The 57671-nt window shown below is 27.7% G+C and carries 54 protein-coding genes, 2 tRNA genes and 1 riboswitch (1 of these 57 running past the window's edge); of the genes, 23 read left to right on the top strand and 33 right to left on the bottom strand.

From position 1 onward, the window contains the following. A protein-coding gene (locus ACRCZX_RS09730) for an AMP-binding protein (RefSeq protein WP_438582728.1) crosses the window boundary here: on the bottom strand, positions 1-850 show its 5' end (the start). The gene continues 1661 nt to the left of window position 1, outside the view; the window shows 850 of its 2511 coding nt (coding positions 1-850); it begins with the start codon at positions 848-850; its stop codon lies beyond the left edge, outside the window. Between the two features lie 141 nt (positions 851-991). Here ACRCZX_RS09730 and ACRCZX_RS09725 point away from each other — a divergent pair, with 141 nt between their 5' ends. Then, entirely contained in the window at positions 992-1570 is a 579-nt protein-coding gene (locus ACRCZX_RS09725; RefSeq protein ID WP_438582727.1) for a nitroreductase family protein, read from the top strand. A gap of 9 nt (positions 1571-1579) precedes the next feature. Next, a complete protein-coding gene (locus ACRCZX_RS09720) occupies positions 1580-2266 on the top strand; it encodes an SIMPL domain-containing protein (RefSeq protein WP_438582726.1) in 687 nt (228 codons plus the stop codon). Between the two features lie 52 nt (positions 2267-2318). On the opposite strand, the gene ACRCZX_RS09715 is transcribed toward ACRCZX_RS09720, so the two are convergent. From ACRCZX_RS09715 to htpX, 4 genes are all read right to left on the bottom strand, one after another. Further along, positions 2319-3461: a GNAT family N-acetyltransferase gene (locus ACRCZX_RS09715; RefSeq protein ID WP_438582725.1), complete on the bottom strand. Its 1143-nt coding sequence runs from the start codon at positions 3459-3461 to the stop codon at positions 2319-2321. Positions 3462-3517: 56 nt separating this feature from the next. After that, on the bottom strand, positions 3518-4936 hold the full coding sequence (locus tag ACRCZX_RS09710) for a leucyl aminopeptidase (RefSeq protein ID WP_438582724.1): 1419 nt from the start codon (positions 4934-4936) through the stop codon (positions 3518-3520). Between the two features lie 14 nt (positions 4937-4950). Beyond that, entirely contained in the window at positions 4951-5799 is an 849-nt protein-coding gene (locus ACRCZX_RS09705; RefSeq protein ID WP_438582723.1) for a DUF2156 domain-containing protein, read from the bottom strand. A 96-nt stretch (positions 5800-5895) separates the two neighbouring features. Beyond that, positions 5896-6732 carry a zinc metalloprotease HtpX gene (gene htpX, locus ACRCZX_RS09700; RefSeq protein ID WP_438582722.1) on the bottom strand — a complete coding sequence of 279 codons (837 nt, stop codon included), beginning with the start codon at positions 6730-6732 and terminating at the stop codon, positions 5896-5898. 124 nt (positions 6733-6856) lie between these two features. Between htpX and aroB the strand changes: the two genes are divergently transcribed. The 4 genes from aroB to selB all read left to right on the top strand — a co-directional run bounded on the left by aroB (position 6857) and on the right by selB (position 13156). Next, complete coding sequence (gene aroB, locus ACRCZX_RS09695; protein ID WP_438582721.1) at positions 6857-8836, top strand: 3-dehydroquinate synthase; 1980 nt, start codon at positions 6857-6859, stop codon at positions 8834-8836. 105 nt (positions 8837-8941) lie between these two features. Continuing rightward, a complete protein-coding gene (selD, locus tag ACRCZX_RS09690) occupies positions 8942-9919 on the top strand; it encodes a selenide, water dikinase SelD (protein ID WP_438582835.1) in 978 nt (325 codons plus the stop codon). 10 nt (positions 9920-9929) lie between these two features. Continuing rightward, positions 9930-11321: an L-seryl-tRNA(Sec) selenium transferase gene (gene selA / locus ACRCZX_RS09685; RefSeq protein WP_438582720.1), complete on the top strand. Its 1392-nt coding sequence runs from the start codon at positions 9930-9932 to the stop codon at positions 11319-11321. Then, on the top strand, positions 11318-13156 hold the full coding sequence (gene selB / locus ACRCZX_RS09680) for a selenocysteine-specific translation elongation factor (protein WP_438582719.1): 1839 nt from the start codon (positions 11318-11320) through the stop codon (positions 13154-13156). Before selA ends, selB begins: the two co-directional genes overlap by 4 nt. A 33-nt stretch (positions 13157-13189) precedes the next feature. Here selB and ACRCZX_RS09675 read toward each other — a convergent pair whose 3' ends face one another. Then, positions 13190-14614, bottom strand: a complete 1425-nt coding sequence (locus ACRCZX_RS09675) for an amino acid permease (protein WP_438582718.1) — start codon at positions 14612-14614, stop codon at positions 13190-13192. A gap of 168 nt (positions 14615-14782) precedes the next feature. On the opposite strand from ACRCZX_RS09675, the gene yedF reads away from it, so the two are divergent. The 9 genes from yedF (at position 14783) to ACRCZX_RS09630 (ending at position 22882) form a co-directional block, all read left to right on the top strand. Further along, positions 14783-15364, top strand: a complete 582-nt coding sequence (gene yedF / locus ACRCZX_RS09670; RefSeq protein ID WP_438582717.1) for a sulfurtransferase-like selenium metabolism protein YedF — start codon at positions 14783-14785, stop codon at positions 15362-15364. Next, positions 15364-15639: a DUF3343 domain-containing protein gene (locus ACRCZX_RS09665; RefSeq protein ID WP_438582716.1), complete on the top strand. Its 276-nt coding sequence runs from the start codon at positions 15364-15366 to the stop codon at positions 15637-15639. Before yedF ends, ACRCZX_RS09665 begins: the two co-directional genes overlap by 1 nt. A 29-nt stretch (positions 15640-15668) precedes the next feature. Beyond that, a tRNA-Sec gene (locus ACRCZX_RS09660) sits at positions 15669-15762 on the top strand. A gap of 152 nt (positions 15763-15914) precedes the next feature. Next, positions 15915-16012, top strand: a riboswitch (purine riboswitch). Positions 16013-16152: 140 nt separating this feature from the next. Beyond that, positions 16153-17499 carry a uracil-xanthine permease family protein gene (locus ACRCZX_RS09655; RefSeq protein WP_438582715.1) on the top strand — a complete coding sequence of 449 codons (1347 nt, stop codon included), beginning with the start codon at positions 16153-16155 and terminating at the stop codon, positions 17497-17499. A 27-nt stretch (positions 17500-17526) separates the two neighbouring features. Next, positions 17527-18321 carry an FAD binding domain-containing protein gene (locus ACRCZX_RS09650; RefSeq protein ID WP_438582714.1) on the top strand — a complete coding sequence of 265 codons (795 nt, stop codon included), beginning with the start codon at positions 17527-17529 and terminating at the stop codon, positions 18319-18321. After that, positions 18321-18785 (top strand): (2Fe-2S)-binding protein, encoded by a 465-nt coding sequence (locus ACRCZX_RS09645; protein ID WP_438582713.1) that lies wholly within the window; start codon positions 18321-18323, stop codon positions 18783-18785. The genes ACRCZX_RS09650 and ACRCZX_RS09645 overlap by 1 nt, the downstream gene beginning before the upstream one ends. After that, entirely contained in the window at positions 18772-21024 is a 2253-nt protein-coding gene (locus ACRCZX_RS09640; protein ID WP_438582712.1) for a xanthine dehydrogenase family protein molybdopterin-binding subunit, read from the top strand. The genes ACRCZX_RS09645 and ACRCZX_RS09640 overlap by 14 nt, the downstream gene beginning before the upstream one ends. A gap of 17 nt (positions 21025-21041) precedes the next feature. Further along, positions 21042-22319, top strand: a complete 1278-nt coding sequence (yqeC, locus tag ACRCZX_RS09635; protein ID WP_438582711.1) for a selenium cofactor biosynthesis protein YqeC — start codon at positions 21042-21044, stop codon at positions 22317-22319. Continuing rightward, on the top strand, positions 22316-22882 hold the full coding sequence (locus ACRCZX_RS09630; protein ID WP_438582710.1) for a xanthine phosphoribosyltransferase: 567 nt from the start codon (positions 22316-22318) through the stop codon (positions 22880-22882). The genes yqeC and ACRCZX_RS09630 overlap by 4 nt, the downstream gene beginning before the upstream one ends. Here ACRCZX_RS09630 and ACRCZX_RS09625 read toward each other — a convergent pair whose 3' ends face one another. Both ACRCZX_RS09625 and mnmH read right to left on the bottom strand, forming a co-directional pair. Then, positions 22883-23458 carry a hypothetical protein gene (locus ACRCZX_RS09625; protein WP_438582709.1) on the bottom strand — a complete coding sequence of 192 codons (576 nt, stop codon included), beginning with the start codon at positions 23456-23458 and terminating at the stop codon, positions 22883-22885. Then, on the bottom strand, positions 23421-24461 hold the full coding sequence (mnmH, locus tag ACRCZX_RS09620; RefSeq protein ID WP_438582708.1) for a tRNA 2-selenouridine(34) synthase MnmH: 1041 nt from the start codon (positions 24459-24461) through the stop codon (positions 23421-23423). Before mnmH ends, ACRCZX_RS09625 begins: the two co-directional genes overlap by 38 nt. A gap of 134 nt (positions 24462-24595) precedes the next feature. Here mnmH and recQ point away from each other — a divergent pair, with 134 nt between their 5' ends. From recQ to ACRCZX_RS09580, 8 genes are all read left to right on the top strand, one after another. Next, positions 24596-26515: a DNA helicase RecQ gene (gene recQ, locus ACRCZX_RS09615; RefSeq protein WP_438582707.1), complete on the top strand. Its 1920-nt coding sequence runs from the start codon at positions 24596-24598 to the stop codon at positions 26513-26515. A gap of 15 nt (positions 26516-26530) precedes the next feature. Beyond that, entirely contained in the window at positions 26531-27697 is a 1167-nt protein-coding gene (locus ACRCZX_RS09610; protein WP_438582706.1) for an ABC transporter permease, read from the top strand. Then, positions 27690-28373 carry an ABC transporter ATP-binding protein gene (locus ACRCZX_RS09605; protein WP_438582705.1) on the top strand — a complete coding sequence of 228 codons (684 nt, stop codon included), beginning with the start codon at positions 27690-27692 and terminating at the stop codon, positions 28371-28373. The genes ACRCZX_RS09610 and ACRCZX_RS09605 overlap by 8 nt, the downstream gene beginning before the upstream one ends. Positions 28374-28419: 46 nt before the next feature. Further along, the gene (gene hpf, locus ACRCZX_RS09600; RefSeq protein ID WP_438582704.1) at positions 28420-28980 is read left to right on the top strand and encodes a ribosome hibernation-promoting factor, HPF/YfiA family; all 561 of its coding nucleotides are present in this window, start codon (positions 28420-28422) and stop codon (positions 28978-28980) included. Positions 28981-29109: 129 nt separating this feature from the next. Then, positions 29110-30228 carry an ABC transporter ATP-binding protein gene (locus tag ACRCZX_RS09595; RefSeq protein WP_438582703.1) on the top strand — a complete coding sequence of 373 codons (1119 nt, stop codon included), beginning with the start codon at positions 29110-29112 and terminating at the stop codon, positions 30226-30228. 1 nt (position 30229) lies between these two features. Next, positions 30230-31075: an ABC transporter permease gene (locus ACRCZX_RS09590; protein ID WP_438582702.1), complete on the top strand. Its 846-nt coding sequence runs from the start codon at positions 30230-30232 to the stop codon at positions 31073-31075. Then, entirely contained in the window at positions 31068-31841 is a 774-nt protein-coding gene (locus ACRCZX_RS09585; RefSeq protein ID WP_438582701.1) for an ABC transporter permease, read from the top strand. Before ACRCZX_RS09590 ends, ACRCZX_RS09585 begins: the two co-directional genes overlap by 8 nt. Positions 31842-31886: 45 nt before the next feature. Further along, on the top strand, positions 31887-32672 hold the full coding sequence (locus tag ACRCZX_RS09580; RefSeq protein WP_438582700.1) for a peptidylprolyl isomerase: 786 nt from the start codon (positions 31887-31889) through the stop codon (positions 32670-32672). 55 nt (positions 32673-32727) lie between these two features. On the opposite strand, the gene ACRCZX_RS09575 is transcribed toward ACRCZX_RS09580, so the two are convergent. The 25 genes from ACRCZX_RS09575 to ACRCZX_RS09455 all read right to left on the bottom strand — a co-directional run bounded on the left by ACRCZX_RS09575 (position 32728) and on the right by ACRCZX_RS09455 (position 57635). Continuing rightward, positions 32728-33957, bottom strand: a complete 1230-nt coding sequence (locus ACRCZX_RS09575; protein ID WP_438582699.1) for a peptidase U32 family protein — start codon at positions 33955-33957, stop codon at positions 32728-32730. A 16-nt stretch (positions 33958-33973) separates the two neighbouring features. Continuing rightward, entirely contained in the window at positions 33974-35314 is a 1341-nt protein-coding gene (dnaB, locus tag ACRCZX_RS09570) for a replicative DNA helicase (protein WP_438582698.1), read from the bottom strand. 6 nt (positions 35315-35320) lie between these two features. Next, positions 35321-35767 carry a 50S ribosomal protein L9 gene (gene rplI / locus ACRCZX_RS09565; RefSeq protein WP_438582697.1) on the bottom strand — a complete coding sequence of 149 codons (447 nt, stop codon included), beginning with the start codon at positions 35765-35767 and terminating at the stop codon, positions 35321-35323. A gap of 25 nt (positions 35768-35792) precedes the next feature. After that, positions 35793-36587 carry a hypothetical protein gene (locus ACRCZX_RS09560; protein ID WP_438582696.1) on the bottom strand — a complete coding sequence of 265 codons (795 nt, stop codon included), beginning with the start codon at positions 36585-36587 and terminating at the stop codon, positions 35793-35795. A gap of 56 nt (positions 36588-36643) precedes the next feature. Next, on the bottom strand, positions 36644-38098 hold the full coding sequence (dnaX, locus tag ACRCZX_RS09555; protein ID WP_438582695.1) for a DNA polymerase III subunit gamma/tau: 1455 nt from the start codon (positions 38096-38098) through the stop codon (positions 36644-36646). Positions 38099-38120: 22 nt separating this feature from the next. Further along, positions 38121-39512, bottom strand: coding sequence for a sigma-54-dependent transcriptional regulator (locus tag ACRCZX_RS09550; protein WP_438582694.1), 1392 nt, complete (start codon positions 39510-39512; stop codon positions 38121-38123). A 29-nt stretch (positions 39513-39541) separates the two neighbouring features. Continuing rightward, on the bottom strand, positions 39542-40456 hold the full coding sequence (locus ACRCZX_RS09545; protein WP_438582693.1) for an energy transducer TonB: 915 nt from the start codon (positions 40454-40456) through the stop codon (positions 39542-39544). Between the two features lie 10 nt (positions 40457-40466). Then, positions 40467-40907: an ExbD/TolR family protein gene (locus tag ACRCZX_RS09540; RefSeq protein WP_438582692.1), complete on the bottom strand. Its 441-nt coding sequence runs from the start codon at positions 40905-40907 to the stop codon at positions 40467-40469. Between the two features lie 12 nt (positions 40908-40919). After that, positions 40920-41531 carry a MotA/TolQ/ExbB proton channel family protein gene (locus ACRCZX_RS09535; protein ID WP_438582691.1) on the bottom strand — a complete coding sequence of 204 codons (612 nt, stop codon included), beginning with the start codon at positions 41529-41531 and terminating at the stop codon, positions 40920-40922. 31 nt (positions 41532-41562) lie between these two features. Further along, positions 41563-41895, bottom strand: coding sequence for a hypothetical protein (locus ACRCZX_RS09530; protein WP_438582690.1), 333 nt, complete (start codon positions 41893-41895; stop codon positions 41563-41565). Continuing rightward, positions 41892-44744, bottom strand: a complete 2853-nt coding sequence (locus ACRCZX_RS09525) for a hypothetical protein (protein WP_438582689.1) — start codon at positions 44742-44744, stop codon at positions 41892-41894. The genes ACRCZX_RS09530 and ACRCZX_RS09525 overlap by 4 nt, the downstream gene beginning before the upstream one ends. After that, positions 44741-45277, bottom strand: coding sequence for a DUF116 domain-containing protein (locus tag ACRCZX_RS09520; protein WP_438582688.1), 537 nt, complete (start codon positions 45275-45277; stop codon positions 44741-44743). The genes ACRCZX_RS09525 and ACRCZX_RS09520 overlap by 4 nt, the downstream gene beginning before the upstream one ends. Before the next feature lie 100 nt (positions 45278-45377). Beyond that, positions 45378-46499: a DNA polymerase III subunit beta gene (gene dnaN / locus ACRCZX_RS09515; RefSeq protein ID WP_438582687.1), complete on the bottom strand. Its 1122-nt coding sequence runs from the start codon at positions 46497-46499 to the stop codon at positions 45378-45380. A 19-nt stretch (positions 46500-46518) separates the two neighbouring features. Beyond that, the gene (locus tag ACRCZX_RS09510; protein WP_438582686.1) at positions 46519-47343 is read right to left on the bottom strand and encodes a sigma-70 family RNA polymerase sigma factor; all 825 of its coding nucleotides are present in this window, start codon (positions 47341-47343) and stop codon (positions 46519-46521) included. Between the two features lie 78 nt (positions 47344-47421). Further along, on the bottom strand, positions 47422-48423 hold the full coding sequence (locus tag ACRCZX_RS09505; protein ID WP_438582685.1) for an NAD(P)H-dependent glycerol-3-phosphate dehydrogenase: 1002 nt from the start codon (positions 48421-48423) through the stop codon (positions 47422-47424). 13 nt (positions 48424-48436) lie between these two features. Beyond that, on the bottom strand, positions 48437-49042 hold the full coding sequence (plsY, locus tag ACRCZX_RS09500; RefSeq protein ID WP_438582684.1) for a glycerol-3-phosphate 1-O-acyltransferase PlsY: 606 nt from the start codon (positions 49040-49042) through the stop codon (positions 48437-48439). A gap of 9 nt (positions 49043-49051) precedes the next feature. After that, entirely contained in the window at positions 49052-50413 is a 1362-nt protein-coding gene (gene rlmD, locus ACRCZX_RS09495; RefSeq protein ID WP_438582683.1) for a 23S rRNA (uracil(1939)-C(5))-methyltransferase RlmD, read from the bottom strand. A gap of 18 nt (positions 50414-50431) precedes the next feature. Then, positions 50432-50704 (bottom strand): hypothetical protein, encoded by a 273-nt coding sequence (locus ACRCZX_RS09490; RefSeq protein ID WP_438582682.1) that lies wholly within the window; start codon positions 50702-50704, stop codon positions 50432-50434. Positions 50705-50723: 19 nt separating this feature from the next. Then, complete coding sequence (rsmH, locus tag ACRCZX_RS09485) at positions 50724-51662, bottom strand: 16S rRNA (cytosine(1402)-N(4))-methyltransferase RsmH (protein WP_438582681.1); 939 nt, start codon at positions 51660-51662, stop codon at positions 50724-50726. A 51-nt stretch (positions 51663-51713) separates the two neighbouring features. Continuing rightward, entirely contained in the window at positions 51714-51968 is a 255-nt protein-coding gene (locus ACRCZX_RS09480; protein WP_438582680.1) for a YggT family protein, read from the bottom strand. Positions 51969-51977: 9 nt separating this feature from the next. Continuing rightward, entirely contained in the window at positions 51978-52547 is a 570-nt protein-coding gene (gene pgsA, locus ACRCZX_RS09475) for a CDP-diacylglycerol--glycerol-3-phosphate 3-phosphatidyltransferase (protein WP_438582679.1), read from the bottom strand. Between the two features lie 24 nt (positions 52548-52571). Next, a complete protein-coding gene (gene rimO, locus ACRCZX_RS09470) occupies positions 52572-53912 on the bottom strand; it encodes a 30S ribosomal protein S12 methylthiotransferase RimO (protein WP_438582678.1) in 1341 nt (446 codons plus the stop codon). Positions 53913-54003: 91 nt separating this feature from the next. Beyond that, positions 54004-56115: a polyribonucleotide nucleotidyltransferase gene (gene pnp, locus ACRCZX_RS09465; protein WP_438582677.1), complete on the bottom strand. Its 2112-nt coding sequence runs from the start codon at positions 56113-56115 to the stop codon at positions 54004-54006. Between the two features lie 179 nt (positions 56116-56294). Next, positions 56295-57512 carry an FtsW/RodA/SpoVE family cell cycle protein gene (locus ACRCZX_RS09460; RefSeq protein ID WP_438582676.1) on the bottom strand — a complete coding sequence of 406 codons (1218 nt, stop codon included), beginning with the start codon at positions 57510-57512 and terminating at the stop codon, positions 56295-56297. A gap of 47 nt (positions 57513-57559) precedes the next feature. After that, positions 57560-57635: transfer RNA gene (locus ACRCZX_RS09455), tRNA-Asn, on the bottom strand. Between the last annotated feature and the right edge of the window lie 36 nt (positions 57636-57671).

The raw sequence follows: 57671 nt of genomic DNA, 5'->3' as shown, positions 1-57671 counted from the left end.
CAAAGCCATCTTGTATTTTTTTAAATACAATTTTATTTAAAGGAACTATTTTTAAACTTTTGCAAATTTTAAAAAGTTTGTAACTTACTGGACTTGCTTTTATTTTATTCATAATACCTTTGTGGAACATTTCCCAAACTCTAGGAACTCCTATCACTACAGTTATTTTATATTTTTGTAAATTATTTTTTATCGCTTCCGAAGATAACTCTTCTAATATTACTATTAAACATCCAAATCTTAGAGGCATTAACATTGATAAAACTAATGGTAAGACATGATGAAATGGCAACATTGCTAAAATTCTATCTTCTCCAGATACAAATTTTATTTCTTCAATATCTTCAATGTTTGACATTAAATTATCAAATGTTAACATAACTCCTTTAGGCTTACCTGTTGTTCCAGATGTATATAACATAACTGCAACAGACTCATTATCTAAACACTCAATACTAACATCATCCATTTTAAAATCAACTGATGTATCTATTTCATCTAAATTTATTATTATAATATTAGAATTTGAATCTTGTTTTGCTTTTAAGGCTATTTCTAAATTTTGATTTGATGTTAGCATATATTTTGGAGTTGAATCATTAAATACATAAACCAATTGTTCTGAGGTATAACTCACATCTAAATTAACACATGTTCCCTTCTTATCCCAAACAGATAAAACTGAAGCTATATATTCTGGTCTATTCTCCATAAAGATAGCAACTCTATCCTCTTTTTCTATATTTAATAAGCTTGAATATATCTTAGATGTTTTTATAATTTCATTATAAGAATATTCCCTATCTTTATAAATCACTGCAGTTTTTTTTCTATCGTATATAAAATTCATAAATTTCACTCCTTCTTATTTTAAAAAAATAACACCTTATTTTATAATAACTTACAAGAATTGTCTACTTTTTCCTCTTAAAATGTTGACTTTTAGCTATTTTTAAAGTAATATTGTGCTTAAAGGTTGAGGAGGTTTTAAATGTTAGATGATTTATTATTAAAAACTCGTTCTTATAGAACTTTTGATTCTACAGAAGTTAGCTTTACTGTTTTACAAAAATTGATTGAAGCAGCTCGATTGGGCGGGTCAGGAAAAAATAGTCAAACATTGAGATATACTCTTATAAATTCTGAAAGCTTATGTCATAAAATATTTTCTCATACTGCTTGGGCTGGTTCTATCCCTTGGAGTCCAACTTTAGAAGAAGGCCCAAGAGCATATATTCTTATTAGTAGTTTAAAAGAAACTTCTTTATCTTCTATTAATTTAGGTATAGATATTGGAATTGCATCTCAAAATATTTTATTAAAAAGTACTGAATTAGGTTTTGGTGGATGCTTAATAGGTTCTTTCAATAAATTAGAAATTTCACGTATAGTTGATCTTGATACAGAAGTATATTCTCCAAATCTTTTAGTAGCTCTTGGAAAGCCAACAGATACAGTTGTTTTAACAGAAGGCAAAGAAAGTAATTTGAAATATCATAGAGATTTAAGTAGTAATACCCATTATGTTCCTAAGCTATCTATTGATACTCTCATTTTAAAAAAATTATAGGAGGATTTTATGAAAAAATTAATAACTTCATTTTTTATAATAAGCTCATCTTTAATATTTGCAAATGAAACACCTACTATTTCTGTCATGGGAAGTGGTGTTGTTTCAGGTAAACCAGATACTTTTAGTCTTATCGCTTCAGTTGAAACATCTAATTTAATTTCTCAAAATGCTATTGATGAAAATACTGAAATTGTCAACAATGCAATAAAACTTTTAAAAAAGAATGGTTTAAAAGATATTAATCTTAAAACAGAAAATTATACATTAAATTATAGAACAGATTACAATTCAAACAACAATAAAATACAGAATGAAATGAAATATTTTGTTAGAAACCAAATTACTATAACTAGTAATGATTTAAAAAGTGCTAGTAAGGTGTTAACTGCTTTAAATAGTGGTGGAGTTACTAATATTGGTGAAATTAATTTCTTTATTTCTAATAGAAAAGAGCTCGAAAATGAAGCTTACAAACTAGCATATGAAGATGCTAAATCAAAAGCTAATCTTATTGCTAAAATTGATGGTTTTAATATTACACCTAAAAACATAGATTTAAGTTACAGTATGCCTAGAGCAATTCCTTTTATGGTTAACAGCTCATTTAAAAGTGATAGCGCAGTGCCCATAACTGTTCCTAGTAATCTTGAAGTTAATGCTAATATAAATGTAACATTCTATATGCAAAACTAAATATAAAGCATCTATCTGGAATTTTTTTACCAATAGATGCTTTTTTATTTCTTTAAAAATCTTGATTAAAATAATTAAATCTTTTTTTAAAAATCTTTTTAAAAACATCTTCTTTTTCATTATTTTTTATAAAAAAACCTTCTATTTTTTTTAAAGATTCAAAATCTCTAAAGCCATAAGATAGCATCGTTAATTCTTTTATTTTCAAACTTATATCAAAGTCTTCTTTTCCTCGTTCGAGAGAAGATTTTTTTAATTTAAATACTCCTGTATTTTCTTTTATAAGATCATCTTGGACATATATAGAAACCTCTTCTGAATCTGATAGATTATGAGATAATCTCATGAGCACTTTTTCCACCCTCAATATTCTAGCTTGAACTTTATTTTTCAATACTTTTTCTATGCTACTTTCAGTTTCTAGATAGTCCTCTAAGTAAACATTTTCTGGTAAAACAATTTCTAATTTGCCATAATAATCTTTATAGCCATAAACTATTGATAATAACGTTTCCAAGACTCTTTTTTCTTTAAATAACATCTCTTTTACATATATTTTTTCTGAATTTATAACAAACATATATCCATTTATTTTTCCAAAATAATCATAACTAATATATACTAATCCATCTTCACAAAATAGCTCTGAAAGTATATTTTTGTAACATTTTTTATCTCTTGCAACGCTTATATAAAATTCTTTTGAATGCTCTCTATAAAATTCTTTAAGTTTTAATAAAACATTATCATTATAATTCTCTGAATCTATCTTTTGAACCTTAAATTCTTTTTTAAAACTACCTAAAATTTGCAATGGAATATTATATTTAGATAACGATGATATATATCCAAATCCAAATCTTTCATAAATATTTTTATCTATTGGTGTTAAATATATAAACTCTTCTCCATAATTATAAGCCTCTCTTAAACTTTCTAAAAGAAGGTTTTTCATTATTCCCTCTCCTCGTTTTTCTGGAGTTACTCCAACACCAACTAGATAACGTCCCATAAATCTATCTTCGTCTATAGATATATGATACTTATTTTGAAATAACATCCCTTTTAAGTTTTCATTTTCTAAATAAAGTTTTGTACTATTCTCTAAATAAATATTATCAAAATACCAATTAATATACGAACTATCATCATGAAAAAGATCTTTCCATAGTTTTTTCAATTCTTCTTTTATCATAAAAATGCTCCTTTATTAGAAAAGGTGAGTTCAACTCACCTTTTTCTTTTATATTTTTATCTGTTTTTTACATAACTATATAATGATTTTACTCCAACACCTGTTGCACCTTTTTTTAACCACTTAACACTGCTGTTATAAGATGTTCCAGCAATATCCATATGTATCCATGGTAATCCCTCTACAAAGCCTTCTAAGAACTTTGCTGCTGTTATAGAGCCACCCATTCTTCCGCCTGTATGTTTCACATCGGCAACTGTTGATTTTAATAATTCTGCATACTCTTCAAATATAGGCATTCTCCAAACTTTTTCACCGTGTAACTTACTTGCAGCTTCTAACTGTGAATACTTTTCATCGCTATTAGAAAATACACCTGTTGTTAAGTTTCCTAACGCTATCAATATAGCCCCAGTTAATGTTGCAACATCTACAATTTCTGTTACTTTTTCTTTTCTTATAGAGTATGTTATAGCATCAGCTAATGCTAATCTTCCTTCAGCATCTGTATTTATTATTTCTACAGTTTTACCGTTCATAGATTTAATTATATCTCCTGGTCTATATGCATTTTCATTTATTGCATTCTCGCATGCTGCAACTACTGCAACTACATTCTGTTGAACTTTACCTTTTGCTATAGCACACATTGCTCCTATTACCGAAGCTGAGCCTGCCATATCACTTTTCATTTCAAACATAGAATCTGCTGGTTTAATACAAAGACCTCCTGTATCATATGTTAATCCTTTTCCTACTAATCCAATTCTTTCAGCACTATCTTTTCCATTTAAATATCTCATCACTATTAATCTTGGTTTTGTTATAGAAGCTCTTCCAACTGCTAAAAGGAGATTCATTTCTATTTTCTCCATCTCTATTTCATCTAAAATTTCTACCTCAAATCCATACTCTTTTCCCAGTTCAGAAACTCTTTCGGCTAAAGTGATTGGATTTATTATATTTGCAGGTAAATCTACTAAATCTCTTGCTATGTCTGTTGATTCTCCTAGTAAAATAGTTTCTGAAATATCTTTTTCTTCACTTGATATGAATAATTCAACTTCTATTTTGTCTGATTTTTTTTCTTTAAAAGTATCAAACGAATAGTTTACATTAAATACTACCTCTCCTAATACTTCGTGATTTAAAAGTAATTCTTGATCTGAAGAGATTAATATTTTTCCTTTTTCTTTAGATAAGCTTTCAAACATTACTTCTCTAAATACATCTAAAGTAAAATCCTCTTCTTTTCCCATTCCAACTAAGGCTATTGAAACAAGAGATTTATTTTCTAATAAATCAATTTTTAAAACTTCACCTTTTTTACCAACAAATTCTTTTTTAGCTATAACTTTATCTATTAACTCTTTATTCATTTCTGAAATATATTCACAAATTTCAACTTGTCCATCAAATACTAATCCAATATTCAAATCATAACTTTTTTCTATTTTATTAACAACTTTAAACATAAATCCTCCTTTAATTATATACTGTATTTTTTTAAAAACTTTATTGGTTGATAAGATAGCTTAGCTTCTCTTAATCCAGAGCTTCCAAAATCGTCCTCTCTATTTAAAAATTCAACATCTAAAAACTCTTCTTTTGCTACTAACATGTTTATCATTTGATAACTTCCTAAATATTCAAAATCAGCTTTTTCTATATGAATAACTCCAGTGTTTTCTGTTGTTTTTTCACCAATAGAATATGCTATAACTTTATCATCAACCTTTAAAACTCCACCTCTGAGCTCTAATTTTTCATAATTATTAAGAATCTCTTCAATCCCCATTGTCTCTGATAAAATGATAATATCATCTTTTCTATTTCTAGTCCAAGATTTTTGAAACTCTCTAACTTCCTCTATATTTGATTTTGTTATTTTTTCATAATTAAAATTATATGTTTTTACGAACTTATTTATTTTATTTTTTTTTGAAGAAAATTTCCTTCCTTTAAGAGTGGATAAATCTTCTCTTAAATATATATAATCAAACGAATCTCTTTCCTCTTTTAAATCAAAAATATCTTTTAAAAACTCATTGTACGTTTCTGGAATAAATACAAACTTTTTACCGTTTTTTTTTAGTAATTCTATATTTTCAATAATATTTTTTTTATTAAAGGTTTTAGATATTGGTGCAAAAAAATATTCTTCACCTAAGTAAATTCCTTTTATATTTAATATATCATTTTCTATACAATACTCTATATTTTCACTAAAACTCCATAAATAAAAGTTTGTGAAATTTAAATCTGATGTTTCAAAATTGCTTTTTAAAAATTTTTGAATTTCATCTTTACTATCTATTGTTAATTTTTTCCAGCTCACTATTTCACCCACCTTTATATACTATTGAAAGTATATAACAATACTATGATACTGTCAAACAAAAAGAGCTAGACATAATATATCTAGCTCTAAACCTTAATTCAACTCTTCTAATCTTCTTATTCTTTCTGCTGTACTTGGGTGAGTACTGAATAAACTTGCCATTTTGCTTCCTGCCAACGGGGAAACTATAAACATATTTTCTGTTGCTGGTGAAGCATTCATAGGTATTCTTGTTGAATAAGATTCTAATTTTCTTAAAGCATTTGCTAAATATCTTGGATTACCCGACACTTTCGCTCCGAACTTATCTGCTTTATATTCTCTTGTTCTAGAAATTGCCATCTGAATAAGCATTGCTGCTAATGGAGCAAAAATGCTTACTGCTAAAAGTCCTAAAATGCCACCATTTTTATCTTCATCATCTCTTCTTCCACCACCAAATATAGCTGCCCACTTAGCCATATTAGCCATATAAACAATTGCTCCTGCTAACGTCGCAGCAACACTTTGAATTAGAATATCTCTATTTGAAATATGACCCAACTCGTGAGCTATCACTCCTGCTAACTCATTATCATCCATTAACTCTACTAATCCTCTTGTTACTGCAACTGCTGCATGATTTGGATTTCTTCCAGTTGCAAAAGCATTCGGCTGACTTTCGTTCATTATATATACTTTTGGCATTGGTAATCCTGCACCTTCAGATAATTTTTTAGTTATCCAGTAAACTTTATGAGTTTCTGATAACTCTTGCGCTTTATACATAGATAAGACTATTTTATCACTAAACCAATATGATACAAAATTCATTACTCCTGCTAAAATTAAAGCTATCGTCATTCCATTTCTTCCACCTACTGCTCTACCTATTAATAGCAATAAGAAAGTCATTGTTAGCATCAATATAAAAGTTTTAAATCCTTGCATCCCTAACCTCCGATTTTATTTTCTTCTTTTCTATAAAATATCATATTTTTCAGCTTTTGTAAATTTGCTTTTTTAAGATAAAAATATTATACTCTAAATGTAAAAAATAATAAAGGAGAGTTGCATGAAAAACCTAGTTATGAAAACTTCTATAAATTCATACGATATTATTATTGGACAAGATACAATAAATAAATTAAGTGAATTTACTGAAAATTACGATAAAATTTTACTCTTAACAAATGAAACCGTTGGTGATTTATACATTCATAAAATACTAACTAATCTACCAAAAAGAAAAACTTATATTTATAAAATTAAAGATGGAGAAATATATAAAAATATAGATACTACAATGGAAATATATTCTTTCTTAATTGAAAATAATTTCTCTCGAAATTCTTTAATTATTTGCGCTGGTGGAGGCGTAGTCTGTGATTTAGGAGGGTTTATTGCTTCAACATTTATGAGAGGACTTGATTTCTTACAAGTTCCTACATCTCTTTTAGCACAAGTAGATGCTAGTATCGGTGGTAAAGTTGCTATTAACCATCCTTCAGGGAAAAATTTAATTGGTTCTTTCAAACAACCAGTTGCTGTGATTATTGATATTAATTTTTTGAAAACTTTACCAGAATGTCAATTTAAATCAGGTATGGGTGAAGTGATAAAACATGCTATAATTTATAGTGATAAAACATATTTGAATTTTTTATTAGAATCTTTTAGAGAAATATTGAAACAAAAACCTGAATTTTTAATTGAAATGATTTATAAATCTTGTGAAATAAAAAAACATTTTGTAGAAAAAGATGAATTTGAAAAAGGTGATCGTGCATTTTTAAATCTTGGTCACACTTATGGTCATGCACTTGAAACTTTATTTGATTATAAAAATATTTCTCATGGTGAAGCTATAGCAAAAGGAATTATATTTGAACTTCAAATTTCTAAAATTTTAGGGTTTACTTCTAATGAATATATAGACTCTATTATCGATATATTTAATCTTTATAGAATCGACTCAACACCTATGTATATTGAAGAAGAAGCTTTAGTAAATGTTATGAAAAAAGATAAAAAAAATACTCGTGATAAAATAAACTTTATTATAAATAAAAATGGAACTTTTGAAAATATGTCTATTGATAAAGAAATTATTCTTTTAACTAACAACTTCTTTAAAAATAGAATTTTAAAAGCTGTTATAGATATTGGAACTAACTCTTGTAGATTATTCATAGCTGAAGTTGAAAAAATAGATAACAAAATTGAAATTATTAACCCTTTATATAAAGACCTTGAGGTTTCAAGACTTGGTAAAAACTTAAATCAAACTGGTTTTTTATCTAAAGAATCTATTGAAAAAACATACAAAATAATAAAAAAATTCAAAGAAAAATCTGATTCTATGGGTGTTGCTGAAATTATTGCTTTTGCAACTGCAGCAACAAGAGAAGCTAGCAATGGAAGTTTATTTGTTCAAGGAATAAAAAATGAATTTAATATAAGTACTATTGTTATTCCAGGAGAAATAGAGGCAAAACTTAGCTTTAATGGAAATAGTAATATTTATAGAGAACAAATAGCTAGTATTGATGTTGGAGGTGGTAGTACTGAAATCACTATTGGAAACTATAAGGGAATTGATTATATTAAAAGTTTTCCTATTGGTGTAGTCAAATTAACTGAAATGTTTTTTGCTGAAGAAAATTATAGTGAAGAGACTTTACTGTCAGCACGGAACTACTTAAAAGGTTTTTTTAATGAATTAAGTAAATTTAGTCAGGATACTTTTAAAATTATTGGAGTAGCTGGAACTGTAACTACAAATGTTTCAATCTCAAAAAAATTACCTAAATTTATTGAAAAAGAGATAGATACTTATGTTCTTACAAAAATTGAACTTGAAGAAAATCTTTTTTTATTTTTAAGTAAAACCTTAGATGAACGTAAAAAAATTATTGGTTTAGAAGCTGATCGTGCTGATGTTATTATCGCTGGAAACCTTATTCTATTAACATTACTTCAAATTTTAAACAAAAAAAGCATTACTGTTTCAACTGTTGATAATTTAGAAGGAGGTATGGTATTAAATATATAATTATGATATAATTTAAAAATTCATTTATTTTTTAAAAATGATTATTAAGGAGGTAAAATGAAACTTTTATTAGATAGATGTTCAATTGGTGGTTGAGCAAGTAAAATAGGACCGGAGGTTCTTTCAAAATTATTAAAAAATCTTCCAAGTGTAGAAGACAAAAATTTAATTGTTGGATTTGATAAATCTGATGATGCTGCTGTATATAAAATAACTGATGATATAGCTTTAATACAAACTTTAGATTTCTTTACACCCATGACTGAGGATCCATATATCTTTGGGCAAATAGCTGCAGCTAACTCTTTAAGTGATGTTTATGCTATGGGTGGAGAACCTAAAACAGCTATGAATATAGTTTGTTTTCCTGAAAAAGAAAACATTGAAATTTTAGGTGAAATTTTAAAAGGTGGTGCTGAAAAAATAGCTGAATCTGGAGCTATCCTAAGTGGTGGGCACTCTATTCATGATCCAGAAGTAAAATATGGATTATCTGTAACTGGATTGGTTCATCCTGATAAAATTTTAAAAAATTATGGTTCTAAAGAAGGTGAGGTTTTAATAATTACTAAACCTTTAGGAACAGGTATTATTTCTACTGCTTCAAAAGTAGAAACTATACCCGAAGAAGCTAAAAAAGAATGGCTTCAAATTATGACAACCCTTAATAAATATTCTGCAGAAATTATTAGAGATTATTCTGTTAGTGCTTGTACAGATATTACTGGATTTGGATTTTTAGGACATGCTTATGAAATGGCTGTAGCTTCTGAAAAAACTTTTGTTTTAGAACAAGAACTTATTCCATATATCGAAATTGCAAAAGATTTTGCTAAAGAATTTTATATAAATTCTATGGGACAAAAAAATAGAAACTATTTAAATGATAAAGTTGATATCTCTTCTGTACCATTTTGGTTACAAGAAATTTTATTAGATCCTCAAACATCTGGTGGATTATTATTCTCTTTACCTTCAAACGAAGCTTCAGAGGTCATGGAAAAACTTAACAATTTAAGTATAAAATCGTCTTTAATAGGTACTGTTAATAAATTTAATGGGAAATATATTGTAGTTAGATAAGGAGTAATTTATGAATAACAAACAAACTCTTTTAAGGAATTTACCGAAAGTAGATAAAATAATTTCACTACTTGAAGAAGAGGAGTTTTTCAAAGATAAACCATATAAAGAAATTTATAATGCAGTTAATGAAAGTATCATTTTTTTTAGAAAAGGGATTTTAGAAAATACAATATCAGAATACTCTATTGAGGAAATTAAAAATAACATCATTAAATTTTTAAATAAAAATTTAGAATTCAATTTAAAAAGAGTCATCAATGGAACTGGTACAATATTACATACTAATTTAGGAAGATCTCTTTTTTCAAAAGAACTCTTAGAACACCTTCAAAATTCGCTTTGCGGTTATAATAATCTTGAATTTAATTTAAAAACAGGTGAAAGAGGAAGTAGATATTCCCATATTGAAGATATTATTTCTAAAGTTACTGGAGCTGAAGCTTCTCTTGTTGTTAATAATAACGCAGCGGCTGTTATGCTTTGTTTAAATGAATTTAGTAAAAATACTGAAGTTATTATTTCTAGAGGTGAACTTGTTGAAGTTGGTGGTTCTTTTAGAATACCTGATATTATGGAACTTTCAAATGCTAAACTTATTGAAATTGGAACTACTAACCGAACTCATTTAATTGACTATGAAAAAGCTATTAGTGAAAATACATCTATGCTTTTAAAGGTTCATACATCCAATTATCATGTGTCTGGATTTACTAAATCTGTTTCGAATAATGAGATCGCAAAATTAGCAAGAGAAAAAAATATTGTCTCTATGGAGGATTTAGGAAGTGGCGTTCTTATTGATTTTTCTAACTATGGTTTAAAAAAAGAACCTACTATATTAGAGTCGATCGAATCAGGAATTGATTTAATCACATTTAGTGGAGATAAACTACTTGGTGGTCCTCAATGTGGTATTATTCTTGGTAAGAAATTTTTAATTGATCGTTTGAAAAAAAATCAATTTTTAAGGGCTTTTAGAGTTTGTAAAATGACAATTAGTGCTCTTGAGTTTGTATTCAAACAATATTCTGATGAAAAAGTTGCAATAGAAAAAAACCCTACCCTAAATAGAATTCTAGAACCAATTTCTTCTGTTTTTGACAGAGCAATTCTTTTAAAAAATAGTTTAGAAAAAATTGATATTAGTTCTGATATCATCAAAACTGAAGCTATCATCGGTGGTGGATCTATGCCTAATGCCGTTATCAATAGTTATGGAGTAGCTATTAAATCTTTAGATGCGAACAAAATAAATCGTGCTTTATTAAAAGAAAAAATCCCTATTGTAGGAAGGATTCAAAACAATCAGTTTATTATTGATTTAAAAACAATTCATTTTGATGAGTATTCAATAATTATAGAAAATTTCAAAAGATTTTTAGAGAGTAATAATTTATGAGAAATATTATAATTGGAACTGCTGGACATATCGACCATGGTAAAACAACACTTGTAAAGATGTTAACAAATATAAATACCGACACAATGAAAGAAGAAAAAGAAAGAGGAATGACTATTGATCTTGGTTTCGCTCCTCTTTCAGTATCTGATAATGAAAATATAAGCATTGTTGATGTTCCTGGACACGAAAAATTTATAAAGAATATGGTTGCTGGAGCAAAAGGAATTGATTTTGTTTTATTCTTAATAGCTTGTGATGATGGTGTGATGCCTCAAACTATTGAACATAAAGAGATTCTAAAATTACTTCGTGTAAATAAAGGTATTGTTGTTCTTTCTAAAAGAGATTTGGTTAGTAAAGACAGAGTTGAAAATTTAAAATCTGAAATTAATACAATTTTTTCTGATGGCTTTTTTTCAAATTTTCCTTTTATAGAAGTTAGTTCTAAAGAACCTTCTACTTATACAGATTTATACAACCTTATAAAAGATGAGCTCTCTAAAAATTTCAATACTTTAAAAGAAGATAATTTAAATGAAGAATCTTTTAGACTTGATATAGATAAAATATATTCACCAAAAGGAGTTGGAACTATTGTAAGTGGTACAAGTATTGGTTCTATTATTAAAAGTGATACCTTGACTTTATTTCCCCTAAATATTCCTATTAAAATAAAAGGAATACAAGCTCATGGTAAAGATTGTATATCTATTGGAGCACATCAAAGATGTGCTTTAAATATAACTGGAATAAATGCTAATGATATTGAACGAGGAAATCTTCTTACAAATAGTAAATCTATTATTAATAGTAAAGTTCTAGATGTCTTATTCAGTTCTATATCTAATGATAGTATTCCTAAAAACAATACAAAAATTAGACTGCACATTGGAACTGGTGAATACTACGGAAAAATAAAATACCTTCAAGATAATTATACTAAAGATATTTTTTTTCAACTTGTAATGGATAAAGAAATTCCAGTAGATTTTAATGATATCGGTATTTTAAGAACTCTTTCAACTTCTGTTTTAATTGGTGGTATTCGTATTTTAACACCAAGAGGTGTTCCTACTAAAAAAAATAATATAGGTTATTTGAACAAGCTGAGATATTTAGCTTATAATAATCTAAATCTCTCTGAATATATTTTAAATAAAGATTCATTTATTTCTATTGATAATTTAAATATTGAATTTAATCTTCAAATTTCTATTGATAATTTAAAAGATGATATTATTTATTCAAAAGAAACAAATTCCATAATCCATATAAATAATTTTAATAAATTAAAAAATAGATTAAATCTTTATTTAGAAGAATTCCATAAAAAAAACCCTTTAAAAAAAGGTGTTCCTATAGCTACTATTAATAAACAATTCTTGAATGAAATTAACATTACTCATATTTTTAAAGATGAATATAAGTATTTAGATGGATTTGTAGCTTTAAATAGTTTCAAATTAAAACTTACTAAAGATGAAAAAAAAATTAAAGATGACATTTTAATTTTATTAAAAAATGAAACTTTTAGCGGTTTGAATAAAAAAATGCTCGATGAATATTTTAAAACTAAATTATTTAAAAATATTTTTAATTTCTTACTAAAAAATAATTTAATAGTAAATCTAGATGATATATTTATTTTAAAAGGATTTTATAATGAAGCTCTAAGTAGACTAAACTCACATTTTGAAAATGACAATTCTATATCACTTGCTCAATTTAGAGATCTTCTTGGATGTAGTAGGAAAATAGCTTTGATTTTTTTGGAACATTTTGATAAAAATAATATTACAAAAAAAATAAATAATTACAGAATTAAATATTAAAAAATCAGGAGAGGTTATTGCTCTCCTGATTTTTTAATATTTATTATTCTCTTTTCTATTATGTTTTATTCCACTCAAAAATTTAATGCCTATTCCAATTAGCATAAACATTAAAAGTCCACCATAATATAATTTTATTTTATCTAATTGCAAAGTTAAAGGTAGTGTAAAATTATAACCTGCAAATACAAAAGATACAAATGTCATAATACATACTGAAACCCCTGCAAATATTGAAATAGTTTTGTTTTTTGATATTTGGAAAGGCGATACTATATCTTTTTTTCTAAAGAATATATAGCTTAATCCTAAACAAAAATAAGGTAGTATTAACGCCATTGTAGTCATATCATATACTCTGTAATATAATTCTCCTGCAGCCGATCCTCCAAACGAATTTAAAGCTATAAATAAAAATGCTAAACTTGTTTGGAATATTAAAGCATTTATTAATATACCTGTTTTCTCTGATTTTTTTGTTAGCCAATTCGGAAAAGTTCCATTTGGTGCTTCACTAAATACCCCTGCAGCCAATGAAGTACTCCAAAGAATTAAAGCTACTAACGTTATTAATGTATATGCTAATCCCATTAATTTTACAAACCACATTCCCAATCCTATTTTGTCACCCATAAATTTAAATCCAGCTAATACTGCGTTTATTAATGATATTTTTTCAAAATCCTCTTGAGTCCCAAAAGCTGATACAGCTATAATTCCAATTACATATAGTGCCCCTATCAATAAAGACGCTATCAACAACCCTTTTACAAAGTTCTTTTCTGGATTTTTAACTTGATTTACATAAGGTCCTACAACTTCCCCACCTCCAAATGCAAATAATATCCATGAAAATGCACTTAAAGATTTTGCTAAATCTGTTTTAGAAGTTATATCTATTAAAAACATATCTGTCGTTAAATTCGTTGCACTATCTCCAATAATATGTAAATATATTCCAGTTCCTAAAAATATTAAAACTGTAAATAAAGATATATAACCTATCGGCTTTGATAATACTCCAATAGTTTTTTGGTATTTAACTCCTATTATTAAAGATATTACTAAAGCTATTAATGATAAAAATGCTGTTTGAAGATTTGACATATTTGCATCACCAAATACACCAAAACTTAAATATGTTGGTACTCTTGTTGCTAATGTTGGCAAATAAAATATATTTGCTATAAAATATGACCAAATTGCAAAATAAGCCATCTTTTTTCCTAAACCAATTTCTATCCACGAGTATATTCCACTAGTTCTTTCTTTTGCATAAGCTCCAAATTCTGCCATTATTAAACATAGTGGTAAAAAGTAAAAAATAATTCCTATTATTAACATTGTTGCGGAAGACATTCCTACTTCTTTAAAATTATTGGCAATATTACCAAATCCAAATACTCCTAAGAATATCATCATTACTAAAGATGATACAGATAGATATTTCTTATTCATTCAATTCTCCTCATTTCATAGTATATTTAAAAATAGATTCTATAATAACACCTTTATTAATAAAAATCAATTATTTTGTTTAATAAAGTTCTAAATTTTAGAGTATTATTTATATAATAAATATTGTATAATTAGATATAATTGAAATTAATTAAAGGAGAAAAAAATATGATTAAAGTTAATGCTATTGGACTAACTTGTCCTATGCCTGTTATTTTGACTAAAAATGCTTTAAAGTCCTTAGTTGAAGGTTCTATTGAAGTAACTGTAGATAATAAAATTTCTAAAGAAAATATAGAAAAATTCTCTAAAGAGATGGGATATTTTTTCAATACAAAAAATGATGGAGATATATTTTATATTGAAATAATAAAAAATGAATTAGCAACATTAAACCTTGATGTGAAAAATGATAAAAATACTGTTATTGTAATTGATTCGGACAAAATGGGAGAAGGTGATTCTGCCCTTGGAAATACTTTAATGCAAGGTTTTATATACACGCTTACAGAAATGGAAGATATTCCTAAATCTATAATTTTTTATAATAGAGGTGTCTTTTTAACTGCTGAAAATCAAAATACTATAAGTTACTTAAAATCTTTAGAAGATAGGGGCGTAGAAATTTTATCTTGTGGTGCTTGTATTAATTTCTATAATTTAGAAGCAACTTTAGGAACTGGTACTATAACTAACATGTATAATATTATTGATAAACAAATGAAAGCTTTAAAGGTGATAAAACCATAATGAATACACAAAAATTTTTAGTAATTACAATTGATTCAACTCACCTTGTAATGAAGATTGAAAAGTTTTTATTTGAAAATGGAATTTTAGTTCAAATAATACCTTTACCAGGAGAACTTAAATCAAGCTGTGGATTTGCTATAAAAACTGAAATAAATGATATTAAAAAAGTTATACAACTTTTAAAAGAAAATAATATTAAAGAGGATATATATGATATTTATCTTTGTGAAAAAATAGGCTTTAAAAAGAAATTTTCTGCTTTTCTTTTTTAATTATTTATGGTATAATAAATATATAAATTGGAAGCGGTTGAGTTACTGGTGTTCTCAGCAGTCTTCAAAACTGTCCTGGCGAGTCAAATCGCTGATAGGTTCGATTCCTATACGTTTCCGCCAATTTGAAATTTTTAGCCTCACTTAATTGTGAGGCTTTTTTATTCATATTAAAAAAATATTGAAATGTTAATGAAATTATGATACTATCTTTCTAAATAAACGTTCTTAATTTCACTAAAATAATTTGAAAAATATTTTTTTAGTACAGATTAAGGTCAAATAAAAGAATTACTCATATATATCCGTAATACGGTCGGAAGTTTCTACGGTTAACCTTAAATTAACCACTATGAGTGAATTAAATAGAATCTTAATCTATCTATTTTAGATTATCTATTTTTCACTTGTAGAAGATGAAAAAAGATAGTCTTTTTTTATTTTCTATTTAATATAGTTTAATCCAACTATATATTGAGTAAAATTCAAAAAAGAATTTTAGGAGGATTACAAATGAACAAAAACAAATCACCTTACCACTTAGACGGAGTTCCCGAATTAAAAACAGCTTTACCCTTAGGATTACAGCATATTTTGGCTATGTTTGTTAGTAACATTACACCTATTATAATAGTAGCTGGAGTTTTAGGTATTTCATCAGAACAAAAAACATTACTTATTCAAGCTTCTATGTTTGTTGCTGGTTTAAACACTTTAGTTCAAGCTTACACTCTTGGACCAATTGGAGCAAAATTACCAATTGTTGTGGGTACAAGTTTTGCATTTGTTCCAGTCGCTATTTCAATAGGAACAAGATATGGATTTGAAGGAGTTTTAGGTGCTGCTTTAATCGGTGGATTATTTGAAGGTCTTTTAGGATTAGTTATTAAAAGAGTCAGAAAATTTTTCCCGCCTATTGTAACAGGAGTTGTTGTTCTTTCTATTGGACTTTCTCTTTTACCAGTTGGAATTAAAAGTTTTGCAGGCGGAGTTGGTGCTACTGATTTTGGTTCTCTTGAGAACTTAGCAATTGGAAGTATTGTTCTTATGACTGTAGTTTTCTTCAAACAATTTACAAAAGGAATCTTAAGTACTGGTTCAATTTTTATTGGAACTATTGTTGGATTTATTGTGGCTTTAATTCTTGGAAAAGTTAATTTACAACCACTTCTTAGTGCAGACTATTTAACAATTCCAAAACCATTCATGTTTGGTTTTGCTTTTCATTTTGATGCTATCTTAGCTATGATATTAATGTTTATTGTTTCTGCTGTTGAAACTGTTGGAGATATGTCTGGTGTTACTATGGGTGGTGCAGGAAGAGAAACTACTGACAAAGAATTATCTGGTGGTATTCTTGCTGATGGACTTGGAAGTGCTTTAGCTGCAATGTTCTCTGTTTTACCTACAACCTCTTTCAGTCAAAACACTGGTATTATTGCCATGACTGGTATTATGAGCAGATTCGTAGTTGCTACAGGTGCAATGTTCTTAGTTATTGGAGCTTTTATCCCTAAAATTGGTGCTCTTTTCACAATCATACCTGCAAGTGTAATTGGCGGAAGTTTAGTTATGGTATTTGCTATGATATCTATTAGCGGAATTAATCTTATTACAAAAGATCCTTTAAAAGGTAGAAATTCTGTTATTTTAGCTGTATCTTTAGGACTTGGATATGGACTTGGGAATGTTCCAGAAGCTCTTGCTATATTCCCTGAAAGTGTAAAACTTATCTTTGGCGGCTCTGGAATCGTTGTTTCAGGTACGATTGCTGTTTTATTAAATCTTATTTTACCTTTAGACGAAGAAGTTAAAATAGCTGTAACTGAAGATATTTCTGTTACTAAAAACGTTGCATAAAAATTAGATTGAACTGGAGGTTTTAACTTGTTTTCTTTTTCAAAATTTTTTCTAGCATCTTCTATTGAAGAAGCATATTTAGAACTTTTAAAAAACAAAAAAAATATTGTGCTTGGGGGTACTTCTTATTTAAGAATGGGAAATACATCTTGGAATACTGCTATTGACTTATCAAACTTAAATTTAAACTGCATTCTAGAAAATGATGAATTTATTTCAATTGGAGCTATGACTACTTTTAGAGCTTTGGAAACAAATTCACTTCTAAAAAAATATTTTAAAGAAGTTTTTAATATGGCTTTAAAAGATATTATTGGAGTTCAATTTAGAAGTAATGTTACTGTTGGAGCAACAGTTTTTAGTAAATATGGATTTTCTGATTTAATTCCTGTTTTATTAGCTTTAAAAAGCAAGGTGAAATTTTTTAATGGTGGAATTTTATCTTTAGAAGATTTTTTAAAAGAAAACACCTTTAGAAAAGATATCTTAATAGAGGTTTTAATTCCTAAAAAATTATCTAAAATATCATTTCAAACTGTTAGAAAAAGTAAATCTGATTACTCTATTATAAATTTAGCTGTTTCTAATATTGATAATAACTTTACTATTGCTATTGGTTCTAGACCTGGAAAAGCTATGCTTGCAAAAAAAACTGCAACTATCTTAAACAAGAGTGGCGATTTCGAAAATAAACTCTTTGAAGCTATGAAGTGTATTGTTGAAGAAATTCCTTTAGACACAAATATGAGAGGCTCAAAATCTTATAGAGAACTTCTCTTAAAAGCTTTACTTAAAAAGGGAATTCAGGAGGTTACAAAATAATGCTATTAACTACTACTATAAATGGTAGAAAAAAACAGATTCTAATTAAAGATGATGATTATCTACTAGATGTTTTAAGAAAAGAAGGATATCTAAGCGTTAAAAGAGGTTGCGATACTGGTGCTTGTGGGCTTTGTACTGTTCTTTTAAATGGTTCTCCTATTCTTTCTTGCAGCACTCTTGCAGCTAGAGCTGAAGGAAAGCAAATTTCTACAATTGAAGCTTTTTCTGTAGAAGCTAAAAAATTTGCTTCATTTATGACTGCTGAAGGTGCTGAACAATGTGGTTTCTGTTCTCCTGGATTTACTTTAACTGTAATTGCTATGAATAATGAATTAAAAAACCCTACTGATGATGAAATAATCCATTATCTAAATGGTAATCTTTGTAGATGTAGTGGTTATGTATCACAGCTTAGAGCTATTAAAAACTTCATGAAGGAGATGAAAAATGAAAATAGTTAATACCTCTGTTAGAAAAGTTGATGGTATCGGGGTTGTTACTGGAAATCCCGCTTACACTGAAGACCTTATTCTAAATAATAACGTTTTGACTATTAAACTCCTTAGGTCTCCACATCCTTTTGCAAAAATTAAAACTATTGATACATCTATAGCTTTAAAAGTACCAGGTGTTGAAGCTATTTTTACTCATGAAGATACTCCTAAAACTAGATTTACATTAGCTGGCCAGAGTTTTCCTGAGCCATCTCCTTATGACAGAAGGATTTTAGATGAATATGTAAGGTATGTTGGTGATCCTGTTGCTATTATCGCTGCAGAAGATGAAAAATCTGCCCAAAAAGCAATTAACTTAATTAAAGTTCAATATGAAATATTAGAACCTATTTTAGATTTTGAGAAATCTATTGATTCTCATATAATAGTTCATCCTGAAGAAGTTCATACTAATTTTGAAATTGGTTATGAAAGAGAAAGAAATATTGCCTCTAAAGCTTATGCTGAAAAACCTGGTGTTGATGAAGGTTTCTTAAATAGTGATATTATACTTGAAAGAACTTATTACACTCAACCTCAAATGCATGCTATGATGGAAACGTATAGATCATATAGCTATTTCGATGTTAATGGAAGACTTACTACTGTTTCTTCTACTCAAATACCTTTTCATGTTAAAAGGCATCTTGCTCGAGCTTTAGAAATTCCCAGTAATAAAATCAGAGTTATCAAACCTAGAGTTGGTGGGGGATTCGGTGGTAAACAAACTGCAGTTTGTGAAATATATTCAGCTTTCGTAACATTAAAAACCAATAAACCATCTAAAATTATATATAATAGAAAAGAAACTCATACTTGTACAACTACAAGACATGCTATGAAATTAGATCTCAAAATTGGTTCTGATTTAGAAGGAAATATTAAAGCTATCGATATTAAAGTTCTTTCAAATGCTGGTGCTTATGGAGAACACGCACCAACAGTTACTTCATTAGTTTCATATAAGACTTTTCCACTTTATGATATGGTTCCAATGAGATTTAATGCGAATATAGTTTATTCAAATACAATGAATGCTGGTGCTTTTAGAGGTTATGGTGCTACCCAAGGGACTTTTGCTGTAGAATCTATAATTAATGAATTAGCTCACAAGCTCAATATAGATCCGACGGAAATTAGAATGAAAAACCTTGTCCAACCTTCTGATGACAACTATATTACTAGTGGAGATATTAAAAAATGTATCGAAATTGGAAAAGATAAATTCAATTGGAATAAAAAATTTATTGCTCGACAAATATCTCCTAACAAAGTTAGAGCTGCTGGAATGGCTGTTACAATGCAAGGATCTGGAATTGGTGGTATTGATACTGCTGCTGCAACTATAAAACTTGGAGATAGTGGCGATTTTACACTTATGATTGGTGTTACTGATATGGGACAAGGATGTGACACTGTTCTGACTCAGATGGCTGCTGAAGTTTTAAAAGTTCCTATGAATAAAGTCTGTATTCACTCAGCTGATACTGATTTGTCTCCTTATGATCCTGGAGCTTATGCATCAAGTGGAACATATGTAACTGGAAATGCTGTTATCATTGCGGCAAATAAAATGAGAGAAGAAATTATAAAAGGTGCTTCAAAACTTTTTAATACTAGAATTGAAGATATTCAATACTTAGAAAATTGTTTGAAAATTGCTGATAAAGTAATTTCTTTAGAAGAGTTTGCTCAACGTTCTATCTCTTTTGAAGGTATGAATCAAATCACAACGACTGGAACTTGGGGTGGGGCAACTTCTCCACCACCATTTATAGCTGGATTTGCTGAAGTTGAAATAGATACCCTTACTGGTGAAGTTGAGGTCCTTGATTTTTTGTCAGTTGTTGACTGTGGAACTACAATAAATCCTAATTTAGCTAGAGTTCAAGTTGAGGGTGGAACTTCCCAAGGCATTGGACTTGCTCTTTTTGAAGATATTAAATATGATAAAAAAGGAAAAGTTATGACTGATTCTTTAATGCAGTATAAAATTCCTTCAAGATTAGACTGCAAAAATATAAGAGTTGAATTTTCTGATTCTTATGAAAAAACTGGCCCTTTTGGAGCTAAATCAATTGGTGAAGTTGTTATAAATACTCCTGCTCCTGCTATTATTGATGCTATTTATAATGCTACTAAAGTTAGAATTAGATCTCTTCCTGCTACTTCTGAAAAAATTCTCACTGGAATTTTTAGTATTTAACATTATTGGAGGTATTTATGGCAGAAATTTTTAATATAAAAAAAGGTGATATTATCTCTATTACTGGAGCTGGTGGAAAAACTTCCTTAATGTTTTTTTTAGCAAATCATTTAAAGAAAAAAGGAACTGTCTTAATAGCTACTACAACTAAAATCTTCAAACCTAATATTAAAGAAAATAATAGTTTTATTTTCATATATCCTGAGGAGATTTTGAATATATCTCCTCAGGATAATTTTATACATATTTTTTGTCCAAAAATTGAGCACAACAAGATTCTTAGTGCTAGTTTTGAAGATTTAAATTTATTGAAATGTTATTTTGACTATGTTTTAATTGAAGCTGATGGAAGCGCTAATAAGCCTTTGAAAGGATGGAGAGATGATGAACCAAGCATTCCTCCAATCACAACTAAAACTATTGCTGTAGTTGACATTACAGCCTTAAATAAAGAAAAAAATGAAAACTCAATACACAGATTGGAAATCTTTCAAAAACAATATTTTAATTCCAACAAAATTATTCAAAAAATTGATTATATAAATTATATTAATCACAATAGATTTTTTAAAACTACTCAAAGTGAAAAAATACTATTTTTTAATAAAATTGAATCTTTCCAACTTTTTAAAGATTTTTTTAATATTGTAAATAAAGTAGAATTCTTCAACAATATCTATTTCGGTTCTGTTTTTAATAGTAGTTTTATAAAATTTAAAAATGTGACTCCTATTGTCTTAGCTGCTGGATTTTCTAAAAGATTCTCAGGAGATAAATTAGAATTCAAAATAACTAAACAAAAAAGTATTCTTGAGGTAACTCTTAAAAATATTTCAAATATAAGTTTTAAAGAAAAAATACTAGTTGGAAAAAATTGTTTTCATAGTAATTTGTCTCATTCTTATAATTTTAAATTTATTTTTAATGATAAGCCTGAAATTGGACAAAGCTATTCTGTTGTTTTAGGCACTTTAAATGCTTCATTTAACGGTTATTTATTTATTCCAGGAGATATGCCTTTTTTAAAAGCAAATACAATTTTAAAAATCATATATAAATTTCAATATAATAATAATATTATAGCTCCTTTTGTCAATGGTGAAAAAAGAGCCCCTATACTTTTCCCAAACACTTATTTTAACGAATTAGTAACTTTAAAAGGTGATAACGGAGGAAAAGATATCCTTAAAAAAAATAGTTTTATAAAATATCGTTTTAAAAACTCAAATGAGTTTTTTGATATAGATACAAGAGATGATTTACATAAATTAAAAATATTGGAGGAACAAATATGAAATTATTAGAAGAATACATTGAAAAATACGGATCTGTAACTGATAGTTCTATCCTTAAAGTAGATAGCTTTATCAATCATCAAATCGATCCTATATTAATGATAGAGATTGGAGAAGAATTTAAAAAACGTTTTGAAGGTAAAAATATTAATAAAATTCTTACTATTGAAGCTTCTGGAATTGCTATTGCTATTGCTGCTGCATATGCTTTTAAAGTTCCTATGGTTTTTGCTAAAAAGAAAAAACCATCTACTATGGGAGAGGCATATAATGCAAACGTACATTCTTTTACTAAAAAAACAGATTATAATATTACGGTTTCTAAAGAATTTTTATCTCCTGAAGATAATATTCTTGTTGTAGATGATTTTTTAGCTATGGGAAATGCTATTATTGGTTTAAAAAGTATTGTTGAACAAGCTGGAGCTAACCTTGCAGGTGTTGGAATAGTTATTGAAAAAGGATTCCAGCCAGGTAGTAGTATATTAAAAAAGCAAGGAATCCATTTAGAGTCCCTTGCTATTATTGAATCTTTAGAAGATAATATTATCACTTTAAGATAATTATTTAATAAGAGCTGGTAGAAATCCTAATATTGTAAATATTACTATAATAATTAGGATTTTTTTTCTCTCTTTTTTTAAAATTTCATTTTTCTTTAAAATTTCTTTATTTTTATAATTTTTTTTCCAATTAAAGTAACCGAGTAAAGATGATAATAGGTATCCTATAATATAACAGATAACATCTGCTATATCAAACGTACCTACAAACGTACCATGACCTCCATAAAGGCTTTGAATAACTTCTGTTGCTATTATAGAAGAAAGTACTATATTGAATATGTTCTGAGCTCTTTTATAATAATATCTATTGTGTAAAATAGATACTCCCATCGAAAATATCCATAGTCCATCAGGTAACGAGTATATAACCCAATTTGGAATATGTTTTCTATATACCCAAACTATTTTTCTAACTTCAATTAGATATGGATCTAAATTTAACATCTCTATAAACTGATAATAAAATAATTTTCTACTTCTGAACAATAGATATATTAAAACTCCTAATCCAAATGATGATAATACAATTAAAACTTTATATAGTAACCTCTTTTCCAAAAATACCTTTTTCATTTAGATATCCCACCACTTTCTCTATACCTTCCTCTAAAGTTTCGTAGCTAATTTCTGAATCATAACTGTATTTATCAATACTTTTTTGATAAAGTGGATCATAATAATTTACCATTAATTCTTCTGATAGTTTATCTATTTCATTATTTTTTAAAAGCTGTGAATATTCTTCATAAATTTCTTTTGGCACATATCTTTTAACTTTATCTAAACATTGTTGTAGCTCTTCTGCTGTAGCTCCTGCATAGTCTTCATTTATAACACTTATTCTATTTTTTATTGTTGTTTCTAATCCAATATGAATCCCCTCTCCTAAAGATTTGAAAATATCTTCATGTACATAAACATTTCCTATTCTTTTACTTTCACTTTCAGCTATTACATAATCAGGTTTATTTTTATATAAAAAATCGAAAATTAAAGAATCAAATCTTTTTTGACTTTGCTCTCTAGATTCACAAACTCCACCAAAAAAAGAACCTTTATGATCTGCCATTTTCTCCAAATCTAAAACTGAATACCCTTTTTCTTCTAAAGCATTCAATATTTTTGTTTTTCCTATTCCTGTTTTACCATGAAGAATAAAATATTTTACATTCTTATTATAAGTAGGTGTACTTTGTAATATATACTGTCTATAAGCTCGATATCCTCCATCTAATTTCCAAGTTGTGTATCCCAAAGCACAAAAAAGTGCAGACATTGATCCACTTCTCATTCCACCACGAGCACAATAAAAAACAATTCTTCCTTTAGCACGTTTTTGAACCTCTCTAAAAATTTCTGGTAATCTTTTAGATATTGCTTCAATCCCTAACTCTTTTGCTTTTTCAGGAGAAACTTTTTTATATGCTGTTCCTACTTCTATTCTCTCATCATCTAAAAGCAAAGGAATATTTATTGCACCTGGAATTCCCTCTTCTTCAAACTCTTTTGGAGTTCTTACGTCTATTAAAGTGTAGTTTTTTTCTTTTAATAAATCTTCATACTTTACTATAATCATTTTTGCCTCCATTTTTTTATAATTACGTATATAATACTATGATTTTCAAGAAAAATGAATATTATTTATATAAAAAACTTCTTTAATATGATAAAATTTATAATAAGTTTAATTTTTAGTATAGAAAGGATATTATGAAAACTAAATCAAAAGAACTATTAAAAACTATTTATGGATATAACCATTTTAGAAAAGGTCAAGATATTATTCTTGATTATATTATTTCTAAAAATGATATTTTAGGAGTTCTTCCTACTGGTGGGGGTAAATCAATTTGCTATCAAATTCCAGCTCTTTTATATCCTAATTTAACTATTGTTGTATCTCCACTTATATCTCTTATGAAAGATCAAGTAGATTCTTTAAAATATGTTGGAGTTAGAGCAGGTTTTTTAAACTCAACATTGAATAGAGAAGAGTATTTAAATATTATTTCTAGAATTAAAAATAGAGATATGAAACTTCTTTATATTGCACCCGAAAGATTAAATAACGAAAACTTTATAAATTTTATTAAAGATATACCTATATCTATTCTTGCTATAGACGAAGCTCATTGCATTTCACAATGGGGACATGATTTCAGAAAAAGTTATTTAGATATACCTAGATTTTTGAACAAAATAAAACAAAGACCACAAATATTAGCACTTACAGCTACTGCTACAAGTAAAGTTAGAGAAGATATCGTTCAAAAACTTAATTTGTATAAACCTAAAATTTATGTAGATGGATTTGATCGTGAAAATATAACCTTTAAAGTTAAAAAAAATGTTCTTCCAGAAGCTTTTATATCAGAATATATAAAGAAGAACTCTAAAAAATCTGGAATAATTTATGCTTCTACTAGAAAAGAAGTTGATAACTTATATAGTTATCTTCTTTTAAAAAAAGCTAATGTAGGTAAATATCACGCTGGATTGGATGAAAAAGAACGTTCTGAATTTCAAGAAAAATTTTTAAATGACGATATAAAAATTATGATTGCAACAAATGCTTTTGGAATGGGTATTAATAAATCTAATGTTAGATATGTTATTCATAGAAATATCCCTAAAGACTTAGAAAGCTATTATCAAGAAGCTGGTCGTGCTGGTAGAGATGGTGCTGCTTCTGAAGCTATTTTATTATTTTTTGAAGAAGATGTTTCTACTCAAGATTTTTTGATTGAACAAAATAAAAACTCTTCACTAGATTTGAAAGCAACAAAAAAGAAAAAATTATCTAGGATGATTGAATACACTTCTTTAGAAGGATGCTACAGAGAATATATTTTAAAATATTTTGGAGATAAACGAATTAAAAATTATTGTGGTAACTGTGGTAACTGTAAAAATTTCAAAGATATTAAGTCTTTTACTCTTGATGCTCAAAAGGTTTTTTCATGTATTGGTCGAACAAAAGAGAGTGTTGGAATATCAACTTTAACAAATATACTTATAGGAAAAATTGACAGTAAAATTGAGCGAAAAGAATATTTCAAACTCTCTACTTTTAATATTATGTCTTCTTATAAAAGAGTAGAATTAGAAGAGTTTATTTATTACCTTATATCAGAAAATTATTTAGAACAAAGTGCTGGTAGTTTTCCTACTCTAAAACTAACTTCAAAAGCATTTGAAGTATTAAAAAATTTAAAAACAGTTTTTAGAAAAAGCAATGAATTCATCACTTTTGATTATTTTGAAGATCCTTTATTTGAAAAATTAAATGAATTAAGAAAAGATATTGCTCAAAAAGAAGAAGTTCCACCATATATTATCTTCTCTGATTTAACTCTTATAGAATTAGCTGAAACAAAACCTAAAAACCGTTGGGAGATGTTAAAAGTTAGAGGAATTGGTAATCAAAAATTTAAAAATTATGGGGATTTATTTTTAAAAACTATCAATGAACTTTCACCACAAGAAGTTGATATGTTAGATATTGATAATCTTATTGATGAAAAATATTTAAAAGATGAAAAATTGTTACACTTAAAAAAAGCTTTGAATATTAATATTACAACAAATGAACTAAAAGAGATTCTTATAAAAACTCTTTTTATAGACTAAATATGGGGTGATTAAATGTTATTTGAATTTTTTATAGCAAAAAAACATATTTTTGAACATAAAAAACAAAGTTTTATTGGTATTGTTGGTATTGCTATTGGAATTATTGTTTTAACTGTTTCTATTGGAATTTCTAATGGATTGAATAAAAATATGATTGAAAGTATTTTATCGTTATCTAGCCATATTACTGTAATAGGAAATGAAAATATTTCTGAATCTGAAAATTTGGAAAATGTTTTTAAAAAATATCCTGAAGTTAAAGGAGTAATTCCAAAAGTTTCTACCCAAGGTCTTATAAAATATAATGGTATTTTAGGAACTTATATTTCTGGTGTAAAATTAGATGGACTTGATTTAGAAAAAGCTATTCCTGCTTTAAATTTAGATTCTAAAATTAAAAGAGGAAAAGTTGATTTAAATAATATGAAAGGAGTTCTTATTGGTGAAGAACTTTTGAATAGACTTGCTGCTTCAATCGGAGATTCAATCACAATTATTTCAGCTAATAATAAAGAGCTTCAACTTCAAATTATGGCAACATTTCAGAGTGGATATTATGATTACGATCTTTCAATGATTCTCTTACCACTTAAAACTGCACAATATATAACTGAAAGAGATAATACTATAAGCTCTATTGATTTAGTTTTAAAAAATCCATATGATGCTGATAAAATTTCAAATAGAATTTATTCTGAAACTGGACTTTATAACAGAACATGGGGAAGTTTAAATCAAAATCTTTTAAAAGCTCTTACTCTTGAAAAAACTGTTATGATTATTGGATTTTCTTTAATTGTTATTATAGCTGGATTCGTTGTTTGGGTTATTTTAAACACAATGGTTAGAGAAAAAATAAGGTATATAGGAATAATGAGATCTATGGGAATATCTCATAGCTCTGTTGTAAAAATATTTTTAATTCAAGGAGTTCTTCTTGGTTTTGTTGGTATTATATTCGGAGTATTTATTTCTTTGTTTTTACTTTGGTATATAAAAACTTATTCTTTGCCTGGAATATCTTCTATTTACTATCTTACTAAGGTACCAATAGAGTTATCAATTAAAGAGATGTTAACTATCATTGGTGCTAATACTTTTTTAATTTTCTTATCAAGCATATTTCCAGCATATAGAGCTGGAAAACTAAAAATTGTGGAGGCTTTAAGACATGACTAATAAAATTATACTTGAATTAAAAAATATCTGTAAAAATTATTCAACTAAGAATGAAACTTTGGAAATCGTTAAAAATCTTGATTTGAAAATTGAAGAAGGGGATTTCATATCAATTCTTGGTCAATCTGGGTCTGGAAAAACTACCCTTTTAAATTTAATTGGACTTTTAGATTCACCTACATCTGGCGAAATATATATTGATGGCGAAAATATATCAGTAAATAGTTCTAATATTGATTTAATTAGAAATAAAACAATTGGATTTGTTTTCCAGTTTCATTATCTTTTACCTGAATTTACAGCTCTTGAAAATGTTATGATTCCAGCTTTAACACAAAATTTCTCTAAAAAAAATGAAATAGAAAAGAAAGCCTTAAAACTTCTTCAAGATGTTGGAGTTGATGAAAGAGCTCATCATAAACCGACTGAGCTTTCTGGGGGAGAAAAACAAAGAGTTGCTATTGCTAGAGCTTTAATTAATGATCCTAAAATACTCTTGCTTGATGAACCTACTGGAAATTTAGATAATGAAACAAGCGAAAAAATATTTAATATTTTTAAACAAATTAACAAAAAAAACCGTCAAACCATTATAACAGTAACACATTCAAGAGAACTTTCTGATATATCTAATAAAAAATTATTTTTAAAAAAAGGAATTCTTTCAGAACAGTAGTATAGATATACTAGAAAGTTACTAATATCCATAAGGGGTGGTTTGTATGAAAATAAACTATAATACTAACGGAGATTTTATCCTTACAGAGGCTATAAAAGGTCATTGTGAAAAGAACTTTGTTAAATTAAAAAAATTCTTTGATAATATTTTAACTGTTAATGTTACATTGTCAGCTACAAAATCTAAATCTGGACCTTTACAAAGGGTAGATGCTAGAGTTCATGTAAATGGTAGTGTTATTAAAGGGGTTTATACAGATGATGATCTTTACAACGCTATAGATCGTGTTACTGATATGTTAGCAAAACAAATCAAAAAACATAAAGAAAAGTTGAGAGATAACAATCATGGTGCTCATATGCTAGCTATTGATAAAAAAATAACTTTTGAACCTAATGAAAATTCTATTACTGTTGAATCTACAAAAAAAATTGAAAGTATCACAGTTAATCCAAGACCTATGGATGTTGAAGAGGCTATATTACAACTAGAAGCTTTAAATAAAGATTTCTATGTTTTTACTAATTCTGAATCAAATGATATGAATATTGTTTATAAAAAAAGAAGTGGAGATTATGGTCACATAGAACCTGCTCATTTCTAAAACATATTAGAATCCTAGTAAGGCTAGGGTTCTTTTTTTTATATAAAATAAACTGGTTTATTTTATTCGTTAAATATGGTAAAATATTGTTATTATGAACAAATTTATTATATATTTAGGAGGATAAAATTGAAAAAAACAGATATTAAAATTGTCGATATCAAGAAAAGTTTCGACGGAGTTGATGTTTTGAAAAATATTAACTTAGAGATTAAGGATGGAGAGTTTTTTTCTATTTTGGGTCCATCTGGATGTGGTAAGACTACTCTGTTAAGAATGATTGCAGGATTTATAGCTCCAGATAGCGGAGCAATCTATCTAGGAGATGAGAATATAGTTGATTTAGTGCCAAATAAAAGAAATGTAAATACAATTTTCCAAAAATACGCATTATTCCCTCATTTAACAGTTTATGAAAATGTTGCTTTCCCACTTAGATTAAAAAAACTTGATGAAAAAACAATTGATACTGAAGTAAAAAAATTCATTGAGCTTGTTGATTTGAAAGATCATATTTACAAAAAACCAAATCAACTTTCTGGTGGACAACAACAAAGAGTTTCTATCGCTAGAGCCCTTATTAACAAACCTGGGGTTTTACTACTTGACGAACCATTATCTGCATTAGACGCGAAATTAAGACAAAATCTTTTAATTGAATTAGACAACATTCATGACGAGGTTGGTATAACATTTATTTTTATTACCCATGATCAACAAGAAGCACTTTCTATTTCAGATAGAATTGCTGTTATGAATAAAGGAGAAGTTTTACAAGTTGGAACTCCTGCTGAAGTTTATGAAGCCCCTGCTGATACATTTGTAGCAGATTTTATAGGTGAAAACAATTTCTTTGACGGTTTAGTCACTGAGATTTTTGATGAAACTTATGGAAAAGTTATGAGTAATTTAGTTGGCGAACTTATTTTTGAACTTGATAAAAAAGTTAAAGTTGGAGATAAAATTAGAGTTTCAATTAGACCTGAAAAAATTAGAGTTTCCAAGCAAATTCCAACTGGACTTTCAAACAAGCACAACACTTTAAAAGTTTATGTTGATGAACTTATATACTCTGGATTCCAAAGTAAGTATTTCGTATGGGTTAACGGAGACAAAAATATATTATTTAAAGCTTTTAAACAACATGCTGTTTATTTCGATGAAGAAGACAATGATACAATACACTGGAATGAAGATGCTTATATATCATGGCATGCTGATGATAGCTTCTTAGTTGAGGTGATATAAATTGAAAAAGATTTCTTCAGGTAATTTATATAGTATTCCATTAACTCTATGGATGTCTATTTTCTTTGTTATTCCTATGCTTATTGTTTTAAGTTATGCTTTTTTAACAAAAGGTACTTATGGTGGTGTTCAAATGATCTTCACTTTAAAAAACTTTAGTATCTTTTTAGAACCTGTATTTTTAAAAATATTATTTAGAACGACTTATATATCAGCTATAGTAACTTTTTTTACAGTTTTATTAGCTATTCCAACAGCATATTTTATAGCTAGATCTAAATTTAAACAACAACTCTTAATTTTGATAATTATTCCATTTTGGACTAATTTTTTAATTAGAATATATGCTTGGATCTCTATTTTAGGTTCTAATGGATTTTTAAATACTTTTTTAATAAAATTTGGCATTATTGATAAACCATTAAGCCTTTTATATAATACTGGTTCTGTAATTTTAATAACAGTTTATACAAGTTTACCATTTGCTATATTACCTTTATACTCTATTATTGAAAAATTTGATTTTTCACTTGTTGAAGCTGCTAGAGATTTAGGAGCATCTAATGGACAAGCTTTTGTAAAGGTTTTTTTACCTAATATAAAATCAGGAATTGTTACAGCTATTCTTTTTACATTTATTCCTTCTATGGGATCTTATGCTATACCTAAACTTGTTGGTGGAACTAAAGCTACTATGCTTGGAAATGTTATAGCACAGCATCTTATTGTTACTAGAAATTGGCCTTTGGCTTCGGCTATATCCGCTGTACTCATTTTAGTTACATCTATTGCTCTTTTAATTTTTATGAGAGTAGAAAAAAAATCTAAGGGGGCTGAAAATGAATAAAAGAAGAACATCTTTATTTATTTTTATTTTATCAATGGTATTCTTTTACTTGCCTCTATTAATTCTTGTTATATATTCTTTTAACGAGGGTAGATCAAGTTCGTGGCAAGGATTTTCTTTGAAGTGGTATAAAGAATTATTTTTATATTCTGATAATATTTGGAAAGCTTTTAAATATAGCTTAATTATTGGTCTTGTTTCTAGTGCTATTTCTACTTTAATTGGAACTCTTGGAGCTATTGGTTTACACTGGTATAATTTTAAACATAAAGATTATTTAAAAATAGTGACTTTTTTACCGTTAGTTATTCCCGATATAATTTTAGGTGTTTCTCTTTTAATTATGTTTGCAACAATTAAACTAGAACTTGGTCTTACTAGTATTTTTATAGCTCATACAACATTTAATATTCCTTTTGTTTTATTCATTGTTTTATCTAGATTGGGTGAGTTTGATTACTCGATTGTTGAAGCTTCTTACGATTTAGGAGCAAATGAATTTCAAACTTTAAAAAAGGTTATACTTCCTATGTTAACTCCAGCTATAATTTCAGGATTTTTAATATCATTAACTTTATCTCTTGATGATTTTGTTACAACCTTCTTTGTTGCTGGACCTGGTTCTTCAACTTTACCATTAAGAATATACTCTATGATTAGATTGGGAGTTTCTCCTGTTGTTAATGCATTATCTGTTTTACTAATTGTTTTATCTATTGCTTTAACTCTTTCTACAAAAAGTTTACAAAAGTACTTTGTAAAATAAGAGTTTATATAGTATAATACTATCAGTAAATACAGGAGGGTACATATGAAAAAAATCATTAAATTACTATCTCTAGTGATATTATTAGCTGTTATGACAGCTTGTTCATCTACTAGTAAGTCTCAAGCAGTAAAATATAACGATATCAGAGCTACTTTTGTTACAAGTCAAGGTGATATTAGTTTCTATTTATATCCTGAAGCATCACCAGTAACTGTGGCTAATTTTATAAATTTAGCTAAAAGAGGATTCTATGATAACACTAAAATACATAGAGCCGTTGAGAACTTTGTTGTTCAAGGTGGAGATCCTACTGGCAGAGGAGATGGAGGTCCTGGTTACTCTATTCCAGATGAATTCTCTAAATGGTTGGATTTCTATCAACCTGGAATATTAGCTATGGCTAATACTGGACCTGAAACAGGTGGTTCGCAATTCTTCTTTACACTTTATCCTGCTGATTGGTTAAATAATAAACACACTATATTTGGGGAATTTATAGAAGAAAAAGATTTTAATAATATTAAAAAATTAGAGGTTGGAGATGTTATTAAAGAGATTAAATTTACAGGTGATGTAGACTTATTTTTATCTCTAAATAAGTCTGGAATAGAAGAGTGGAATGCTATATTAGATGAAAAGTTCCCAAACTTAAAAAAATATCCCATAAAAGATAAAAATGAGTTTAGTGGAGATGTTCAAGCTTATTATGATGAATTAAAAGGTATCTATACTAAAAAAGATGCAAAAGCTCAAAATGAAAAAGAATGGTTAATTCCTAGATTCATTAGAGCAACTGAAAATAAAATTAAAGAAACTAAGAATAACTAATAAAATTTAATAAAAAAGGTACTTTTTTCAAATAAATGAAGAAAGTACCTTTTTTTTATTCTTGAACCACTTTAACTTTTCTTATCATATCCATTGCTTCAAAGCCACCTTTTAAAATAACTTTTACAAATGAATTTGGATTTGCTGCTTCAACTATCTCTTCTCCAGCCTTTGTTATTAAAGTCATTTTAGGCATCTCTATAACTCTTGGTTTTCCCGAAGTTGTTATAATTTCTAATGATTCTCCTGCTAAAACTCTATTTCTAATACCTAAAAGATATTCATTTTCACCTAGTTTTTCTTCAATTTTTGCAACTAATTGATGAGTTTGACTATATGAATTTCTATCATTATAGTTATTTGCTTCTTCTCCTGGTTGTCCATTATAAAATCCTTGAGTGTATGATCTATTTGATGTAGACTGTATCTCTTCCATCCATGTTGGATCATACTCATAATTTCCTGAATAATATTTATTTACTGCTTCTTTATATACCTTTACAGCATTAGAAACATAATAGATACCTTTCATTCTTCCTTCAATTTTTAATGAATCTACACCTAAAGCAAGAATTTTATCTATAATCTCTATTGTACATAAATCTTTTGAATTGAAAATATATGTTCCTCTTTCATCTTCATAAACTGGCATATACTCATTTGGTCTAGTTTCTTCAACTAAGTTATACTTCCATCTGCATGATTGTGCACAATCTCCTCTATTAGCATCTCTACCTGTCATATAGTTACTTAATAAGCATCTACCTGATATAGACATACACATAGCTCCATGCACAAATACCTCTAATTCAATATCTGGTACTTTAGATCTAATTTCAGCTATATTATCCAAAGATATTTCTCTTGCTAAAACTACTCTTTTTGCTCCTAAATCTTTCCACATTTTTACAGAACGCCAGTTTGTATTACTTGCTTGAGTACTTACACTAATATTCAAATTAGTATTTTCTTTTACAACTTGAAATACTCCTAAATCTGCAACAATAACCCCATCTACACCAATTTTTTCTAAAAACATTACATAATCTGGTAATGTTTCTAACTCACTATTATGTGGTATTATATTTAATGCAACATATACTCTTTTTTCCATTGAATGTGCATATTCAACAGCTTCTTTTAACTCATCGTCATTAAAATTATGACTTCCAGCTCTCAGGTTAAACATCTTTCCACCTAAGAAAACTGCATCTGCTCCATAATGGAAAGCCATTTTCATTTTTTCCATATTTCCTGCTGGAGCTAATAATTCTGCTCTTTTCATATTTTTTCACCCTTCTTTAATCAATCTTAGTTGTAAAATCTCCAAACTTTGTAATTTCGTGGAAGAACTTTAAATTTAAAGTTCCAACTGGTCCATTTCTTTGTTTACCTATGATAACTTCTGTTATTCCTTTTTGTTCTGAATCATCATTATAATAATCATCTCTATATAAAAATACAACCATATCAGCATCCTGCTCTATAGCTCCAGATTCTCTTAAATCTGAAAGCATTGGTCTTCTATCGGCTCTTTGTTCTGGAGCACGAGAAAGTTGTGATAACGCTATTATAGGTATATCTAACTCTCTTGCTATACCTTTTAGAGATCTAGATATATCAGAAATTTCTTGTTGTCTATTATCTGATTTTCCACTTGTTCCTTTTATTAATTGTAAATAGTCAATTACAATCATATCTAACTTTCCTGCTGATTTTAGTCTTCTAGCTATAGATCTAATCTCTAAAACATTTACATTTGGAACATCTGCTATATTTATTTCGACATTTGCTAATCTACCACTTGCTATTCCTAATTTTCCCCAATCATCTTCACTTAGGAATCCATTTCTTATCTTTTGTAATCCTATACCAGCTTCCATAGCTAAAAGTCTTTGTAATAACTGTGAACTTGACATCTCCAAACTAAATACCAAAACTCCTTTTCCACCTTTCATAGCTGCGTTTAATGCTAAGTTTAATGCAAAAGCTGTTTTTCCCATTGAAGGTCTTGCTGCTAAAATTACCAAGTCTGAAGGATGAAATCCACTCGTCATTTCATCAAAATGTTTAAATCCTGTTGAAATTCCTGTTGAAATTCCTTTGTTTTGAAGAAGATGCTCTAATCTTCCAAACTCATTTGTTACGACTTCTTTTAAACTAATTATATCTTTTGATTCTTTACTTTCAGAAACCTTAAATATCATACTCTCTGCTTTATCTAAAATTGTATCTACATCTTCATAACCTTCATATGTCATCTCTACTATTTTAGTTCCTATATCTCCAAGTTTTCTTAGTGTAGATTTTTCTTTTATAATTTTTGCATATGTTAAAATATTTGCAGCCGTTGGTACTTCCTCTATAATTTCATAAAAAATAGCTTCTCCACCAATGGCATCGAATTTATCTTTTCTTTTTAGTCTATCCATTACAATTATAGGATCTATTGATTCACTTGAATTATATACCTCTTGCATTACTTCAAAAATTATTTTATGAGCCATTTTATAAAAATCACTTGAAGTAATAATCTCTATTACCTCACTGAATATATCAGGCTTTAAAAAAATACCACCTAAAACTGATCTCTCAGCTTCTAAACTACTTGGAATTTTTCTAAGTTTTTCTATATCTTCCATATTTCACTATCCTTTTATTACTACTAAAACCTCAGCTTTTACATCTGTATGTAGTTTTACAATTGCTTTATGCTCTCCTAAGCTTTTAATAGTGCACTCTATTTTTTTTCTATCTATATCTAATCCAAATACTTTTTTCAATTCTGATGATACCTCTTTATTTGTTATTGCTCCAAATAGTTTTCCATTATCTCCAATTTTAGCTGTTATTGAAAGTTTTTTACTTTCTAACAATTCTTTTATAACAATAGATTTTTGCTTGTCTTCTTCAGCTTTTTTAGCATCTTTATTCTTTTTATTTTCTATCTTTTTTAACTCTTCTGGAGTTGCTATAATTCCTTTATTATTTTTCAATAGGAAATTTTTTACATATCCTTCAGAAACGCTTACAATTTCACCTTTTCTTCCTTGCCCTGCTACATCAGCTGTTAAAATTACTTGTATTTTTGACATAAAAATTCCTCCCAAATGCTGTATTTTATCTTACTACTTTTATTCTTATTCCACTTGCTAAACCACCAAAAATAAATGCTAAATCTGGTGAAATTAAAGTTAACAAAACTCCTACTACAAAACATATTGATTGTTTTTTTACTTTTCCATTTAATATTCCTGTTGCTATTTTTATGAAGTACATAATATAAATAAGTTTTAAAATATTTAAAATATTTTCTGTTAAACTTCCTCCTAAAGAAGTATATTTATCTATAAAGAATATAGAAATATAAGGTATTAACCAAAAATAAGACACATCCCACTCTAAAAACTTTTCTTTATTTAAGAAATAGTATGTTAAAAATACTGTCATACTTATATATACAAATATTAAATATGTAAAGTTATCTTTTATAAATTTAAATGCATTATCTACTTCATATTTAGTAAAAGAAGTTTTTTGTATATATATGTCTTTTAATTGTTCAAAACCTAAATTAAATCCAATTCTATTAAAGTATACATAAATAGATATTAAAATACTTACTATTAAAGTGGTAATAAAAATCTTATCAAATTCTTTTACTTTTGTTCCATACTTTTTAAAAATATAGTATAAAACTTCTATTGATACAAAAACTCCTAAATAAGTTATCAAAAACTTTGTATCTATCCAACCAATAGCTAATACTGCTACTATATTTGTTATAATTTTAGTTTTCAAATTTGCATTTTCTAATTTTTTAATTTTATAAAAAGGTAATATCCAACTTAAAAAAGGTAGTGATGTTGAAACTAAAAATAATGCTGCTATTATTATTCCTGTAATAAAAAACATTTATCCTCCTAAATCCAATCAGGATAATTATACCATAAAGGTAGAGTTTTGTTAAGCTATAATATTTCTCCACCAAAAAAATCAATTATTTTTTTAGAGAAATCCTCTCCTGAAACTCTATCTTTATTTTTATTAACCTCTTGTAATTCGTACTTTATAATAATTTTTGACTTTAAAACTTTTCTAACAATATCTATAAATAAAGTTCTATAAGGCTCAGATTCCATCATATTTTTTGCAAAGCTTTGGTCATTTGAAAATCCTACAACTAGTGTATTATTTGAAAAATCTTTAAAATAAGCTTTAACTAAAAAAGCTCCAAAAGTTATTTTTGTTTTTTTAGCTTCATCAACTATTTTATCCCAAGAACCTTTTACATTATCATAACTTATTTTTGAAACAGTCTCGACTTCTTCTATCTCTAAAGATTTTTTTTCTTCAGAATTATACACAGATTCTTGAACTTTTTCTATAATTTTTTCCACTATAATCTCTTTTTTTTCTGTTAATCTATTTAAAATTACATAGCCTACTAATCTTTTATCCTCTTCATAACGAAATTTTGATAAAATATCATAAACTATATCTATTATGCTTAATCCTTTTTCTATATTAAGATCACCTTTTAAAATTCTATCCTTAGATCTTTTTGCTAAATCTTTAAAAAACAGCTCTATATCTATTGAATTTTTCCAAATGTCTTCTAAAAGTTCTATTCCACCAGAATAATTAGATTTTTCTATAATTTCTATAAAATTATCTACTATTCTTATAGGTGTTATTCCTAAAACATCCTCTGTTTTTTCAATAGTTATATTTTTATTTTCTGTATTTATCATCAATCTTTCTAAAATAGATATTGAATCTCTCATACTTCCACCAGATGATTCATATATTGCAACTAAACTTGCTTCGTCTACAGAATATCCTTCACTGTTTACTATATACAAAAGTTTTTCTCTCATATCTTTGTAATTAACACTTTTAAAATCATATCTTTGGCATCTTGATATAATAGTAGGCAATATTTTGTCAGGTTCTGTTGTGGCTAAAATAAATAATACATGTTCTGGAGGCTCTTCTAATGTTTTTAATAGTGCATTAAAGGCCTCTTTTGTTAACATATGAACTTCATCTATTATATAAACTTTTTTTCTTCCTTTTGTAGGGCTATAATTTATTTTCTCTTTTAATTGTCTTATTTCATCTATTCCTCTATTTGATGCAGCATCAATCTCTATCAAATCTAAAAAATTCCCTTTTGAAATTTCTATACAATTTTCACAAATGTTACAAGGAGTATCTGTTATGCCATTTGTCAAACAATTTAATCCTTTTGCCATCAATCTAGCTATAGATGTTTTTCCAACACCACGTGGCCCAGTAAATAGATAAGCATGAGCTAACCTATTTGATTTTAAAGAGTTTTTTAAAGTTTTAACAATTTCTTGCTCACCTGCAATTTCGTCAAATCCTTTTGGTCTATATTTTCTATATAATGTTACGTGCATTTCTCCTCCTAAGGTTTATAATCTATTCTAAGCCATAGTTATTCATCTTAGTTCTCAATGTATTTCTCGTTATTCCAAGCAGCTCAGCTGTTTCTACTTTTTTACCACTTGTAATCTCTAAAACTTGACGTATTAACTCTTTTTCAACTTTTGATATTACTATTCCATAATAATTATTTTGCTTATTATTTTTTAATCCTAAAAGTTCTCCTTCTATCCAATCGGTTAATATCCAGCTTTGGTTATCACCTTTTCTTTTAGAAACTTTGTTCCCAGTAACATTTCCTGGTAACTCTTCCACTAGAATAGATGAACCTCTACAAAGAGCTATTGCTGATTTTACAGCGTTCTTTAATTCATTTACATTTCCTGGCCAATCATATCTCATTACTTTTTTCATTGCTGGTTTACTTACACCTTTTACAGCTTTGTGTAGTTCTAAATTACATTCTGCTAGATACTGATCAATTATAAATGGTATATCATCTTTTCTCTCTCTTAAAGGAGGTATATTTATTTCTAGAATTTTAAGCTTATTATACAATTCATCTATAAACATTTTTTTATTTATTAACTCTTCTAAGTTTTCACTCGTAGTTGCTACAATTCTTATATCTGTTTCAATAGGTTCTGATCCACCCATTCTAAAAAATTCTCCTTCTTGTAATAGATATAAAATTTTTGATTGCATATCTAAACTTAAAGATTCTATATTTCCTAAATGCAATGTTCCACCATTAGCTTTTTCTAAATCTCCTATTTGCAAGAATACTGCACCTTCAAAAGCTCCTTTTTCATATCCAAATAACTTTCTTTCTAAAAGATTATTTTGAAATGATGTACAATTAAGTGTTAAAAAAGGTTTTGAATTCCAATCACTAAATTGATGTATTGCTGTTGCAACACTACTTTTTCCTGTTCCTTTTTCTCCCACAACTAAAACTGGGATTCTACTATTAGAAACTCTTCCTATCATTTTATAGACTTCCACAATCTCTTTTGTTTGGCCTATTAATTTATCACCTGTATTCTTATTTCTATCTACTCTTTCAGCTAAAAGTTTATGATCTTTTACTGCTTTTTCTAAAACTTTACTAATCTCTTTTGGGCTAATTGGCTTTAAAATATAGTCATAAGCTCCTGCTTTTATCACACCTGCAATCAATTTTAAGTTTGATGTCTCTCCCATTATTACTATAACTGATTTTTTATGTGTTTCTGTAATTTTTTTTACAAGGTTTACTAAAGCCTCTTGTTGAAGATTTGTTTCATCTATAACAATTGCCTCATATTTCCTCTCTTTTAAAAGTTCTACAAAAGAACTTATATTTTCTGCAAACCTTAATTCATTTTCAAAATTACATTCTAACTCATCTTTTAATTCACTTTCTAATCTAAATCCTAAAAGAGTCAAATCACTTCACCATCCTCTAATTTCTACTTCTAATTTGAAATTCCTAATAATTTAAAACTATATTCTAGTGTTACATTCCCTTTTATATTTAACCCATTTTTAGTTAAAAATATTTTCCAAGTTCTTGCAATTTCTTCTATAGCCATATTAATTTCTGGAACTCCACTACCTTTTTCTATAAATACCGATGAAACTTTCCCCGACTCATCTATTTTAATTTTTAATAATACTTTCCCTTGCATTCCTCTTAATTGAGCTGCTTCTGGATACTTTGGTTCTCTATTGCTTTGATCCCACTTTGCAATAACATCTCCATCTTCTACTCCTAATTTATATCCACTTGGAAGACCTGCTACTCCATTTTTTTCAACCATAGTTTTAAAACTTAGCTTTTCTTCTGTCTCCCCTTGAAAAGCTATCTCTTTAGAATTATTATCTAATTCGTATTCCATAGTTTTTTCTAAAATAGTTTCTTCTTTAGATATGGTTATATTTTTAGTGACATCTAGTATTGATTTTGATTGTAGCTCTTCTAAATTCTGTTTCTCTAAAAGCTCATTTTTGAAATCGCTATTAACCTCTCTTCTAGAAGGACTATCAATAGCTAAAAATTCTGTTTCTCTTTTTGTTATATTTTTAGCTAAATCATCTAGCGATAATTTTTTCACCTCTTTTACCTCTATTTTTTTTTCTAATGGTTTTATTTCTTCTTTCGGTAAAATTTTCTTTTCTTCTTTTTTCTTTTCTTTTACTGGATTAACTTTTTTCTTCGGTTCAGATTTTTTTATTGTTTTCTTTTGAGCTGTTTCAAAAGCTACTAATCCTACCTTCAATTTTTTATCCACTATTTTATCTACTTTAATCCCTGGAACTAAAAACAAAATAATAAGGTTTATAACTATTGATATAATAAGTATTTTAAAATCGCTATTTTGTCTCTTCATAGATATGCCCCTACTTTCCAGGCGAAGCTGTATCTATATCTAAAGAGATCGCTCCTGCCTCTTTGGCTGCTGTCATTGCCTCTACTATTACACCATGAGTTACTGTTTTATCAGCACTTATTATTACATTTTTATCCTCTGATTCTTCTAGTTTTTTTATTAAAATATTTTTTAAATCTTTTGGATTAATAGAATCTCTTTTACTTATACCATTTTCTTTATAACTAATAAAATACTCTCTATTTTTAGTCACAATTACTTGTAATTCATTAACTGGCTTAGCACTTTTTACAGTAGACGTAGGCAAATCTATTTTTATACTACTATTTACATCTTCAAAAGTTGTTGCAACTAAGAAAAATATTAATAATAAAAACACTACATCTATCAAGGGAGTTAATTCAAGTATTAAAGAATTACCTGATCTTCTTTTAATTCTGTTAAGTTTCATGCTCCCCCTCCTTTATTTTCTGAAATAATTTACTAGTTCTGCACTACCTTTTTCCATATCATTTATTTGATCGTCAATTTTCTTATTAAAATAATTATATAAAATTATTGATGGTATTGCAACAAATAATCCTCCAGCTGTTGTTAATAAAGCTTGAGATATTCCACTTGCTAAAACTGATGCATCTCCTGTTCCATGTACTGATACGGCTTGGAAAGCTTTTATCATTCCTGTAACTGTTCCTAATAATCCAATTAAAGGAGTTGTATGAGCTACAACCGATAATAACCACATATTTTTTTCTAACTTTGGAATTTGTGATAAAGCTACCTCTCTTGCTTTCTCTTCTAAAGTTTCAACATTTGTACTTCTTGTTTTGTACCAATATATTAAAACTTCTTTTATTACTTTTGCAGTAGAACTCTTTTGATTTCCTAAAGCTGTTATAGCTCCTTTTATATCATTTTTTTCAATTGCATTACGTAGTATAGGTCTTATTCTTGACATATCTATATTTTCATTTGTTTTAAAATAAATTATTCTTTCAATTATTGCATAAACACCTAATATTGACATGAAAACTATAAAATACATCAGTATTCCACCATTTGCTAACCAGTACATCTGAAACCTCCCAATTTTTATCAAATTTTATTTATAACGCTATTCCTAATGTTACCAACGCTACTACTCCGATTATATACTTCCAAATTGGAGTTTTCTTTTCAGTTTCTGTAAGACTTTTATTCATTGAATCATTGCTTTCATCTAATTGAATCACTTGTTTTTGATCTTTGAATTTATCTGCACTTATATTTGTATCTTCTATTTTGATTACTTTCTTTTCTAGCTTAAGATTGTTTTCTTTTGGATAGCTTTCTAATTGCTCTTTATTAACACCAGTTACCTGCTTATCAATAATAACATTCTCATTAGCAAAAATTCCTAAAGATAAAACCATTAATCCTGTAATAACTAATTTTTTCATATACTTTCTCCTCCGTTAAAAAAATCTTTGTATTTTTCTGAAAGTTTTATATTCTCTTTTTTTAATTGTTCATAATATTTTATTGCAATTGCTTTTTTTTCTAATTTTAAATTTAAGAATATTAATTTTTCTAAGAAATAATCTTTATTCTTACTTTCTGTTTTTAAAAGTTCATCATATTGTGCTTCTGCATCTGTAAAGCTATTTAAGGCTTCATATCCTTCTGCTGATCTTATTTTAGATTCTAAAGCAAACTTACTTTCTGGATAAAGTAAATATAATTTTGTATAATTTCTTACAGATTCATTTATTAATCCTGTTTCTCTTTCAATATTTGCTATTCCATATAAAGCTTTATCTTTATACGAACTATTCTCTAAAGAAAGCACATTATTATATTGATCTTTTGCAATTGAGTATTCTTTTTTAGAGTAATAATAATCTCCTAATCCTATTGAAGAAAAATCTTTATATGAATCAACTGTTGCTAATTTTTCGTATTCAAGTTTAGCTTCTTCAACTTTATTCTCTCTTTGAAGATGCTTTGCCATATAATAGCTTTTTTTGTCATCACTAGTTATTTTATTAATCCATTCTAATTCTTTTTGTAAATTTTTTGTACTTTGAGATAACTCAATAATTTTCATAAGTGACTTTTCTTTTAAGCCATCATCTTTAGTTTCATTATAAAGTTTTTCATAAGTTTTTAATCCACTATCACTATTTCCAGTAGATGCAAATAATTCTCCTTCCATTAAAAGAATGTTATCTTTCAATTTAGAAGTTGGATAAAGATTTAAGAATTCTTTACTTTTAACATCAAACTGAGATGAATTTTTTAATAAATATAATGATGATATTTGCCAATATAAACCTTTTTCTCTATATTCGATATTTTTAGAATTTTGAGCACTTACTTTATATGCTTCAGCTGCTTCAACATATTTTTTTTCAGTATAATAAGTTTCTCCTATCTGGAATTGAGCATAATCTCCCATGTTAGAAACTAACTTTAATTTCTCAAAGTACTCTCTTGATTTTTCTGGATTATCCATTCTAAAATAACTTATTGCTACTTTATCAACAATATCTTCTAAAGCAAACAGGTTATCTCCTGCTATATATGATTCTCCTGCTATAATAGTATCTTCATATTTTTCCCATAAAAAATAATTTTTAATTATATTATATTTTGATTTTTCATATAAAGCTTTTGGTACATTAGTAGAGCTATCTATTTGCTTGAAATACATATCAGATTCTTCATACCTACCCATACCCATTGTTGCAATACCCTTTTGATAAGTATTGTCTAATGAAGTCTCTTGCATATTTAAATATTCCATAACCTCATTATATTTTTTTTGGGCAATCATAACTTCAATTAAATTTGAAACTATCTCAGGGTCTCTATTTGTTGTTAAATAGTTTTTATAAATATTTACTGCCTTTTCTCCTTCTCCTTCAGCTAAAAGATTATCCGATGTTATTATTGTAATGTTCTTTTTATATTCTTGATCTGTCGGATACTTGCTATTAAACTCTGATATTAAAGAAGTAGTTTTAGCTCTATCTTTTATTTTACTTAAAGTTACTATTAACCTGTATAAAGATTCTTTTGTAGGAGAAAGATTATTATTTTTTCTATAATATTCCTCTGAAACTTTAAATTCTCCCTCTTCAAATGCTGAAGCTGCAATTAAGTTATTAACAGCAAGTTCTTCATCTCTTTTTAAATTTAATCCAATTACTAATTTTCTATTTACTAAAACCCATTTATAATTTTTATTTAAGTATTCAATAGAAAGTTGATAATATATACTTTCATTTTTATATTTTGTATTATAAAGCTTCCTGAAATTCTGAAGTGAATCTTTATAATTCTTTAATCTATATTGTGAGAGAGCTATTCCATAAGTTACATCTGTATCCTTATTTGCAATTTTATTATAATACTCCAAAGCTTTATCACTAGAACCTTTTACTATATAAAAATCTCCAAAACTCTTTAATGAAGTGTCATACAATTTTTTATCTGAAGATAGTGTTGACAAAATTCCTTCAGCTGCATTTACATCTCCTTGCTTTAAATAAATCTCTATCATTGTTAAAACTGACAATGTTTTATATTCTGAGGTCTCCTTACTTTCTTTTACTTTCTTAAAATGACTCAAAGCTTTATCTGATTCATTTGTTTTATAATATGAAGATCCATATAAATAACTTACCAAATTTTGATTTATTCCAACTTTAGTTCCTTTATAATATTCATCTAAATACACTATTGTTTTTATATATTGTGAATTGTTATAAGCTGCCAAAGCTAAATTCAAAACTACATCTTCATAGTTTCTACCTTGTAAACTAAGAGCACTAGTCAGTTCTCTTTGAGCTCTTATATAATCTTTATTATCTATATAACCCTTTCCTATAGATAGTAAGGCCTCTTCATAATTATCTTTTCCATCTGTAGTTGTTTTATTTATTAAGTTTGCAGCTTTAGTTGCTGTTTCAAAATCTTTTAATCCTACATATGATTTAGATAAATACAAATAAATATTGTTCATTTCATTTTGATTTAATTTTAACTCTTTTAAACATCCATTTAAAGTGTTTATTGCTTCTTGGTATCTTTTTTCAACATAATAAACTTGTCCCATTCTAACTCTAATATTTTTTATAAATTTTGAACGAGGATATTTTGTTATAAAGTTATTTGATTCTTGAATTGCCATTGAATACTTTTTCTGAATAAATAGCTCATCTAAAAATTTAATATCCTCTTTTTCAGAAGCTAACAACCCTGAACAAATTAAAAGCCCCGCAATTAATAATTTAAGTTTTCTCACGTTGTCCCCACCTCTCTCAATACTCTTCTGATTTCATTAACATCTACCGCTGTATCTTTACATGGTCCTTTTTTAATTTTATTAAAAATTCCATATACTGGTATAGGAAAAGAATCTCTAATACCTGAAGTTAGATCTCTTTTACAAGCTACTGCTATAACTAAATTTGGTCTGTATTCTTTCAAATATATTCTAGCAAGAGTTCCTCCTGTTGCTACCTTCACATCAATCATATTAAATTCATCTTTTAGTTTTATAATTTCAGATATATCACAAAGTCCACATTTTTTACAATTTTCAACATCATTTGTTATTTTTAAATTACAATTATATTTCTGAATACAATGTGGTAGTAATATTGCAATCTTTTTTATTTCATTTTTTTTTATTATATTTAAAACTCTTTTATTATTAAAATTTATAAATTTTTTTGCATTATTATTGTCATTTAAATTTCTACTTTTAAATTCTTCCAATAAATACATGAAATACTTCAGTTCATATACAATTTTTACTATACAAAATTTGCTCATTATTTCTCCTTAAATGAAAAAATATTACCCAAATTGTACCACAAAGAATTTATCTTTGCAAAACAAAAAAACTAGCTTAACTTGTAAGCTAGTTTTGTTTCTAGGCTTTCAAAGCTAAAGGCATTACAATATAAGTATAATTATCTTCTTCTATATTTCTTGTTCTTACAGCACTATTTGATGTAGTAAATTCTAGCACAATCTCTTCTTTATCACTTGATTGAATAAATTCTAATAAAAACTTTACATTTAAAGATATCTTTAAATTGTCTCCATCATAATTTACTTCTGATATCTCTTTTGCTTTTGCAATCTCTCCAATACCTTCAATCGCTATATTTCTATTAGATAATGTAAATATAGCTCCAAATTTAGATTCTGAGTTATTTTTTACAAATATTTGGATTCTCTTTAACATTTTTTCAAAGTCAACTCTTTTTATTTGTAATTTTTTATTGTATCCGCTAGCCTCTAATATTGTTTTGTAATTTGGAAAAGGTAAATCAATTACCCTACTCACTATTGAAATATTTCCTAACTTAAAATATAGCTGCTTATTTTTTTGAGTAAAAGCAATTTCCTCTTCATTTCCATTTCTTAATAATTTTGAAATTGCATCAATTGTATTTATAGGAATACTCACTTTAAATGTCTCTATATTATCTAAATACTCATGTTCTAAATATGTCAACCGATAAGTGTCTGTAGATATAAATTTAATTTTGTTCTCTTCAATCTCTAATCTTATGCAATTTATTGATAAATTATCACTTGACATAGATGCTGAAAATTTAATTTTATCAAAATAATCAGCTAAATCTAATTTTTTTAATTTAAATTTAAACTCTTCATCTCTTAATTCTGGTTCTTGAATTCTTGGAAATTCTTCTGCATTCATAAGAGTAAACTCTGAAGCAGAGTCTGATGTTTCAATTATTAAAATGTCATCTTCAATATTTAAAGTAATCTCTTCATCTTTTATTTCTTTTAAATATTCTTCAACTAAATGATGTTGAAAGACAGCTTTTCCTTCTTTCAATATTTCACAATTCATATGAGTTGATATTGTAAGCTCTAAGTTTGTTCCACAAAACCAAAGTTTATTTTCTTTAGTTTCCATATATACATAAGATATTATTGGTCTTATTTTATTTTCATTTATGGCTTTTTCTACAATTTTTATTTTTTTCAGAAATTCCAATCTATTAACTTTTAAAATCAATTGTTATTCCTCCTTGCTTTTAATAGTAATAGTTTCCTTTTAGTAAGTCACTATAACGTTTTCTTAATTTTTCTAGTGTTTTTTGCTCTATTTGTCTTACACGTTCTCTTGTAATACTAAAACTTTGTCCAATGTCTTCTAAAGTATGGATTTGATTTCCATCAAATCCAAATCTTAACTTTAAAATTTGTTTTTCTCTCTCACTTAGCTTATTTAGAATTTCATCAATTTGTTCTTTACTAATTGCTATTATCATATTGTTTTCTAAATCATTATGCATTTCACTTGCTAATGTATCCTCTAAACATATATCTTCTCCAATTGGAGAACTTAAAGATACTGTTTCTTGAAATTCTATCATCAAATCTTGAACTTTTTCTAAGTTGATATTTAATACGTCCGAAATTTCATAAATACTTGGATAATCACCTTTTAACATAACATTTTCCATTATAAATCGATTTATTTTATTTAATAAATCATGTTTGTAAGAAGGAATTCTAATTTCACGACCTTTACTTATTATAGCCTTGCTTATCGCTTGTTTTATCCACCAAACTGCATAAGTTGAAAATCTATATCCCTTTTCTATATCAAATTTTTCAATAGCATGAATAAGTCCAAAATTCCCTTCACTTATCAAGTCTATAAAACCCATTCCTTTATTTCCATACTTTTTAGCAACATTAACAACTAGTCTTAAATTACATACAATTAAATGTTCTCTTGCTTCAACATCACCATTTTTAGCTTTTCTTAATAAAATTATTTCTTCGTCTTTGCTTAACACTTCATACTTTTTTATATCATCTAGATAAAATGAAACTAAATCTTTTTCAGTCATACACACCCCATATCCCTCTTTAGTTATCTTTTTCTATATTTTAAATTTCCGTGTTGCTTTAACTAATAGTTAAAAATTCTAATAAAATTCACCTTTTAATTCTCTTGTCATTAAATCTTTCACTTTATCTTTTGTATCTGCTCCCTCGTATATTATTGCATAGATAGCTTCCACTATAGGCATACTTATACCCAACTCTAGTTTTTTAGCATAAACTGCTTTAACTGTTGTTACACCTTCCGCTACCATTATCATACTTTTTAAAATATCTTCTATTTTTTCTCCTTTTCCAAGCCTCTCTCCAACATGTCTATTTCTACTATGTTGACTTGCACACGTTACAACCAGATCCCCTATTCCAGTTAAACCAGAGAATGTTCTTTCGTTAGCTCCCATAACCTTTCCGAATCTTATCATTTCAGCTATTCCTCTTGTTATTAACGCTGCTTTTGCGTTATCTCCATAACCTAATCCATCAGCTATTCCAGCTCCTATGGCTAAACAATTTTTTACTGCTCCACCTAGTTCTACGCCAGCTATATCTTCACTTACATAAACTCTGAAAGTTTCAGTATTAAATAAATCTTGAACTTTTTTAGCATTTTCCAACTCTCCTGCTGCTACAATTGTTGTAGGTAGCTCAAGAGCTACCTCCTCGGCATGAGTTGGACCAGATAAAATAACTATATTCTTATGATATTTACCTTTTATTTCATCTTTCATTACATGTGATAAAGTTTCTCCACTAGAAACTTCTAATCCCTTTGCTGTATTTATTAAAATCATTCCTTCTTCGATTTGTGAAGATATTTTTGAAATAACCGCTCTTAAAACTTGTGAAGGAACTGAAAAAATAATATATTTAACATCTGATAAAAGTCCATCCAATTGAAATGAAACTTTTAAATTATCTGGAAATTTAACTCCAGGAAGTAATCTTTTATTTTCTTTTTCTAAAGATAATTTTTCAGCAATTTCTTTGTTGTATTCCCACATTGTAACTTCATAACCTTTTTTTGCTAAAACCATTCCTAAAGCTGTTCCCCAGCTTCCTGCTCCTATTACAACTACTTTCTCCATTTAATTTATCTCCTTACTTTAAATTAAATTTGTTTTCCTTTCCTTTTATTAATCTTTCAACATTTGCTTTATGCTTGTAGATAACAAACAATCCAACTATTAAAGAAATCATAATTAGTGGTGTCCTTGTTGTTGTATCTCTAACAGGTAAAAAATATGCTAAAATAGGAAGTAATGCCGAACATACAACCGATCCTAAAGATATATATTTACTTGTTCCAACAACTAAGATAAATATTAAAACTAATATTCCTACCACTTTTGGCATTAAGAAAAGAAATACACCTAAGCTTGTAGCAACTCCTTTTCCACCCTTAAATTGTAAAAAGAATGAAAAAGTATGCCCTAATATTGCAACTAGTCCTAACAATATTATATATATTCCATCTACTCCAAACATACTTGCCAAATAAAGCGGAATATAACCTTTTAATGCGTCTAATATAAGAACTATTATACCATACTTTGGACCTAAAATTCTATAAGCATTTGTTGCTCCTGAATTTTTGCTTCCATGCTCTCTTATATCAATATTTTTAGTACTTTTCCCTAGCCATACTCCACAAGGTAAAGACCCAAATATATAAGCGATTACTGAAAATATTAAAAACTTTTCCATAAAGTCCTCCTACTTTTTAACTAGTCTACCCACTACTTCTATATGGCTTGTTTGAGGGAACATATCTACAGGCTTCACTCTAACTAAACTATAACCTTCTTTTTCTAATATTTCAATATCCCTAGAGAATGTTGATGGATTACAAGATATATATATAATCTCTTTTATTCCAACTCTAGCTATATTTAGAAGACTTTCCTCTTCAATACCTTTTCTAGGTGGGTCTAATATAATTGAATCTATTAATTCTTTTTTTATCAACTTTCCTAGCTCTCTATTTACATCTCCACATATAAATTCTACATTTTCAATTTCGTTTTCTTTTGCAGTTTGAATTCCATCTTTTACAGCAGACTCTATTATCTCTATTGAATAAACTTTTTTAGCATTTTTAGATAATATCATACCTATTGTTCCTGTTCCAGCATAAGCATCTACAACTATTTTATCTTCTATATTTCCAAACATACTAATTGCTAAATCATAAAGTCTCTTAGTCTGTTCTAAATTAATCTGGAAAAATGATGTTGGTGAAATATTAAAATGTATTCCTGAAATTTCTTCTTTTATAGTTTCGCTTCCAAATACAAGAATATTTCTATTTCCTAAAGCTACATTTGTTCTTTTGTCATTTAAAGATAAATAAACAGATGCAATTTCACTAAATTTTTTCATTAATTCTTCTAAAATATTTTTAATAATAACACTTACTTTTGTATCATTTACAACTAGTACAAGCATAGCCTCATTAAAAGAGTTTGTTCTAATCATTACATGTCTAAGCAAACCATCATGATTTTTTTCATTATAGACACTTACTTTATTTTTATTTAAAATACTTTTTAATTCTGTTATAATTTTGTTTCCTAATACAGAATTCAACATATTATCTTCTACTTCAAACACATCATGACTTTTTCTTTTAAAAAAACCAGTTATAATCTCTTTTCCATTTAAAGAAAATGGTTCTATTACTTTATTTCTATAATTTTTCTGAACAGGAGATTCCAATGATTCTTCTACTATAACTTCGTTATTCTTTCCTATTCTTCTAATTACATCTTCTACCATATTTTTTTTATATTTTATTTGTGCATTATAATCTAACATTCCAAAATCGCATCCTTGGAAGTCTTCAAAAGTTATATGATTTAAATCTTTTATTCTTTCAGTTCCAGGTGTTATTATCTCTTTAATTAAAGCTCTTCCATAACTCTTTTTTAAAGATATTATTTCAGCTTTTACAACATCTCCTGGCACAGACATCGGAACAAATACTGCAAACTCATTATTGTAATATCCTAATCCCTCTCCACCATAAACTATTTTTTCTATTTTAACTTCTATTATTTGACCTTTTTCTAACTTCATAAACACACTCCTGTTTTTTTAAAAAGAGCCATCTTCTATTTTAAAGAAATTTATTTTTTCTGACACAACCATATTTTTCTTTTTATTCATCTCTTGCTCTATTTTTCTTAAATCCATAAGCAAATCATACTCATATATTCTTTTACTTTTTTCCTTTTCAAGCTCTTTTAGCTGTTTTTCTAACTTTAAGTTACTTTTTTCTAAGTATGATATTGTTCTTATAAGATAACCGTAAAATGACCAGATTAAAATTATACCAACTGTTGTTAATAAAACTTTTTTTCTTTTCATTACGTCTCTCCTTTTGATTTTATAGTTTTTCTATAACTCTTAATTTAGCTGAATGAGCTCTATTATTGAAGTTCAATTCATTTTGTCCTGAAATAATTGGTTTTTTATTTACTAATTTACCTTTAGGTTGTTCGTTACACATACATATAGGTAACTCTATAGGACATTTGCATCCTGTACAAAGATCTCTAAACATATTTTTTACAATTCTATCCTCTAAAGAGTGGAAAGTTATAATACCTAAACGTCCACCTTTTTCTAAACTCTCAAAACATTTTGTTATTGCATTTTGTAATACTTCTAGTTCTCTATTAACCTCTATTCTTATAGCTTGGAAAACTTTTTTAGCAGGATGCTTTTCACTTCTTGGTGGATAAGCTTTTCTAATTATATCAACAAGTTCACCTGTTGTTTCAATTGGCTTTTCTTCTCTTCTTTGGCAAATTAATCTTGCAACTTTTCTAGCAAATCTATCTTCACCATATTCAAAGAAAATCTTTACTAATTTTCCCTCTTCATAATCATTGACAACTTCATAAGCTGATAGCTCAGAACTTCTATTCATTCTCATATCAAGTCTTGTATCATATCTATAAGAGAATCCTCTTTCAGGATCATCTAATTGAGTTGATGATACTCCTATATCCATAAGTATTCCTGTAACTTTGTCAACTCCTGCCATGTAAAGTACAGTTTGAATATTTTCAAAGTTATTTTTAAATACAGACCATTTTTCTCCATATTTTTGAAGTCTTTTTTTGGCAAATTCTATTGCTTGATCATCTTGGTCAATAGAGATTAATCTTCCATTTTCTCCAATCTCTCTTAATATACCTTCAGAGTGTCCTCCTCCTCCTAAAGTACAATCTACATATATTCCATCTTTTTTTGTTACTAAAGTTTCTAATGATTCATAATATAAAACCGGTATGTGGTATTCGCTTTCTAATTCGTGCATTTTTGTTCCTCCTACAAAAAATAGAGAAGCCAAGGGCCTCTCTATTCTAAATTATAATAAATAAAAAATAATATATCTTAGAATCTTCAAAGCAAAATAAGCCAATAATGGTGATAAATCTATTCTCGTATTTCCCATCGGTATTAAAGTTCTAAATGGTTTTAAAATTGGCTCTGTTAACGCATGTACAAGATTTGTGAAATCATTTCTTGAATATGGAGCTAACCAAGAGATTACTATTCTTATAAGTATTAGTATATTAATAATTTCAAAAGCTAAGTTTACAACTTTATAAATTAAGCTCATATTTTCTCCTTATTCCTCTCCTAAAAAGTAATGTTTTGCTTTTACAGAATACTCCCATCCAGACCAAACTGTTAATATAACAGGTACTAATGTCAAATAGAAATATACTGTTTTATACAACATCTCTTGCTGAGGATTATTTCCCAAACCAAAGAATAACATAATCATAATAACAATCATTTGAGTGGTCGTTTTATATTTCCCTAAAATTCCCGCAGGAATCACTTCTCCTTTTGCTGCAGCAATTGTTCTTATACCACTAATTAAAAATTCTCTTGCTATAACTATAATTGACATCCAAGGTGGAAGATAATCTAATTTAATAAAAATAACTAATGCTGAAATAACCAGTATTTTATCTGCTAGAGGATCCATTATTTTACCTAAGTCAGTTATCAAATTATATTTTCTAGCTATATATCCATCTAACCAATCTGTTAATGATGCAAAAATAAAAATTCCAAATGCTATCAATCTGTATAACTCACTGTGTGAAACATTGGCTGATTCTTGTAAAAAGTATATAAAAGGTATTGCTAATATTAATCTAATTGCTGTTAATTTATTTGGCAAATTCAAGACTGATTCCTCCTTCTTCTAAGACTATTTAGTTTCGTTTTCTACTATTGCACCAATATAATCATATTCAAAGTTTTGTTCTATTTTTACTTTTACAATTTCACCTTGCTTCGCTGTTCCATCGTTAGTTAGAACTTTTCCATCTATATCTAAAGCTTGACCTCTAGTTCTTCCTTCTAGCATAAATTCACTTTCTGAAGATATTCCATCAATCATAACCTCTACAATTTGACCAACCATTGACCTATTTTTAATTTCGGCGATTTCAGATTGTAGATTAGTTAATTCAACCCATCTTCTCTCTTTGATATCTTCTGGTACTTGATCAGCTAAATCATGAGCAACTGTTCCCTCTTCCCTCGAGTATTTGAATACTCCAACATAATCAAATTTAAATTCTCTTATAAAATCTTTTAACTCTTCAAAGTTTTCTTCTGTTTCTCCTGGGAATCCAACTATTACAGTTGTTCTTATTGTTGCTTCAGGAATCTCAGTTCTAATTTTACCTAATATAGCTTTAATATGATCTCCTGATTTTGCTCTTGCCATATTTTGTAAAATATTTCCAGAAATATGTTGTATTGGTATATCAAAATACTTACAAACTTTAGGTTCAGTTTTTACTACTTCAACTAATTCATCCGTTAATGAATTAGGGAACATATAGTATGATCTTATCCATTCAATACCTTCTACTTTTACTAACTCTTTTATTAAATCTGGAAGAGCTTTCTTTTTGTATAAATCAATTCCATATTCTGTTGTTTCTTGAGCTAGTAAATTTATCTCTCTTACTCCGCTTGCAGCCAATGCTTTTGCTTCTTCTACAATATCTTCTATAGTTCTACTTCTTAAATCTCCTCTTAATTGTGGAATTATACAATATGTACATCTTCTATTACACCCTTCAGCTATTTTTAAATATGCTGTGTGAGGATTTGTAGTTAATATTCTCTCTGTTCCAGCATTTGCTAAGAAATCAAAAGATTCACATCTTATAATTTTTTCATCCATTAATATAGCATCTACAATTTCTTCTATTTTATGAATTTCACCTGTTCCAACAATAGCATCTATTTCTGGAATTTCTGCAAGTAATTCGTCAGCATATCTTTGAGCTAAACATCCTGCAACAATTATTTTTTTCACTTGTCCTGATGCTTTTTTTTCTGCGACTTCTAATATAGCTTGAATCGACTCTTCTTTCGCATCTCCTATAAAACCACAAGTATTTATAAGAACAACTTCTGCTTCTTCTAAATTATTTGTTATTTCAAATCCTTTTCTAGCTACCATAAGGCCAATTAAATTTTCACTATCAACTAAGTTTTTACTACATCCTAAACTAATTAATCCTAATCTCATCTTTTACCATCCTTCAATCACTTTACTTTTATTCTACGGAAAAATAACACAGAGGTTGAAGTCCTCTGTGTTATCCCCCTTACTTTAAAATTTATTCAGCTGCCATTTCCTGTAATAATTTTTTTCTACTTAAACTAATTTTTCCGTTTTCTGTAGAAATTACTTTTACTTCAAATGTATCTCCAGCTTTTAATACATCCTCAACATTAGCTACTCTTTCTAAAGAAATTTCTGATACATGCAGTAATCCCTCTTTTCCTGGTAATATTTCCATAAATGCTCCGAATTTAGCTACGTTTACTACTTTACCTAAGTAAACTTCACCAACTTCTACATCTTTAACATAACCATTCACTAATGTTATAGTTTGTTCTAAAACATCTAATCCTTGACAGAATATTGCTACTCTACCATCGTCAGCGATATCTATAGTAGCTCCTGTTGTTTCTATGATTCCTTTAATATTCTTTCCACCTGGTCCAATTAATGCGGCAATTTTATCCTTAGGGATAATCATTTGATGTATTCTTGGAACTGTAGGAGCTAATTCATTAGAATTAGATAATGTATTGTTCATTACTTCTAATATTTGTAATCTTGCAACTAAAGCTTGCTTTAGAGCTATTCTCATTATATCTTCTGATATTCCAGCTATTTTCATATCCATTTGTAAAGCTGTAATTCCAGTTTTAGTTCCTGCAACTTTAAAGTCCATATCTCCTAAATGATCTTCTAGACCCATTATATCAGTTAAAACAACATAATCATTATCTTTCTTAATAAGACCCATAGCTATTCCTGCTACATGCTCTTTGATAGGTACTCCAGCGTGCATTAAAGCTAATGATCCTCCACAAATTGAAGCTTGCGATGATGATCCATTCGATTCTGTTATTTCAGAAACTAATCTGATTGTATAAGGAAAATCATCTGTTGAAGGTAAAACATAGCTTAATGCTCTTTCAGCAAGTGATCCATGTCCTAATTCTCTTCTTCCTGTTGCTCCCATTCTTCCAGTTTCTCCTACTGAGTATGGAGGGAAGTTATAGTGTAAGTAGAATTTTTTAAAGTATTCTTCATCTAATCCATCTACAAGTTGCTCATCTTGTTTTGTTCCTAAAGTTGCAACAACTAAAGCTTGAGTTTCTCCTCTTGTAAACAAAGCAGATCCATGTACGATTGGTAATACTTCTACTTCTGCTGCTAAGCCTCTTATTTCATCTGTTGCTCTTCCATCAACTCTATGCTTGTTATAAAGTATAGCGTCTCTTACCAATTCTTTCATTAAATCATGGTAATATTTTGCAAATTCAGCAACTACATCTTTTGGAACTTCTTCTTCACCAAAGTTTGCAGTTACAAACTCTTCAAATAGAACTTCTTCAAATTTATCTATAGCTTCTTCTCTAGCTTTTTTTCCTGTTGTTAAAACAGCTTCTTTTAACTTTACTGATCCATTCTCATCTATGAATTTTTTAACAATTGGCATAACTTCTGGTGCTGTGAATTCTATTTTCTGTTTACCTACAAGAGCTGCAAATTCTATTTGGAATTGACATATTTTTTTTATATTATCGTGAGCAAACATTATAGCTTTTAGCATTGTTTCCTCATCCATTTCTTTTGCTCCAGCTTCAACCATGTTTATAGCATCCATAGTACCTGCTACAGTTAAGTTTAATTCACTTGTTTTTAATTGATCTAAAGTTGGGTTTAAAACAAATTCTCCATTTAGCATTCCTACAACTACTCCTGCTACTGGACCCATAAATGGAATATCAGATATTGTTAAAGCTGCTGAAGATCCTACAATTCCCATAAAATCTGGAGTACAAACTCCATCATAAGATAATGTAGTGTTTACGATTTGTACATCATATTTAAATCCTTCAGGGAACATTGGTCTTATTGGTCTATCTATTAATCTTGCTATTAACGTTGCGTTTGTTGAAGGTCTAGCTTCTCTTTTATTAAATCCACCAGGGAATTTTCCTGCTGCGTAATATTTTTCAATATACTCAACTGTTAAAGGGAAAAAGTCTATCCCCTCTCTAGGATTTTTACTTCTATTTACTGCAGTTAATAAAATTGTGTCTCCATACTGAAGCATAACAGCACCGTTTGATTGCCTTGCTATTTTTCCAGTTTTTAACGTTAGCTCTCTTCCACCTATTTCTAAGCTTAAAGTTACTTCATTAAACATTAAATTCCTCCTTTTAAAATTGGTAGAGGATAAATATAGCAAATAATAAGGAACTAAAACTAAATTCTTTTAGCTTTAATCTCTTACTACTTACCTTATATTTATCCCCTATATTATTGTATTAAAGTATATCATTTTTACATTTAAAAAGCAATTTCTTATTTCTGAACAACACAACACTACTCCACATTCATGCTATGTATTAAGCTTAAAGCAATTCCCATTGTTACCATTGCACTTCCACCATAACTGAAAAAAGGCATTGGTAAACCAAACACAGGAAATAATCCTACTGCTACAAATATGTTTATTATCACTTGACTTATTATTTGAGCTCCAATTCCCATTGCTAAATATTTTCCAAAATAATTTTTACTTTCTCTTCCTGTAACAATTAAAAAATGATATAATGCAAAAAATAAACCTACAACTAAAAACATGCCTACTATTCCAAACTCCTCTCCAAAAGTAGCCATTATAAAATCCGTATGAATTTCTGGAAGGTAACTATATTTTTGAACTCCATTTGCATACCCTTTTCCAAAAAAACCACCACTTCCAAATGCATAAACAGATTGCTTTACTTGATATCCATAATCATCAGAGTAATTTCCAAAAAACAGACCATCAATATAACTTTTTATCCTCATAATTTTATATGATGCTCCACTTTCATTTGCAAATTTATAAATTAATGCTAATCCACTAACCCCAAGAACTATGCCTAATGAAGCAACTCTTAATATCCACTTATCTTTTAATTTACTCATAAAAATCATAAAAATCCAAATTGAAAAATAATGTATTACTGTTCCCATATCTTTTTGAGCTAAAATTAAAATACCATAAAAAAATAGATATGTAAATGATGAAACTATTGTCGTTTTTTCTGATACATCATTATCTTCAGCTCTTCCCAAACAATTAGCCATGTTTATTACAAAAGCACATTTTAAAATTTCCGCTGGTTGAATCGAAATCGGGCCTAAATTAATCCAACCATATGCTCCATTTATTCTGGGAATAAATGGCAACCCAATTTTACCACCTATAAACATTCCAGATAAAATAAACATACTTGTTAAAAATATAATTCCATTTACTTTTCTTTCGCTTAAAATTTTATAGCTCAAATTATATTTTTTTAACTTTCCTGCATTTCCAACTATTAAATAAATAAAGAAAAAAATCAAAATATATAGAAAATGCTTTTTTATATTTTCAGGTTTCATATAGAATGCTGCACTTATCATATTTATAGAACTTAAAACCATAAGTATACTTGATATAATAAGAATTGAAATTCTTCTTTGTTTCAATCTACTATTTTTTTGCTTTTTATTTTCTTGTTTTTTATCTAAATCTTCTTGAAAAAATTGTTTAGTCATTTCTTCCATTTCAATTCTCCCTTTAAACCTTTTGTTTTTTACAAAAAATAAAAAAATGGCGCTTCTTGCTGGGCTCGAACCAGCGACAACACGATTAACAGTCGTGTGCTCTACCAACTGAGCTAAAGAAGCACTTTTTTAAGATTGGCAACTTCCTATCCTCCCAGG

This window comes from Cetobacterium sp., from assembly GCF_051658645.1.
Lineage (GTDB): Bacteria > Fusobacteriota > Fusobacteriia > Fusobacteriales > Fusobacteriaceae > Cetobacterium_A.
Note: the sequence above shows the minus strand (reverse complement) of the source record. Positions and strands in the feature narration are given on the sequence as shown.

Coding starts and splice junctions, on each gene's coding strand:
- ACRCZX_RS09725 (WP_438582727.1), top strand. CDS start 992: ATGTTAGATGATTTATTATTAAAAACTCGTTCTTATAGAACTTTTGAT.
- ACRCZX_RS09720 (WP_438582726.1), top strand. CDS start 1,580: ATGAAAAAATTAATAACTTCATTTTTTATAATAAGCTCATCTTTAATA.
- ACRCZX_RS09715 (WP_438582725.1), bottom strand. CDS start 3,461: ATGATAAAAGAAGAATTGAAAAAACTATGGAAAGATCTTTTTCATGAT.
- ACRCZX_RS09710 (WP_438582724.1), bottom strand. CDS start 4,936: ATGTTTAAAGTTGTTAATAAAATAGAAAAAAGTTATGATTTGAATATT.
- htpX (WP_438582722.1), bottom strand. CDS start 6,732: ATGCAAGGATTTAAAACTTTTATATTGATGCTAACAATGACTTTCTTA.
- aroB (WP_438582721.1), top strand. CDS start 6,857: ATGAAAAACCTAGTTATGAAAACTTCTATAAATTCATACGATATTATT.
- selA (WP_438582720.1), top strand. CDS start 9,930: ATGAATAACAAACAAACTCTTTTAAGGAATTTACCGAAAGTAGATAAA.
- selB (WP_438582719.1), top strand. CDS start 11,318: ATGAGAAATATTATAATTGGAACTGCTGGACATATCGACCATGGTAAA.
- ACRCZX_RS09675 (WP_438582718.1), bottom strand. CDS start 14,614: ATGAATAAGAAATATCTATCTGTATCATCTTTAGTAATGATGATATTC.
- yedF (WP_438582717.1), top strand. CDS start 14,783: ATGATTAAAGTTAATGCTATTGGACTAACTTGTCCTATGCCTGTTATT.
- ACRCZX_RS09665 (WP_438582716.1), top strand. CDS start 15,364: ATGAATACACAAAAATTTTTAGTAATTACAATTGATTCAACTCACCTT.
- ACRCZX_RS09655 (WP_438582715.1), top strand. CDS start 16,153: ATGAACAAAAACAAATCACCTTACCACTTAGACGGAGTTCCCGAATTA.
- ACRCZX_RS09645 (WP_438582713.1), top strand. CDS start 18,321: ATGCTATTAACTACTACTATAAATGGTAGAAAAAAACAGATTCTAATT.
- ACRCZX_RS09640 (WP_438582712.1), top strand. CDS start 18,772: ATGAAAATAGTTAATACCTCTGTTAGAAAAGTTGATGGTATCGGGGTT.
- yqeC (WP_438582711.1), top strand. CDS start 21,042: ATGGCAGAAATTTTTAATATAAAAAAAGGTGATATTATCTCTATTACT.
- ACRCZX_RS09630 (WP_438582710.1), top strand. CDS start 22,316: ATGAAATTATTAGAAGAATACATTGAAAAATACGGATCTGTAACTGAT.
- ACRCZX_RS09625 (WP_438582709.1), bottom strand. CDS start 23,458: ATGAAAAAGGTATTTTTGGAAAAGAGGTTACTATATAAAGTTTTAATT.
- mnmH (WP_438582708.1), bottom strand. CDS start 24,461: ATGATTATAGTAAAGTATGAAGATTTATTAAAAGAAAAAAACTACACT.
- recQ (WP_438582707.1), top strand. CDS start 24,596: ATGAAAACTAAATCAAAAGAACTATTAAAAACTATTTATGGATATAAC.
- ACRCZX_RS09610 (WP_438582706.1), top strand. CDS start 26,531: ATGTTATTTGAATTTTTTATAGCAAAAAAACATATTTTTGAACATAAA.
- ACRCZX_RS09605 (WP_438582705.1), top strand. CDS start 27,690: ATGACTAATAAAATTATACTTGAATTAAAAAATATCTGTAAAAATTAT.
- hpf (WP_438582704.1), top strand. CDS start 28,420: ATGAAAATAAACTATAATACTAACGGAGATTTTATCCTTACAGAGGCT.
- ACRCZX_RS09585 (WP_438582701.1), top strand. CDS start 31,068: ATGAATAAAAGAAGAACATCTTTATTTATTTTTATTTTATCAATGGTA.
- ACRCZX_RS09580 (WP_438582700.1), top strand. CDS start 31,887: ATGAAAAAAATCATTAAATTACTATCTCTAGTGATATTATTAGCTGTT.
- ACRCZX_RS09575 (WP_438582699.1), bottom strand. CDS start 33,957: ATGAAAAGAGCAGAATTATTAGCTCCAGCAGGAAATATGGAAAAAATG.
- dnaB (WP_438582698.1), bottom strand. CDS start 35,314: ATGGAAGATATAGAAAAACTTAGAAAAATTCCAAGTAGTTTAGAAGCT.
- rplI (WP_438582697.1), bottom strand. CDS start 35,767: ATGTCAAAAATACAAGTAATTTTAACAGCTGATGTAGCAGGGCAAGGA.
- ACRCZX_RS09560 (WP_438582696.1), bottom strand. CDS start 36,587: ATGTTTTTTATTACAGGAATAATAATAGCAGCATTATTTTTAGTTTCA.
- dnaX (WP_438582695.1), bottom strand. CDS start 38,098: ATGCACGTAACATTATATAGAAAATATAGACCAAAAGGATTTGACGAA.
- ACRCZX_RS09545 (WP_438582693.1), bottom strand. CDS start 40,456: ATGAAGAGACAAAATAGCGATTTTAAAATACTTATTATATCAATAGTT.
- ACRCZX_RS09540 (WP_438582692.1), bottom strand. CDS start 40,907: ATGAAACTTAACAGAATTAAAAGAAGATCAGGTAATTCTTTAATACTT.
- ACRCZX_RS09535 (WP_438582691.1), bottom strand. CDS start 41,531: ATGTACTGGTTAGCAAATGGTGGAATACTGATGTATTTTATAGTTTTC.
- ACRCZX_RS09530 (WP_438582690.1), bottom strand. CDS start 41,895: ATGAAAAAATTAGTTATTACAGGATTAATGGTTTTATCTTTAGGAATT.
- ACRCZX_RS09520 (WP_438582688.1), bottom strand. CDS start 45,277: ATGAGCAAATTTTGTATAGTAAAAATTGTATATGAACTGAAGTATTTC.
- ACRCZX_RS09510 (WP_438582686.1), bottom strand. CDS start 47,343: ATGACTGAAAAAGATTTAGTTTCATTTTATCTAGATGATATAAAAAAG.
- ACRCZX_RS09505 (WP_438582685.1), bottom strand. CDS start 48,423: ATGGAGAAAGTAGTTGTAATAGGAGCAGGAAGCTGGGGAACAGCTTTA.
- plsY (WP_438582684.1), bottom strand. CDS start 49,042: ATGGAAAAGTTTTTAATATTTTCAGTAATCGCTTATATATTTGGGTCT.
- rlmD (WP_438582683.1), bottom strand. CDS start 50,413: ATGAAGTTAGAAAAAGGTCAAATAATAGAAGTTAAAATAGAAAAAATA.
- ACRCZX_RS09490 (WP_438582682.1), bottom strand. CDS start 50,704: ATGAAAAGAAAAAAAGTTTTATTAACAACAGTTGGTATAATTTTAATC.
- rsmH (WP_438582681.1), bottom strand. CDS start 51,662: ATGCACGAATTAGAAAGCGAATACCACATACCGGTTTTATATTATGAA.
- ACRCZX_RS09480 (WP_438582680.1), bottom strand. CDS start 51,968: ATGAGCTTAATTTATAAAGTTGTAAACTTAGCTTTTGAAATTATTAAT.
- rimO (WP_438582678.1), bottom strand. CDS start 53,912: ATGAGATTAGGATTAATTAGTTTAGGATGTAGTAAAAACTTAGTTGAT.
- pnp (WP_438582677.1), bottom strand. CDS start 56,115: ATGTTTAATGAAGTAACTTTAAGCTTAGAAATAGGTGGAAGAGAGCTA.
- ACRCZX_RS09460 (WP_438582676.1), bottom strand. CDS start 57,512: ATGGAAGAAATGACTAAACAATTTTTTCAAGAAGATTTAGATAAAAAA.